This window comes from Actinoallomurus sp. NPDC052274 (genome assembly GCF_040679475.1).
Classification (GTDB): domain Bacteria; phylum Actinomycetota; class Actinomycetes; order Streptosporangiales; family Streptosporangiaceae; genus Actinoallomurus; species Actinoallomurus liliacearum.
Window position 1 is genome coordinate 168,494 of record NZ_JBFAUT010000007.1, and the last position, 51,536, is coordinate 220,029.

52 protein-coding genes and 1 pseudogene (1 of these 53 cut by a window edge) are annotated in these 51,536 nt (G+C 71.7%); 27 read left to right on the forward strand and 26 right to left on the reverse strand.

The genetic code is table 11. From position 1 onward, the window contains the following. The 4 genes in view from AB0K82_RS08970 to AB0K82_RS08985 are tightly spaced (each overlapping or abutting the next) and all read right to left on the reverse strand, a layout consistent with a single transcriptional unit that may run on beyond the window. Positions 1–519, reverse strand: partial view of a molybdopterin-dependent oxidoreductase gene (locus tag AB0K82_RS08970; RefSeq protein WP_364394546.1) — the beginning only. 642 nt of this gene lie to the left of the window's left edge; only the first 519 of its 1,161 coding nucleotides appear in the window; the start codon lies at positions 517–519; the stop codon falls past the left edge of the window. Further along, positions 489–1,103 (reverse strand): methyltransferase domain-containing protein, encoded by a 615-nt coding sequence (locus AB0K82_RS08975; RefSeq protein ID WP_364394548.1) that lies wholly within the window; start codon positions 1,101–1,103, stop codon positions 489–491. Before AB0K82_RS08975 ends, AB0K82_RS08970 begins: the two co-directional genes overlap by 31 nt. After that, positions 1,100–1,996 (reverse strand): TIGR04282 family arsenosugar biosynthesis glycosyltransferase, encoded by an 897-nt coding sequence (locus tag AB0K82_RS08980; protein WP_364394550.1) that lies wholly within the window; start codon positions 1,994–1,996, stop codon positions 1,100–1,102. The genes AB0K82_RS08975 and AB0K82_RS08980 overlap by 4 nt, the downstream gene beginning before the upstream one ends. Further along, complete coding sequence (locus AB0K82_RS08985; protein WP_364394552.1) at positions 1,993–2,826, reverse strand: glycosyltransferase; 834 nt, start codon at positions 2,824–2,826, stop codon at positions 1,993–1,995. The genes AB0K82_RS08980 and AB0K82_RS08985 overlap by 4 nt, the downstream gene beginning before the upstream one ends. A 261-nt stretch (positions 2,827–3,087) precedes the next feature. Between AB0K82_RS08985 and AB0K82_RS08990 the strand changes: the two genes are divergently transcribed. The 4 genes from AB0K82_RS08990 (at position 3,088) to AB0K82_RS09005 (ending at position 7,285) form a co-directional block, all read left to right on the forward strand. Further along, positions 3,088–4,593, forward strand: a complete 1,506-nt coding sequence (locus tag AB0K82_RS08990) for a hypothetical protein (protein ID WP_364394554.1) — start codon at positions 3,088–3,090, stop codon at positions 4,591–4,593. Beyond that, the gene (locus tag AB0K82_RS08995) at positions 4,587–5,285 is read left to right on the forward strand and encodes a response regulator transcription factor (RefSeq protein ID WP_364394556.1); all 699 of its coding nucleotides are present in this window, start codon (positions 4,587–4,589) and stop codon (positions 5,283–5,285) included. The genes AB0K82_RS08990 and AB0K82_RS08995 overlap by 7 nt, the downstream gene beginning before the upstream one ends. Next, entirely contained in the window at positions 5,282–6,409 is a 1,128-nt protein-coding gene (locus tag AB0K82_RS09000) for an ATP-binding protein (protein WP_364394558.1), read from the forward strand. Before AB0K82_RS08995 ends, AB0K82_RS09000 begins: the two co-directional genes overlap by 4 nt. A gap of 120 nt (positions 6,410–6,529) precedes the next feature. Continuing rightward, positions 6,530–7,285, forward strand: coding sequence for a cupin domain-containing protein (locus tag AB0K82_RS09005; protein ID WP_364394560.1), 756 nt, complete (start codon positions 6,530–6,532; stop codon positions 7,283–7,285). 97 nt (positions 7,286–7,382) lie between these two features. Here the strand turns inward: AB0K82_RS09005 and AB0K82_RS09010 are convergent, their stop codons facing one another. Next, positions 7,383–8,369, reverse strand: coding sequence for an NAD-dependent epimerase/dehydratase family protein (locus AB0K82_RS09010; protein WP_364394562.1), 987 nt, complete (start codon positions 8,367–8,369; stop codon positions 7,383–7,385). Positions 8,370–8,457: 88 nt separating this feature from the next. Next, a complete protein-coding gene (locus tag AB0K82_RS09015) occupies positions 8,458–8,901 on the reverse strand; it encodes a MarR family transcriptional regulator (RefSeq protein ID WP_364394564.1) in 444 nt (147 codons plus the stop codon). A 49-nt stretch (positions 8,902–8,950) separates the two neighbouring features. Here AB0K82_RS09015 and AB0K82_RS09020 point away from each other — a divergent pair, with 49 nt between their 5' ends. The 4 genes from AB0K82_RS09020 to AB0K82_RS09035 all read left to right on the forward strand — a co-directional run bounded on the left by AB0K82_RS09020 (position 8,951) and on the right by AB0K82_RS09035 (position 12,501). After that, positions 8,951–9,478, forward strand: a complete 528-nt coding sequence (locus AB0K82_RS09020) for a MarR family winged helix-turn-helix transcriptional regulator (RefSeq protein WP_364394566.1) — start codon at positions 8,951–8,953, stop codon at positions 9,476–9,478. Between the two features lie 131 nt (positions 9,479–9,609). Beyond that, the gene (locus tag AB0K82_RS09025) at positions 9,610–10,629 is read left to right on the forward strand and encodes a pectinesterase family protein (protein WP_364394568.1); all 1,020 of its coding nucleotides are present in this window, start codon (positions 9,610–9,612) and stop codon (positions 10,627–10,629) included. Between the two features lie 15 nt (positions 10,630–10,644). Beyond that, positions 10,645–11,610, forward strand: a complete 966-nt coding sequence (locus AB0K82_RS09030) for a hypothetical protein (protein ID WP_364394570.1) — start codon at positions 10,645–10,647, stop codon at positions 11,608–11,610. A gap of 132 nt (positions 11,611–11,742) precedes the next feature. Next, positions 11,743–12,501, forward strand: a complete 759-nt coding sequence (locus AB0K82_RS09035) for a phosphodiesterase (RefSeq protein ID WP_364394572.1) — start codon at positions 11,743–11,745, stop codon at positions 12,499–12,501. Positions 12,502–12,677: 176 nt separating this feature from the next. Here the strand turns inward: AB0K82_RS09035 and AB0K82_RS09040 are convergent, their stop codons facing one another. Further along, positions 12,678–12,935, reverse strand: a complete 258-nt coding sequence (locus tag AB0K82_RS09040) for a hypothetical protein (RefSeq protein WP_364394574.1) — start codon at positions 12,933–12,935, stop codon at positions 12,678–12,680. 48 nt (positions 12,936–12,983) lie between these two features. On the opposite strand from AB0K82_RS09040, the pseudogene AB0K82_RS09045 reads away from it, so the two are divergent. Beyond that, positions 12,984–13,245, forward strand: a pseudogene (locus tag AB0K82_RS09045) (helix-turn-helix transcriptional regulator); the annotation flags it as partial. 90 nt (positions 13,246–13,335) lie between these two features. Here AB0K82_RS09045 and AB0K82_RS09050 read toward each other — a convergent pair. The 4 genes from AB0K82_RS09050 to AB0K82_RS09065 form a co-directional block, all read right to left on the reverse strand. After that, complete coding sequence (locus AB0K82_RS09050) at positions 13,336–13,758, reverse strand: YkvA family protein (RefSeq protein WP_364394576.1); 423 nt, start codon at positions 13,756–13,758, stop codon at positions 13,336–13,338. Positions 13,759–13,868: 110 nt separating this feature from the next. Next, positions 13,869–14,498, reverse strand: a complete 630-nt coding sequence (locus tag AB0K82_RS09055; RefSeq protein ID WP_364394578.1) for an alpha-ketoglutarate-dependent dioxygenase AlkB — start codon at positions 14,496–14,498, stop codon at positions 13,869–13,871. A gap of 63 nt (positions 14,499–14,561) precedes the next feature. Further along, positions 14,562–15,077 carry a GNAT family N-acetyltransferase gene (locus AB0K82_RS09060; RefSeq protein ID WP_364394580.1) on the reverse strand — a complete coding sequence of 172 codons (516 nt, stop codon included), beginning with the start codon at positions 15,075–15,077 and terminating at the stop codon, positions 14,562–14,564. Next, positions 15,074–16,399, reverse strand: coding sequence for an MFS transporter (locus AB0K82_RS09065; protein ID WP_364394582.1), 1,326 nt, complete (start codon positions 16,397–16,399; stop codon positions 15,074–15,076). Before AB0K82_RS09065 ends, AB0K82_RS09060 begins: the two co-directional genes overlap by 4 nt. 89 nt (positions 16,400–16,488) lie before the next feature. Here AB0K82_RS09065 and AB0K82_RS09070 point away from each other — a divergent pair, with 89 nt between their 5' ends. Then, positions 16,489–17,100, forward strand: a complete 612-nt coding sequence (locus AB0K82_RS09070; RefSeq protein ID WP_364394584.1) for an XRE family transcriptional regulator — start codon at positions 16,489–16,491, stop codon at positions 17,098–17,100. Between the two features lie 61 nt (positions 17,101–17,161). On the opposite strand, the gene AB0K82_RS09075 is transcribed toward AB0K82_RS09070, so the two are convergent. Continuing rightward, positions 17,162–18,019, reverse strand: a complete 858-nt coding sequence (locus AB0K82_RS09075) for an oxidoreductase (RefSeq protein WP_364394586.1) — start codon at positions 18,017–18,019, stop codon at positions 17,162–17,164. A 107-nt stretch (positions 18,020–18,126) separates the two neighbouring features. On the opposite strand from AB0K82_RS09075, the gene AB0K82_RS09080 reads away from it, so the two are divergent. Both AB0K82_RS09080 and AB0K82_RS09085 read left to right on the forward strand, forming a co-directional pair. Next, positions 18,127–19,017, forward strand: coding sequence for a LysR family transcriptional regulator (locus AB0K82_RS09080; protein ID WP_364394587.1), 891 nt, complete (start codon positions 18,127–18,129; stop codon positions 19,015–19,017). Positions 19,018–19,095: 78 nt separating this feature from the next. Beyond that, positions 19,096–19,491: a carboxymuconolactone decarboxylase family protein gene (locus AB0K82_RS09085; protein ID WP_364394589.1), complete on the forward strand. Its 396-nt coding sequence runs from the start codon at positions 19,096–19,098 to the stop codon at positions 19,489–19,491. A gap of 1,685 nt (positions 19,492–21,176) precedes the next feature. Here the strand turns inward: AB0K82_RS09085 and AB0K82_RS09090 are convergent. The 5 genes from AB0K82_RS09090 to AB0K82_RS09110 all read right to left on the reverse strand — a co-directional run bounded on the left by AB0K82_RS09090 (position 21,177) and on the right by AB0K82_RS09110 (position 24,031). After that, the gene (locus AB0K82_RS09090; RefSeq protein WP_364394591.1) at positions 21,177–21,782 is read right to left on the reverse strand and encodes a hypothetical protein; all 606 of its coding nucleotides are present in this window, start codon (positions 21,780–21,782) and stop codon (positions 21,177–21,179) included. Between the two features lie 431 nt (positions 21,783–22,213). Then, positions 22,214–22,729, reverse strand: a complete 516-nt coding sequence (locus AB0K82_RS09095; RefSeq protein WP_364394593.1) for a hypothetical protein — start codon at positions 22,727–22,729, stop codon at positions 22,214–22,216. A 173-nt stretch (positions 22,730–22,902) separates the two neighbouring features. Further along, positions 22,903–23,085 carry a DUF397 domain-containing protein gene (locus AB0K82_RS09100; protein ID WP_364394595.1) on the reverse strand — a complete coding sequence of 61 codons (183 nt, stop codon included), beginning with the start codon at positions 23,083–23,085 and terminating at the stop codon, positions 22,903–22,905. Between the two features lie 32 nt (positions 23,086–23,117). Next, on the reverse strand, positions 23,118–23,240 hold the full coding sequence (locus AB0K82_RS09105; RefSeq protein ID WP_364394597.1) for a DUF397 domain-containing protein: 123 nt from the start codon (positions 23,238–23,240) through the stop codon (positions 23,118–23,120). Further along, positions 23,231–24,031 (reverse strand): helix-turn-helix transcriptional regulator, encoded by an 801-nt coding sequence (locus tag AB0K82_RS09110; RefSeq protein WP_364394599.1) that lies wholly within the window; start codon positions 24,029–24,031, stop codon positions 23,231–23,233. The genes AB0K82_RS09105 and AB0K82_RS09110 overlap by 10 nt, the downstream gene beginning before the upstream one ends. 145 nt (positions 24,032–24,176) lie before the next feature. Between AB0K82_RS09110 and AB0K82_RS09115 the strand changes: the two genes are divergently transcribed. Further along, on the forward strand, positions 24,177–24,974 hold the full coding sequence (locus AB0K82_RS09115; protein ID WP_364394653.1) for an ATP-binding protein: 798 nt from the start codon (positions 24,177–24,179) through the stop codon (positions 24,972–24,974). 369 nt (positions 24,975–25,343) lie between these two features. After that, a complete protein-coding gene (locus AB0K82_RS09120; protein ID WP_364394601.1) occupies positions 25,344–25,943 on the forward strand; it encodes a hypothetical protein in 600 nt (199 codons plus the stop codon). A gap of 191 nt (positions 25,944–26,134) precedes the next feature. Here AB0K82_RS09120 and AB0K82_RS09125 read toward each other — a convergent pair whose 3' ends face one another. Beyond that, complete coding sequence (locus AB0K82_RS09125; RefSeq protein WP_364394603.1) at positions 26,135–26,608, reverse strand: Lrp/AsnC family transcriptional regulator; 474 nt, start codon at positions 26,606–26,608, stop codon at positions 26,135–26,137. Positions 26,609–26,713: 105 nt separating this feature from the next. Here AB0K82_RS09125 and AB0K82_RS09130 point away from each other — a divergent pair, with 105 nt between their 5' ends. Both AB0K82_RS09130 and AB0K82_RS09135 read left to right on the forward strand, forming a co-directional pair. Beyond that, entirely contained in the window at positions 26,714–28,096 is a 1,383-nt protein-coding gene (locus AB0K82_RS09130; RefSeq protein ID WP_364394605.1) for an amino acid permease, read from the forward strand. A gap of 545 nt (positions 28,097–28,641) precedes the next feature. Continuing rightward, positions 28,642–29,025: an STAS domain-containing protein gene (locus tag AB0K82_RS09135; protein ID WP_364394607.1), complete on the forward strand. Its 384-nt coding sequence runs from the start codon at positions 28,642–28,644 to the stop codon at positions 29,023–29,025. Between the two features lie 21 nt (positions 29,026–29,046). Here the strand turns inward: AB0K82_RS09135 and AB0K82_RS09140 are convergent, their stop codons facing one another. The 6 genes from AB0K82_RS09140 to AB0K82_RS09165 form a co-directional block, all read right to left on the reverse strand. Continuing rightward, positions 29,047–29,766, reverse strand: a complete 720-nt coding sequence (locus AB0K82_RS09140) for an MgtC/SapB family protein (RefSeq protein WP_364394655.1) — start codon at positions 29,764–29,766, stop codon at positions 29,047–29,049. Positions 29,767–29,792: 26 nt separating this feature from the next. Continuing rightward, positions 29,793–30,860, reverse strand: a complete 1,068-nt coding sequence (locus tag AB0K82_RS09145; RefSeq protein ID WP_364394609.1) for a YihY/virulence factor BrkB family protein — start codon at positions 30,858–30,860, stop codon at positions 29,793–29,795. Positions 30,861–30,872: 12 nt separating this feature from the next. Then, positions 30,873–31,295 carry a large conductance mechanosensitive channel protein MscL gene (mscL, locus tag AB0K82_RS09150; RefSeq protein WP_364394611.1) on the reverse strand — a complete coding sequence of 141 codons (423 nt, stop codon included), beginning with the start codon at positions 31,293–31,295 and terminating at the stop codon, positions 30,873–30,875. A 259-nt stretch (positions 31,296–31,554) separates the two neighbouring features. Next, a complete protein-coding gene (locus tag AB0K82_RS09155) occupies positions 31,555–32,961 on the reverse strand; it encodes an amino acid permease (RefSeq protein WP_364394613.1) in 1,407 nt (468 codons plus the stop codon). A gap of 107 nt (positions 32,962–33,068) precedes the next feature. Next, a complete protein-coding gene (locus AB0K82_RS09160) occupies positions 33,069–34,496 on the reverse strand; it encodes an ATP-binding protein (RefSeq protein WP_364394615.1) in 1,428 nt (475 codons plus the stop codon). Continuing rightward, on the reverse strand, positions 34,493–36,151 hold the full coding sequence (locus AB0K82_RS09165) for an FAD-dependent oxidoreductase (RefSeq protein WP_364394617.1): 1,659 nt from the start codon (positions 36,149–36,151) through the stop codon (positions 34,493–34,495). The genes AB0K82_RS09160 and AB0K82_RS09165 overlap by 4 nt, the downstream gene beginning before the upstream one ends. Before the next feature lie 365 nt (positions 36,152–36,516). Between AB0K82_RS09165 and AB0K82_RS09170 the strand changes: the two genes are divergently transcribed. From AB0K82_RS09170 to AB0K82_RS09205, 8 genes are all read left to right on the forward strand, one after another. Next, on the forward strand, positions 36,517–37,320 hold the full coding sequence (locus tag AB0K82_RS09170; protein WP_364394619.1) for a L,D-transpeptidase: 804 nt from the start codon (positions 36,517–36,519) through the stop codon (positions 37,318–37,320). A gap of 47 nt (positions 37,321–37,367) precedes the next feature. Beyond that, positions 37,368–38,003, forward strand: coding sequence for a choice-of-anchor P family protein (locus AB0K82_RS09175; protein WP_364394621.1), 636 nt, complete (start codon positions 37,368–37,370; stop codon positions 38,001–38,003). Positions 38,004–38,574: 571 nt separating this feature from the next. Further along, positions 38,575–40,095, forward strand: coding sequence for an ATP-binding protein (locus AB0K82_RS09180; RefSeq protein WP_364394623.1), 1,521 nt, complete (start codon positions 38,575–38,577; stop codon positions 40,093–40,095). A 101-nt stretch (positions 40,096–40,196) separates the two neighbouring features. Continuing rightward, positions 40,197–40,616 (forward strand): roadblock/LC7 domain-containing protein, encoded by a 420-nt coding sequence (locus AB0K82_RS09185; protein WP_364394625.1) that lies wholly within the window; start codon positions 40,197–40,199, stop codon positions 40,614–40,616. Next, positions 40,613–40,972: a DUF742 domain-containing protein gene (locus AB0K82_RS09190; RefSeq protein ID WP_364394627.1), complete on the forward strand. Its 360-nt coding sequence runs from the start codon at positions 40,613–40,615 to the stop codon at positions 40,970–40,972. The genes AB0K82_RS09185 and AB0K82_RS09190 overlap by 4 nt, the downstream gene beginning before the upstream one ends. Then, positions 40,953–41,561 carry an ATP/GTP-binding protein gene (locus AB0K82_RS09195; RefSeq protein ID WP_364394629.1) on the forward strand — a complete coding sequence of 203 codons (609 nt, stop codon included), beginning with the start codon at positions 40,953–40,955 and terminating at the stop codon, positions 41,559–41,561. The genes AB0K82_RS09190 and AB0K82_RS09195 overlap by 20 nt, the downstream gene beginning before the upstream one ends. Beyond that, a complete protein-coding gene (locus AB0K82_RS09200) occupies positions 41,561–42,811 on the forward strand; it encodes a cytochrome P450 (protein WP_364394631.1) in 1,251 nt (416 codons plus the stop codon). The genes AB0K82_RS09195 and AB0K82_RS09200 overlap by 1 nt, the downstream gene beginning before the upstream one ends. 154 nt (positions 42,812–42,965) lie before the next feature. Next, complete coding sequence (locus AB0K82_RS09205; protein ID WP_364394633.1) at positions 42,966–44,231, forward strand: cytochrome P450; 1,266 nt, start codon at positions 42,966–42,968, stop codon at positions 44,229–44,231. A 171-nt stretch (positions 44,232–44,402) separates the two neighbouring features. On the opposite strand, the gene AB0K82_RS09210 is transcribed toward AB0K82_RS09205, so the two are convergent. Then, positions 44,403–45,557 (reverse strand): ADP-ribosylglycohydrolase family protein, encoded by a 1,155-nt coding sequence (locus tag AB0K82_RS09210; protein ID WP_364394635.1) that lies wholly within the window; start codon positions 45,555–45,557, stop codon positions 44,403–44,405. Between the two features lie 152 nt (positions 45,558–45,709). Between AB0K82_RS09210 and AB0K82_RS09215 the strand changes: the two genes are divergently transcribed. From AB0K82_RS09215 to AB0K82_RS09225, 3 genes are all read left to right on the forward strand, one after another. Next, entirely contained in the window at positions 45,710–46,141 is a 432-nt protein-coding gene (locus AB0K82_RS09215) for a hypothetical protein (protein ID WP_364394637.1), read from the forward strand. Between the two features lie 88 nt (positions 46,142–46,229). After that, positions 46,230–47,285 (forward strand): D-alanyl-D-alanine carboxypeptidase family protein, encoded by a 1,056-nt coding sequence (locus AB0K82_RS09220; protein WP_364394639.1) that lies wholly within the window; start codon positions 46,230–46,232, stop codon positions 47,283–47,285. Between the two features lie 301 nt (positions 47,286–47,586). Continuing rightward, positions 47,587–50,898 (forward strand): S8 family peptidase, encoded by a 3,312-nt coding sequence (locus tag AB0K82_RS09225; RefSeq protein WP_364394641.1) that lies wholly within the window; start codon positions 47,587–47,589, stop codon positions 50,896–50,898. 198 nt (positions 50,899–51,096) lie between these two features. Here AB0K82_RS09225 and AB0K82_RS09230 read toward each other — a convergent pair. After that, the coding region (locus tag AB0K82_RS09230) for a flagellar biosynthesis protein FlgA (protein ID WP_364394643.1) at positions 51,097–51,536 on the reverse strand (440 nt) is incomplete at its 5' end.

Genomic DNA, 51,536 nt, shown 5'->3' on the forward strand with positions numbered 1-51,536 from the left:
GCGCACCTTGGCCCACTCGTTCGCGACATGGATGACCAGCGCGCCGAAGACGATGTAGGCCGTCCAGTAGTGCGCCGCCGTGAAGAAGAACGGGAACGGATAGAAGTAAGCGATGTTGAACAGTCCGGTGACGAGCTGGAACAGCGCTCCGCCGACGAGCGGAAGCACCAGCGCGCGTTCGAGCGCGTGCCCGGCCGAGCGCACCGGTGGCCACTGCCACAGCCTCGGATAGACGGTCCACAGCTTGGCGAGCAGCAGCGGGATCGTGACCAGACCGCCGATCACGTGCGCGCCCTGGGTGAGCCGGTACAGGCCGACCGGCCGTGACGGCCAGACCGCCCATCCTGGTGGATGCTGCATGAAATGGCTGATCAGCCCGGTCACGAACGCGACCGTGAAACTGACGCCGAGCCACACGCCGAGCCACGCTGCGGTCCGCTCGTCCCGTTCGTCGTGCTCGCGGGAGGCGAACCGCCCGATGGCCCTGATCAGCCGAGCGGGGTCAGGTCGGCGAAGCATCGCCCGGCCTCCGTCCACACCTCGGCCACCCGCAGGCCGGCCTCTGCCGCGTACGCGCCGACCGCGTCGCGCGCGACGTGCGACCAGCGGAACCAGTCGCTCACCTGCCGCGCGTCACGGAGCCGCACCCACTCCGTACGCGTCGCCGCGCCCAGCTCGGCGATCGCCCGACCCCGCCGATGCAGCAGCGCCTCGACGCGGCGCAGCAGCGCGGCCGGGTCGCCGCCGATGCCGATGTTGCCGTCGGCGAGCAGCACCGTCTTCCACCGCCCCGCGCCCGGGACATGGTCGAACACGTCACGGAGCAGGGCCAGCCCGCCCGCCGCGCGCGTCATCTCGACGGCGTACGGCGTGATGTCGATGCCGAGCGCGGGCAGCCCGCGCTCGGCGAGCGCGACCGTGAGCCGCCCCGGCCCGGACCCGACGTCGAGCGTCGGCCCGGCGCACCGGTCCAGGAGGGCGTCGTCGCCGGGCCGCCCGTCGCACCACTGATCGACAGGCAGGCGCTCCCGCCGCCCGTCGGCGTGCTCGAGCTCCACCGACCCGAGGCCCGCGAGCGACCCTTCGTACAGCCCGCCGATCATCGCGCGGCTCCTCGTGTGGGGGCGGCCGCCAGGTGCCGCGTCCGACTGATCGCCGCCAGCGTGGCGGCGAACCGGGTGCCGGGCGCCCGCTCCGCCACCCGTACGGCGTCGGCGGCGGTGTCCACGTCGGTCAGCGTGTCGAGGGTCGTGACCCGCAGGCCGCGCAGCCGGGCGCGCTGACGCGCCCCCGTGTCCGCACGGGACATCGGCACGCCGAGGAGCAGACGGGGATCGGGTCGCCGCAGGCCCAGGAGCCAGAATCCGCCGTCGGCGGCGGGGCCGAACACCGCGTCGCCGTCGTCCAGGCTCCGAGCGGCCCGGTCGAGCTCCGCCGGGGTGACCTGAGGTGTGTCCATACCGACCAGGACCGCGGGCCCGTCCGTCTCGGCGAAGGCGTTCGCGAGCCGCTCGTCGAGCCCGCCGCCGCGCTGCGGGATCACCTCGAACCCGTCCGGCAGCCACCGGCCCGGCCGGCCGGCGAGGACCAGCACCCGCCGTGCCGCCGGGGTCGCGGCGACGGCGGCGAGGGTGTCGGCCAGCGCCGCCTCCGCCAGCGTCGCCGCCTGGACGGGCGTGTACGGCGGCGTCAGCCGGGTCTTGACCCGGCCGGGCACCGGCTCCTTGGCGATCACAAGCAGCGTCGTCGCGCCCCCGAATACCGTCTCCCGGCCCGTCCCGTCGCCGTCGGCGGGAGCGGTCACGCCACCGCCGGCGGGAGTTGTGATCCCGTCCCCGGCAGGAGCGGTGGTCCCGTCCCGGGCAGGAGCGGTGGTCCCGTCCCGGGCAGGAGCGGTGGTCCCGTCTCCGGCCGATGCGGTGATGCGCTGTCCGGCCGCGGTGGTGATGCGCTGTCCGGTGGAGGTGGTGATGCCGTCTCCGGCCGGCGCGGTCATCTGGCCTCCAGTACGCGCCGCATGTCACGGACGGCCTGGAGCGTGCCGCGGACCGTTCCGGTGACCTTCGACCGGCCGGTACGGGGGTGGTAGGCGACGTCCGTCTCGGCGATCCGCCAGCCCCGGGCACGGGCGCGCAGCACCATCTCCAGCGGGTATCCGGATCGCCGGTCGGTCAGGTCGAGGTCGAGGAGACGGGCCCGCCGCGCCGCCCGCATCGGGCCGAGGTCGGTCAGACCGGCGCGGCGCGCGACGATGGCGTTGCCGAGTCGGGCGTGCGGCGGCCAGGCGCGAAACGACACCGGCCGCCGCCGGCCCAGCGCCAGGTCCGCACCGACTTCGCCCACGCGGCCCTCGCCCACACACCCCGCGCCCACGCGGACAACGCCCAGGCGATCAACGCCCACGCGGTCAACGCCCACGCGATCCGCGTCGGCGTCCACGCGATCCGCGCCCGTGCGGTCCGTGCTCGCACGGTCCGCCCGGAGGCGGGCCGCGTCCGGGCGGTAGGCGTCCGCGCTCCGCGCGTCCGGGGCGGCGTCCGTCAGCAGTCCGACGACCTTGGGCAGGTCTGCCGGGTCGAGGGAGGCGTCGGCGTCCATGAAACAGACGATGTCGGCGGTCGCGGCCAGCAGCCCGGCATGGCAGGCGGCGCCGAAGCCGCGGCGCGGCTCGTGGACGACGAGCGCGCCGTGGGCTTCGGCGACCTCCGCCGAGCCGTCGGTCGAGCCGTTGTCGACCACGATCGGGCGATGGCCCTCGGGCATCCGCGTCAGCACCCATGGCAGGGCGGCGGCCTCGTCGAGGCAGGGCAGTACGACGTCGATCATGCCGACGACGCTACGCCGGGACCCCTGCGGACAACCCTTACGGAGTGATGACGTGTACGGCGCGAACCCCCTGGTCAGCCCTAGTGTGAATACGTGATCAGCTTTAGTGCGCCGGTGCGGTCGCCGAGCCGGAAGGGGCGTTCCGCCAGGCCATCCGCGGACATGGAGCAGCTTCCTCGAGAGGCCGTCGCGGGGCCGCGCGGGGCTCTCGGCGGGCTCGCCGTGGAACCGGACCAGGCTCCTGGCGGATCCGCTGCGGAGGTGGACCGGGCTCCCGGGCGGTTCGGCGAGGGGCCGGGGCGGCATGCCCGGACGGCACTCATGGTCTGGGCCGGGATCATCCTGGTCGGGTTCGCCGTGGGGGCCGTTCTGCGGGCCGCCGGGCACCTGCCGGTGGACCGGCTCCCGCCGCTGCACGCGGCGCCTCGGCTGCTGCTCGGCCCGCTGCTGCCCGCGGCGGTCGTGGCGCTGGTCGCGGTCGCGGTCCTGCCGGTCGCGGCGCGGCGCCTGCCCTGGGGGGCGGTGCTCGTCGTCGCGTGGCTCGGGTCGGCTCTGTGGGCGGCCGTGCTGCAACTGCCGGACGGCCTGGCCCGGCCCCTCACCGCGCCGACCGAGTACCTGGCCGGCCTGCCCGCCGTCGGCGATGACCCGCTGCGCTGGCTGCGCGGCTTCACACGGGACATGCAGGCGTACCCCACGCACGTCAAGGGCCACCCGCCCCTGCCCACCCTCATCCTCTGGGGGCTCCGGCACGCGGGCCTGCGCGACGCGGGCTGGGCGGCCGCCCTCGTGATCGTGGTGGGCGGCTCGGCCGCCGCCGCCATCGCGGTCACCGTCCGGAGACTGGCCGGTGCCGAGACGGCTCGCCGCGCGGTCCCGTTCCTCGTCCTCGCGCCGACGGCCCTGTGGGTCGCCACCAGTGTGGACGCCCTGTTCCTCGGCGTCGGGGCCTGGGCCGTCGCCCTCGTCACCGTGGCCGCCACGCGCCCCGCCGTACCGCCCGCCGCAGCGTCCGCTGCACCGCCTGCCGCAAGGGCCGCTGGAGCGCCCATCGCGGGGGCCGCAGGGCCGCCCCCCACGCGCCCCGCTGGACCGCCCGTCGCACGGTCCGTCGCGCAGCCCGCTGCGGGGCATGCCGCTCGACAGGATGGAAGGGGGCTCGCCGTCGCGTTCGCGGGCGGGGTGCTGCTCGGCTCGCTGCCGTACCTGAGCTACGGGCTGCTGCCGATGTTCGCGCTTCCGCTGGCCGTCCTGGTGCTGACGCGACCGCCGCGCCCGGTCCTCGCCGCTCTGACCGTCGGTTGCCTGGTCGTTCCGGTCGCCTGCACGGTCGCGGGATTCTCCTGGTTCGAGGGGGTCGCGGGGACGCATGCCGCCTGGGCGGCGGGCGGGGGAGCCCGCGCGCGGCCGTACGCCTACTTCCTGCTCGGGGACCTGTCCGTGCTCGCGCTGCTGATCGGCCCCGCGACCGCGGTGTCCCTTCCGGCGGTGCTCGGGCGCGCGGTCGCGCTCGCCCGTTCGACGGCCCGCCGTACGGGCCCGGTCGATGACGGGCGACTCGGCTGGCCGGTCGCCGCCGCGCTGGTCGGGATGATCGCCCTCGACCTGTCCGGTGTGACGCGCGGCGAGGTCGAACGGATCTGGATCCCGTACGCGGCCTGGATGACGGCCGCGTGCGCCGTCCACCGCCCGCCGGCCCGTACGCTGCTCCTCGCGCAGGCCGTCACCGCGCTGACGATCCAGGCACTCGTGAGGTCGCCATGGTGAGATCCGAGATCGGGCGCGTGCTGGTGGTGGACGACGATCCGACCGTCGCCGACGTCGTGTCCCGCTATCTTCTCCGCGACGGGCACGAGGTCGTCTGCGTCGCCGACGGGCACGCCGCGCTGCGCGCCGCGGAGGAACGGCCCCCGGACCTGGTCGTCCTGGACCTCATGCTGCCCGGCATCGACGGCCTGGAGGTGTGCCGGCGGCTCCGCGAACGCTGGCCGGTGCCGATCGTCATGCTCACCGCGCTGGGCGAGGAGACCGACCGGCTCATCGGCCTGGAGACGGGCGCCGACGACTACGTCACGAAGCCGTTCAGCCCACGTGAGCTGGCCCTGCGCGTGAAGTCGGTCCTGCGCCGGGCGCGCGGCGCGCTCGCGCCGACCGGCGAGACGATCACCGACGGCGACCTGACGGTGGACGCGGCCGCGCACGAGGTACGGCTCGGCGGCGAGGAGGTCTCGCTGACGGCACGGGAGTTCGACCTGTTGGCGTTCCTGATGCGCCATCCCCGGCAGGCGTTCACCCGCACGGACCTGCTCCAGAAGGTCTGGGGCTGGGAGTTCGGCGACTCGTCGACGGTCACCGTCCACGTCCGCCGGCTGCGAGAGAAGATCGAACAGGACCCCACCGCGCCCCGCCGGATCCTGACCGTCTGGGGCGTCGGCTACCGATTCGAGCCGCTCACATGATCCCTTTCACCGCGTTCGTCGAGGTGGTGGCGTACGCCGCCGGTGCAGCGCTGCTCGTCGGCGCGGTCGGCGTCTCGGCGCTGTACGCGCTGCGCGGGCGGTCCATCACCGCCCTGCTCGCCGTGGTGTCGGCCGCGACCGTCCTGGCCACGGTCGCCGGCATCGTGGCGATCACCCTGAAGATGCTGATCAGCGACCATGACCGGTCCGTCGCGCTCACCGTCACCGTGATCGGCGGGCTCGTCGGACTCGGGGTGTCGCTGCTGCTCGGTCGCCGGCTCATCGGCGGCACCCGGTCGCTCCTGGTGTCCGTACGGGTGGCGGGGGAGAGCGGCCGGTTCGGCCCGCCGGAGCGCCGGCTGCCCGCCGAACTCGCCGAGCTCGGCGCGGAGCTGTCCGCCGCGTACGAGCGCCTCGACGCGGCCCGCGCCCGCGAACGCGCCCTGGAGACCAGCCGTCGTGAACTCGTCGCCTGGGTGAGCCACGACCTGCGCACCCCCCTGGCCGGGCTGCGGGCCATGGCGGAGGCCCTGGAGGACGAGGTCGTGGCCGATGATGTCACCGTCCGCCGGTACCACGCGCAGATGCGGGCGGAGACCGACCGGCTCACCGCGATGGTGGACGACCTGTTCGAGCTGTCCCGGATCCACGCCGGCGCGCTGCGGCTGTCCCGGCAGCGGGTCGGCCTCGGCGACCTGGTGTCGGAGACGGTGGCCGGGACCGAGCCGCTGGCCCGGGCGAAGGGCGTACGACTCCGCGGGCAGGCCGAGGGCGTGCTGCCGGTGGAGGTGGACGCCGCCGAACTCGGCCGTGCCCTGCGCAACCTCGTCGTCAACGCGATCCGGCACACGCCGGAGGACGGCGGCGTGGAGATCGTGGCGGGCGCCGAGGAGGGGATGGCGTACGTCACGGTGTCCGACGCCTGCGGCGGGATCCCGGACGAGGACCTGCCACGCCTGTTCGACGTGGCGTTCCGCGGGGAGGCCGCGCGCACGCCCGGCGGCGGGGCCGGCCTCGGCCTGGCCATCGCCCGTGGCATCGTCGAGGCGCATGCCGGCGAGATCGGCGTCTCGAACGCGGGCGCCGGCTGCCGCTTCGTCGTCCGCCTGCCGCTCGGCGTCTGATCAGGAGGCTCGCGCCAAGCAGTGTCGACGAGTCTGGATCAGACGCGTTCTGTACCTACTAGTATGTACACTCCTGAGGTGATCACACACTGTCGGTGACCGAAGGAACATCACGACATCATGCGCATAACCCGCAGGCCTGCCGCCGGCGCCGCCGGTCCGTCCCAGTGGTTCACGGGCGACGCCTGGATCGAGCCCGTCGCCGAACCCGAGGGAGGAGCGCGCACTCAGATCGACAGCGTCCGCTTCGACCCCGGCGCCCGCACCGTGTGGCACCGCCACCCGCTCGGGCAGGTGCTCGTCGTCACCGAGGGGACCGGACGAGTGCAACGCCGCGGCGGACCCGTCGAGACGATCCACGCCGGCGACACCGTGCACATCGCACCCGGTGAATGGCACTGGCACGGCGCCGCCCCCACCGTTTCCATGACCCACCTGGCCATCGAGCCGATCCCCGGCGACGGTGCGGCTCCCGAGGCCGGAGACCCGGTCCCCGACGGCGAGTACCACGGCGACGCCCACGCCGCCGACGCCGAGGGCGTCCCGCCGATCAGCCGCTCGGTGGTGCTCGACCAGCTCCTGCCGGCACCGCGGAGCACGCACCGGGTCGAGGTCCGGCGCATCACCATCGCCCCCGGTTACGCGGCCGGCCTGCATGTGCACAACGGCCCGGTGTTCGGCAGCATCGAGACGGGGTCGGTGGTCTATCAGATCGACGGCGAAGCGGCCTCCGTACTCGGTCCCGGAGACGTGTTCTACGAGCCGGAGGGTGCCCGTATCGCGCGGTTCGACGCCCGGGACGACGGCGTGACGTTCCTCGGGTACTTCCTTCTCGCCGCCGACGAGTCGCCCGAGATCGAGTTCCCCGACCACTGAGCGTCCGCCCGAAAGCTCGGCGAACTCCCGCCCCGCGCGGGGCGTACCGGGGCAGAGCGCCCTGGCGGCGGGAGTTCACCGAGTCTTCGGTACGGGCTCAGGAGCGGGTGGCGAACTCGGCCATGCCGTCCTCGAAGGAGACCGTGGAGCCGAAGCCGAGCTCCGTACGGGCCCGATCGGGAGCGGCGACGATGTGGCGGACGTCGCCCAGCCGGTACTCACCGGTGACGGTCGGGGTCGGCCCGCCGCAGGACTTGGCGAGCGCGACCGCCATCTCCCCGACCGTACGCGGCTCGCCGCTGGCGATGTTGTACGCCCGCAGTTCACCGAGGCGCGGCCCGCCCGCCTCGAGCGCCAGGAGGTTCGCGCGGGCGACGTCGCGCACGTGGACGAAGTCGCGGCGCTGCCCGCCGTCCTCGAAGACGCGCGGCGCCGTACCGCGCTCCAGGGCCGAGCGGAAGATCGCGGCGACTCCGGCATACGGGGTGTCGCGCGGCATCCGAGGGCCGTACACGTTGTGGTAGCGCAGCGCCATCACCGTCCCGCCGGTCGTCCGGGCCCACGACGCCGCGAGGTGCTCCTGGGCGAGCTTGGAGTCGGCGTAGGCGTTCCGGGGATCGACGGGCGCGTCCTCGCCGACGGTGCCCGGCGTCAGCACCGCGCCGCACACCGGGCACCGCGGCTCGAACCGCCCCGCCGCCAGGTCCTTCTCGGCGCGCGGTCCGGGCCGTACCCGGCCGTGCGCCGCGCAGTCGTAGGCCCCCTCGCCGTACACGACCATCGACGAGGCGAGGACGAGCCGCCGCACGCCCGCCCCGGCCATCCCGGCGAGCAGGACGGCCGTGCCGAGGACGTTCGCCGAGGCGTACGCGGGCAGGTCGGAGACGTCGACGCCCAGCCCGACCTTGGCGGCCTGGTGGCAGACCGCGTCGACGCCGAGGAGACACCGCCCGACGGTGACGGCGTCGCGGACGTCCTCGCCCGACCGCAGGTCGAGCAGGCGCACCTCATGGCCGTGCTCCCGGAACTCCTCGACGATGTGGGATCCGATGAACCCGGCGGAGCCGGTCACGAGTACGCGCATGTCCGCACGCTAACCGCGGCCGGGAGGCCCGATCGGGAACGGCGGCGAGCCGTCCGCGTTCCGTAAGAATCACCGCCCGCGTGGGTGGTCAGGCGGCGACCTCGGCGCCGAGGTTGCCGGCGATCCTCTCCAGGAGGTCCATGAGGGTGTCGTAGTCCTCCGGCGACAGGCCCTCGACCACGCGGGCGCGCGCGGCGTACATCCGCTCGCGCGCGCGGGCGTACGCGTCCCGGCCGGCGTCGGTGAGCGTGAGGTCGCCCTCGCCGCTCCGGGACACCCATCCGCGCCGGGCCAGGTCATCGACGTACGGCCGGAGGGTGGGCTCGTCCGCCGAGAGGAACGGCGCGAGCGCCCGGTCCAGGTCGTCCGGGCCGATCGGGCCGCTCGCGATCGTGTTGAGCACCTGCCAGAGCCGCCGGTCGAGTCCATGCTCGGCGAGGACCCGGCGGCCCATCTCCTCGATGCGGCGATCGATCTCCTTCACCCAGTAGCCGAACGGGCGGTGCTGTCGGACGTCGGGGTACTGCTGCATTGCCGCCTCGCTTTCATGTAAAAGTACAAGTATTTGTAAACTAACATCCATGGACGCGGAGCGGCAACGAGAAGCACTGATCGCGGTGGAGCGCGCCATGGTCGCCATCCGCCGGAGCCAGACGCGCCGCGCGCTGAGCAGGGTGGGTCGGGACCTCGACGGCGTCACCTTCGATCCGACCGTCTTCGGCGTGCTGGACGCGATCGAGGGGATGGGACGGCCCTGCACGATCACGGAGGTGGCGGCGGCGCTCGACGTCGACCAGCCGAGGGCGAGCCGGCTCGTGGCCCGCGCGGTCGACGCCGGCCTGCTCGTCCGCCTCGCCGACCAGCGGGACGGACGCCGCACGCCCGTCGCGCTCACCGATCTCGCCCGGGAGCAACTCGCCCTCATACACCGGTTCCGGCAGGAGATGTTCGCGCGGGCGATGGCCGACTGGCCGGACGAGGACCGGGTCGCGTTCGCCCGGTTGCTCACCTCGTTCGTCCAGTCGTTCACCGCGATGACCGGGGCGCCCGGCGCCGGTGAAACTTTCAGTGCGGACCCGCCCCCGTCCGGTCGTCCGCCGGGCCGGTGACCTGCGGCGGCGCACGGAGGCGGCCGTGTCGGCCGACCTCGGTGCGCGGCCCGGCTTTGACGCGGCGTTCCCGGGACCGGAACCTGCTCCTGACCGGGCCACGCTCACCCGGTCGACTCTCGGGAGGCGGGATGTCCCAGATGCGACGCGTCGGTGCAGTGGGGGTCGTCGTGTCGCCGGCGTTGACGGCGGTCGCGTCGTACGGCGGCCCGGTGTCGGCGGCCACGGTCGTCACCGTGGCCACGGACGGCAGCGGGAACTTCACCACCGTGCAGGCCGCCGTCAACGCCGCCCCTTCCAGTGGCGGCGGCTACGAGATCGACATCAAGCCGGGCACCTACCGGGGGACCGTCTCGATCCCGTCGGCCAAGACGCACGTCACGCTCAAGGGCGTCGGGTCGGGCCGCGACCAGGTCGTCATCGTCGAGAACCACGCGGCGAGCACGTACGGCACGCAGGGCAGCGCGACCGTCGCCGTGTCCGCGAACGACTTCCGCGCCGAGAACCTCACCTTCGCCAACGACTACGACGAGGCGAAGAACGGAAGCTCGCAAGCGGTCGCCCTGGACCTGAACGCGGACCGGGCCGTGCTGAGCAACGTCCGCGTCCTCGGCGACCAGGACACGCTGCTGCTGTGGACGGCGGGCACGGGCACCGTCGGCCGGTCCTACATCCGCAAGTCCTACGTCGAGGGCGACGTCGACTTCATCTTCGGCCGGGGAACCGCGGTGTTCGACCGTACGGAGATCCACTCGCTGAGCCGCGGCTCCTCGACCGACAACGGGTACGTCACGGCGGCGGCCACGACCGACACCAACCCGTACGGCCTGCTCTTCTACCGCTCGACGCTGACCAGCGACGCGCCGGCCAAGTCGGTCTACCTGGGCCGCCCCTGGCATCCGTCGGGTGACGCGCACGCGGTCGGGCAGGTGCTGTTCCGCGAGTGCACGCTCGGCGCGCACATCCGGGACGACCCCTGGACGGACATGTCGGGCTTCTCGTGGCGGAGCGCGCGGTTCTCCGAGTACACGAACACGGGCACCGGCGCGGCGGTCAACGCGAACCGGCCCCAGCTCGGCGCCTCCCAGGCGCCCTCCTACACCCCCAACGCCTACCTGGCCGGCTCGGACGGCTGGAACCCGGTGTTCTGACCCCTGGAGGCCGAGATGCCCGAGCGGAACCGCGGGCGGCTGCGCACGTCGCTGACGGTGCTGAGCGCGCTGGCGTTCGCCTGCGCGTCCCCGGCGGGATCGCACGCACTCGCCGCTGGAAGCGTCGGCGGGGCGGCGCGGGCGGCGTCGTCCCCGGTCACCGGCAATGCGACGTGGTTCACCGGGCTTGGCTCGCCGTACGGCGGATGCGGGCTGCCGCAGGAGAACCTGGACAGCCAGGACTTCGTCGCGCTCAACGTCTTCAACACGCCGCACGACTACAACGGCTACCCGCGCCCCATCCCGGCGTCGGACGCCGCCCGGATGGGCGTCTTCGCCAACGGCCAGAACTGCGGCCGCTACGTGCAGGTGACGATCGGCGACTACTGCACCGGCGTCAACGACGGAGCGCCGAACCAGCCCTTCTGCCGGAACGGCTCCTGGACCGCCGACGCCTACGACGGCGCGACGCTGACCATGCTGGTGGCCGACAGTTGCGCCGACGGCAACGCCTGGTGCCGGGACGACCCGTACCACCTCGACCTGTCGCAGGCGTCGCTCAACCGGTTCGTCAAGAGCGGCGCCCCGGTCGGCGACATGTACCCGAACCACTGGAACAACCGGCATATCAGCTGGCAGTTCGTGCCCGCGCCCGGCTACAGCGGCGACATAAAGATCGGTTTCCTGCAGAACGCCCAGGTCTGGTGGCCCGTCATCGCCGTCTCCCACCTGCCGAACGGCATCCACGGCGTGCAGTACTACGACGGGAGTTCCTGGCGGAACGCCACCATGGACGGCGACATGGGCCAGGCGTACGTCATCGCCCCGACCGCGACCGGCGGGCGCGACTACCGGATCCGGGTCGTCGACGCCTCCGACGCCCTGGTCGGCGGCGGCCGCGTCTACTCGTTCTCGCTCCCCTGCGCGAGCACCTGCGGCCCGGCCTACACCCCGGTGAGCTACACGACCGCCTCCGGCTGACGCCTCCGCCGCCGCGTGACAGGTGGGCGCGTCCAGGCCGGCGGACGGCGACGCGGGCCGGGCGGGGTGGTCGGCGGCGGTCGGGGCCGAGTGGCCCTTAACCCGCTCCCGCCCACGGCGTACGTTCACGGTGTGATCGTCTTCGCGCACCTCAGTGACACGCACCTCGATGGCGGCCCGCGCGCGGCGGCGCGGACGCGCGCCGTCCTCGCCTACCTCGACCGGCTGCCGTACGACCTGGACGCCGTCCTGGTCACCGGCGACATCGCCGACCACGGGCTCCCGGCCGAGTACGAGGAGGCGCGCAAGCTCCTGGCCTCCCGGCACCCGGTGCTCACGTGTCCGGGCAACCACGACGTACGCGCGGCGTTCCGGACGGCGCTGCTCGGGGAGCCGGCCGCCGACGGGCCGATCAACCGGGTGCACCGCGCACCGGGCGCCGTCTTCGCGCTGTGCGACTCGTCGATCCCCGGCCGGGACGACGGCCGCCTCGACGAGGAGACCCTGACCTGGCTGGAGGCGGTGCTCGCCGAGACACCGCCCACCACGCCCGTCCTGGTCGCGTTCCACCATCCGCCGGTCGTACTGCACATCCCGTACGTCGACGGGATCCGGCAGTTCGGCGAGGACCGGCTCGCCGCGCTCGTCGCCCGCCATCCGAACGTCGCCGCCATCGTCTGCGGCCACGCCCACACGCCTGCGGCGACGACGTTCGCCGGTCGGCCGCTGCTGGTCGCGCCGGGCGTCGTCTCGACCGTCCGGCTGCCCTGGGAGACGGGTACGGCGGGCACGGACGGTCTCGTCGACCACGAGATCCCGCCCGCCTTCGCCTTCCACGTCCTCGACGATGACGGGCGGCTGACCACCCACTACCGCGTCGTCGTCCCCTGACCCGGTACCGCCGAGACCTGCCAGGTGACACCGTGCGGGGCGAGCAAGCCGAGGAAGTCCGCCGGGTCGAACGCCTGGGCGGGCGTCAACCCCCCCCGCCCGGCCCCGCCCGGCGGCGCCGACGCCTCCCTCGTCCGCGGCGAGCCGCCGGGCGCCCTCGACGGCGATCACCGCGGTCAGGCCGTACCCGTCGGGTCGGTGACCCATCCCTCGGCGCGGTCGCCCCGGCCGTCGTCGGCCCGGACCGCCATCAGCCATTGCCCGGCGCGCCGGGCCCCGTCGTCCAGGACCTCCGGGACGCTCTCCACGACCTCCGGCGTCAGGCCGCGGAAGAGCGCCGCCACGTCGGCCCGGATGACGCTCCGGACCCGGCGTGCGGGAACGTGGCGCGGCACGGTGGCCACGCCGGGCAGCCCGAACGTGGTGACCGGCATCTCCTCGCCCGAGCCGGGCACGCCGAGTGACGCGGGGCCGTGGTCGCCCGGGGCGGTCTGTCCAGAGCGGCCTTCGCCCGGCGTTTCACGAGCATGGTCGGCACGCCGCCGCTGGGCTACCTCACGTGGTGGCGGATGACGATCGCGGCGAGGCTGCTACGGGAGACCGACCTTCCGCTGCGCGGTCGCCGAGCGCACCGGTTACACCTCGGAGTTCGCGTTCGCGCGGGCGTTCAAGCGCGAGTTCACGACCGCGCCCGGCCGGTACCGCGCGGACGCGTCGTCCGCCCGCGCGGCGCTCACGGGCTGAGCGTCCTCCGGCGCTTGCGGGCTGAGCGTGCTGCGGCGGTCACGGGCTGAGCGTGCTGCGGCGCTTACGAGTTGAGCGTCCTGCGGGCGGTCACGGGCTGAGCGTGCTGCGGCGCTTGCGGGAGACCTCCTGACCGATCGCGAACAGCAGCCAGGTGAACGCCGTCGCGTCGTCGACGATCCCGAACGGCAGGAAAACGTCCGGGATCAGGTCGATGGGGGAGAGGATGTAGATGACCACGGCGATCATCGCGATGATCTTGCCCTTGCTCGTCCGGTACACCCGGTCCTGCACCCGCGCCTGAACCCCGGCACGGAGGCCACGGGCGGGAGAGCGCCGCCCGGCGACCCGGGGACGGCGACGCAGCCGCAGGATGCCGAGGACGAGCAGGACGCCGCCGACGACCATCCCGACGACGCCGAACGTGCGGACGTCGAAGGCCCCGATGTCACCACCGACGGCGAAGGTCAGAATCGCGCCGACGAAGAGGACGAGGGCGCCGAGCCAGGCCATTGCTCCTCCGAAGGGTCGGGGACACACCGAGTATGTCCCGCATTCGCCCGGCTATTCGCGCGGGCGCCGAACCAGGTAGGACGGACGGTTCGGGGCGGACGGTTCCGGGTTCAGCGGACGCCGCGCGGTCGGAACTGGACGCTGATGCGGGGGCCGCAGGGCCGGGTCGTCTTCGGCACGGCGTGCTCCCAGGTGCGCTGGCAACTGCCGCCCATCACGATGAGGTCGCCGTGGCCGAGCTCGAACCGCAGGGACTCGCCGCCGCCGCGCGGGCGCAGCGTCAGCGCGCGCGGCGCGCCGACCGAGACGATGGCCACCATCGTGTCCTGCGTGCTGCCACGCCCGATCGTGTCGCCGTGCCAGGCGACGCTGTCGTGGCCGTCGCGGTAGAAGCACAGCCCGGCGGTGCGGAACGGCTCCCCGAGCTCGGCGGCGTAGTGCGCGTCGAGCGCCCGCTTCGCGTCGTCGAGCGCCGGATCGGGCAGAGTCTCGCCCTCGTCGTAGAACTTCAGCAGGCGGGGCACGTCGACGACCCGGTCGTACATGTGCCGGCGCTCGGCGTGCCACGGCACGGTGTCCCGAAGCCGTTCGAAGAGGGTGTCGGCGCCGGTGACCCAGCCCCGGCGCACGTCGATCCAGGCGCCGCGGTCGAGCGGCGTCCGGTGCACCGACGGACCGAGCGGGCGCAGTCCGATCTCGTCGTCGGAGTCCAGCAGCGACGCCTGAAAAGCGCGGGTCATACCAGGAGTCTACGCATGCCTTCAAACGAATGTTCGATCATGGCTCGGACGTGTCCGCCGGGGTCAGAGCTCCAGGCGCCAGTCGTTGCAGCGCATGAGGTGCCCCGGCGGGTACTCGAAGTCGCAGGCCCCCAGCAGGGTGAAGCCGAGCTTGCGGCAGATCGCGTTGGAGGCCGGGTGGTCGACGGACGGATACGCGTGCAGGAACCGATGCCGGCGCTCCGCGCGGGCGCGCTCGACGACGAGCCGCCCGGCGGCGGTCGCCAGGCCCCGGCCGCTGAACTCGGGCAGGATGCTCCACCCCGTCTCGTAGACGGTCTCGCCCCGCCAGTCGCGCTCCCAGTAACCGATGCTGCCGGCGGCCTGCTCTTCGGGCAGCGCCACGACGCGGAACATCGCCTCGGAGCCGTGGTCTCCCGGCTTCAGGTAACGCTGGTGCCGGGCGCGGACTTTCTCCTCGCTCTCCGGGCCGCCGAGATGTTCCATCATCTCGGGGGCGTTGATCCGCCGGAGCAGATTGAGGTCGCCCTCGGCCCACGGCTCGATACGAACGCCCATGGCGTTGGTCGGTGTTGTCATGATTCGACCTCTCGTGGAAGGTTCATCTGCGCGGGAAGGCCGCGCATCCGGAAGAGCGGGGACAGGAGCAGCGGCACGACGGACGCGACCCCGCCGAGCACGGCGAGCCAGAGGGTCGGGCGTAGTCCTACCCGGGCGCCCAGCACGCCCCCGGCGAGCGCTCCCAGCGGCCTCGCGCCCGCGTTGAACGTCAGGTACGCGCCATGAACGCGGGATCGCAGGCGGTCCGGCGTGAGTGCCTGCTGGATGGCGTTGCCGCCGATGTCACAGAGCATGAGGCCGAAGCCGCCTCCGAACTGCGCCAGGGCCAGAAGTGTGACGGCGGCCCATTCCCGGGTCGTGGTGAGCGGGACCAAGGCCAGTGCGGCGGGATAGAGAAGCGCCCCGAGCACGTATGAGCGCCCCAACCCGATACGTCGGCTCGTCCCGCCGGCCACCGCGGATCCGAGCAGTGCTCCGCAGGACCCGACGCCGAGCGCGAGGCCTATGAGCCCGGCCGGCAGGCCCAGAGCGTGCGTGGCGAAGACCATGACCAAGGCGAAGTACACCGAGTGGAAGAAGCTGAGACCGGTCTCGGCGGCGAACTTGGCGAGGAGGGCCGGTGTCCGGCGCACGAATGCGAGTCCGTCGCGGACACCGGAGCCGGAGGCCATTCGATCCACCGGGTCGGCCGGCGGGATCGACCGGAGCAGCAGCGCCGATCCGATGAAGGAGACGGTGTCGACGATCAACGCGAGCGGCGCGGACATCACCTGGATCAGTACGCCGGCGGCGCTCGGCCCGGCGACCCACGAGAAGGAGTAACTGCCGCGGATGAGCGAGTTGCCCTGCACGTACGAGTCGCGTGGCACGACGGCGGCGAAGAGCCCGGCGGCGCTCACGTTGAACAGAACGGCGAGGGTTCCGGCCAGGAACGCCACGACGTAGAGATGGAGGAGGCTCAGCGCGCCGAACCAGAACGCCAGGGGCACCGTGGCCAGCAGCGCGGCACGGGCCAGATCCGCGCAGACCATCAGGGCGCGATGTCGTCCGTACCGGTCGGCGAACGCCCCGGCGTGGAGTGAGAACAACAGATTCGGCGCTGTCCCGGCGGCCGTCAGGAGGCCGGTCTCGAGGGCGGACGAGCCGAGAGTGAGGACCGCCACGAGCGGCAGTGCCACCACCGTCACCTGGTCGCCGAGGTAGGAGATCGTCTGTGCGGTCCAGAAGCGGCGGAACGCGGGATGGCGCATCAGCACGGGGAGAGGCGCCGTGGTCCGGGCGCTCCCGGTCGATCCCCGCCGACCGCGCGTCGGCGGCGACGTGGTCGTCTGCGAGAGCATTGATGGCTCCGGAGTAGGAGTAGGGGACCTGTCCCGGGGAGTATGCCCTGACTAAACTAAGTTTGCCAAGAGAGATTTTGGGAGGTTCTATGGGCACCGACGCACTCGAGCCGCGCGGCGACCGTGGCTCCGAGCCGGCATCCGGTGTGCGGCCGCGGATAGGAGACCGGCTGCGGCGCGTGCGACGGCAGCGTGAGCTGACGATCGAGCGGCTCGCGCAGGAGACCGGACTGACCAAGGGCTTCCTGTCCCAGGTCGAACGCGACCGGGCCAACGTGTCGGTCGCCTCGCTGCTGCGGATCTGTGAGGTGCTCGGCGTCCGGGTGGGAGAGCTGTTCGACGAGGAGGAGACCGGGCTGGTGCCGGCCGACCGCAGGCCCGCGTTGCACTTCGGCGGCACCGGGGTGCGGGACTTCCTGCTCACACCCCGGCCGAACCGCAGCATCCAGGTGCTCCACTCGACGGTGGCGCCGGGCGGCAACAGCGAGGAGGACGGGGATCCGCCCTATCGAACCCGGTCGGACGCGCAGTTCATCCACGTCACGCGGGGTTCGTTCGAGATCACCCTCGACGGCGAGGTCTTCCTGCTGCGGACCGGGGACTCCCTGACCTTCACCGGCCGGGAGAAGAAGAGCTGGCGCAACCCGTCGGCGGACGAGGACGCCGAGCTGCTGTGGATGCTGACGCCCTCGCTGTTCTGACCGCCGCGGAACGCGACTCCGCCGAAGGAAGGGGCGACCTTCCCGAGCCCGGCGAGCAGGGTCAGGAGTCGAAGCCGGTGCCGCGCGAGACCGGCTCCCACTCCCGCAGTTCCCGCTGGACGGCGTCGGCGTGCGCGACGAGCGCGTCCACCGCGTCGTCGCCCAGCGGCAGCCGCAGCGGCGTCCGCTCCGCGTCCAGCGCCGTCAGGATGGCGGCGGCGGCCTTGGCCGGGTCGCCGGGCTGCTTGCCGTGTGCTTCCTCCGCCATGGAGCGGGTCGCGCCCACCGTCTCGGCGTAGGCGTCCATGGCGGCGGACCGATACAGCGCGCCGCCGAACAGGCTCGTACGGAACGCGCCCGGCTCGACGATCAGCACTTTGATCCCGTACGGGGCGACCTCCTCGGCCAGCGCCTCCGACATGCCCTCCAGGGCGAACTTGGTCGCCGAGTACGCCCCGAATCCGGCGAACGACAACTGGCCGCCCATCGAGCTCAGCTGCACGATCGCCCCGGAACGCCGCTCGCGCATGTGCGGCAGCACCGCGCGGACCAGCGCGGCGGGCCCGAAGACGTGCACGTCCATCAGATCCCGGAACTCCCGGTCGGTCGTCTCCTCCACCGCGCCGATCTGACTGCGTCCGGCGTTGTTGACCAGGACGTCGATCCGGCCGTACCAGAGCAGCACCTCCGCGACGACGGCGGCGATCCGTGCGGTGTCGGTGACGTCCAGCCGGACGGCGTTCACCCGGTCCGGGTGCGCGGCCACGAGGTCGTCGAGCACCTCCGGCTTCCGGGCGGCGGCCACGACGGTGTCACCGGCGGCCAGCGCCGCCTCGGCGATCGCCCGGCCGAAGCCGGAGGACGCCCCCGTGATCAGCCAGACCCTGCCGCTCGCCGTACGCGTGCTCTCAACGCTCATGTCATGAACTCCTGTCGAAGTGAGATGCCTCCGTTATGGCAGCGAGCCGGCCGGAGCGTCCAAGACAGAAGATCGCTTGAGTCATAAAGGCGGCTTATGATCGCAGCGTGGAGCTGCGGCAGTTGCGGTACCTGGTGGCGATCGACGACGAGGGGAACCTCGGCCGCGCCGCCGAGCGGCTGTACGTCAGCCAGCCCGCGCTCTCGTACGCCCTCAAGAACGTGGAGGCGGAGTTCGGCGTGCGGCTGTTCGACCGGCACGCCGGAGGCGTCACCGCGACGGCCGCAGGGCGCGACGTCCTCCTCGAGGTCCGCCGGACGCTCCAGCAGGCCGACCGCGTCACCGCCGCGGCCGAACGCCACCGCCGTAGCGCCACGGGCGTGCTGCGCGTGGGATTCGAGGCCAGCGGCGCGGGCGAGCTGACCACGCGCGCCCGCGCGGAGTTCGCCCGCCGCCACCCGGGCGTGCGGGTCGAGCCCAAGCGCTTCGACTGGGGCGAGGAGGCGGCCGCGCTGCGCGACGGCCGGGTGGACGTCGCCTTCGTGTGGCTGCCCGCCGACCTGACGGGCATGCACAGCGAGGTCGTGCACACCGAACAGCGGGTCGTCGGCCTCCCCGCCGGTCACCCGCTCGCCGACCGTGCGGAGCTGTCGATCCTCGACGTCAAGGACGAGCCCCTGATGTGGACCGAACGCGCGCCGCGCGCATGGGTCGACTGGTGGGCGGTGAATCCGCGGCCGGACGGTTCGGCCCCGCGCTGGGGCCCGACCAACGACAACGTCGAGGAGATGCTGGAACAGGTCGCCGAGGGAGCGGCGATCTGCTTCGCGTCCACCAGCATGGCGCGGTACTACGCCCGCCCCGCCCTGGTCTGGGTGCCGCTCACCGACGTCGAGCCGCTCCGGGTCGCGCTGGCCTGGCCCACCGGCACGGACGAACGTTTGGTCGACGGCTTCGTCGGTGTCGTGCGCGAGCTGGCCGCCCCGGGTTTGCGTTAGACCGCGCTCGAAGTCCTACCGTCATCGACGTGCCGGCACGAAGCCGGCCGACCATGACGAAAGACCAGGGAGTTGACGATGACCCGCGAAGAGAAGTACGAGCACGGCCTGAACGTTCTGCGGCAGATCGAGGGCGAGGCCGGGCAGAAGGTCGTCGACTCCCTCGCCGACATCTCGCCGGAACTGGGCCACCAGATCGTCTCCTGGGGATTCGGTGAGATCTACGCGCGCCCCGGCCTGGCGCCGCGCGACCGGCAGCTGGTCACCCTCGGCATGCTCACCGCGCTCGGCGGAGCGGAACCGCAGCTCGAAGTGCACATCAACGCCGCGCTCAACGTCGGCCTGACCCCGCAGGAGATCGTCGAGGCGCTGCTGCACTCCGCCGGTTACTGCGGCTTCCCGCGAGCCCTGAACGCGACCTTCGTCGCTAAAAAGGTCTTCGCCGAACGCGACCTGCTCCCCGTCGAGATGTGAACGCGCGGCAGCACTCCTGGTCCGGTCGAGATCGCGGTGCTCCCGGTGACCGGTGGCGACGCGGCCCGCGCCGGGCGCGGCTAGCGGTACGCGATCGCTTCGTTCGCGGGCTCCCATGTCCGGCGGAGTCATTCGTGGGCGGTCGTGGCCAGAAGAGCGTTCGCGGTCGCGCCCGTGCCGGGCGTCCGCGTTCGGAAAATCGTTCGCGGCCGTGCCCTGCCCCGGAGAGACTGCCGAACGTGGCCATGACTCAGCAGCTCGCCCGGGTCTCCGAGGCCGAGCTCGACGCCTGCCGGCGTCGGTCGAGACGGGGCGCGGAGTCGGTTGTCTGCGGGGCCGTGTCCGATCGGGGGCGCGGAGTCGGTTGTCTGCGGGGCCGTGCCCGGTCGGGGGGCGCGGAGTCGGTCGTCCGCCGCGTCACCGGTGGCGTAGCAATCGGGCGGGAAGGACCGCCGGTCGCACGCCGCCCACTCGATGTGAGCCTGCCACGGCGGCCTTCGCGGCGGAGGCCGGCGTGGGCCTGGAAGGAGCGAACGCGGTCGCGACGGCCGCGGCGACGCACGCGAAGCCCACGACGGCGATCAGCATGGGCATTCTGCGGCGGTTCTTGGTCTGCACCGGGCCTCTCCCCGAGATCGGAGCGCACCGAGCGCTCGTGATCGTTACTTCATGAATGGAGATGCTCCACAAGCCGCCGAAGTTGCCCCCAACCACAACAATTCCGGTGAGTCGCACCTCGGCGACGCGCCCCCGCAGGTCAGGCGTTCGCGCCGACCGCCGACCGCCGACGGGCGGCCGTGGGTTCTGGGCGGCGCGCAGAATGCTCGGTGAACCGGGTGCCGCCCGCCCTGTCGAGGCGCGTTAATCGTGATATGTCACGCGGCGGTGGGTGGGTTCTCCGAGGTTTCGCCCACCACCCAGCCGCGCCGTGCCTTGTATGCGGCGGTGGGCGTGCAGAAGTCTCGGTGAATGCTGCGCAGCTGGGCCCGCAAAGGTGGACGAAGCGTGATGAACCGGTCGGCGGCGGGGTGGGTTATCCGAGGATTCTGCCCGGTCGCCGAATCGTGCCGTCCGCCGCATCGAGGCGAAGGGATCGATCGCCGACCGCTGTTCTGCGACGCCGCCTGCTGACGTCCCGAGTCGCCGTCATTGAGGACATGGTGCTGTCGGTGTTGACAGGTTGGCGTCGATGTCGCCGGTCTGCTGTCCGAATGGTCGGCTTTGGTGCGGCAACAGCGGCGGCAACGTGCTGTACCGCTTGGTCGCCGGTGGGGGTACGAAGACTCGGTGAGGGCGGTGTCTCGCGTTGGGCGGCTCGTGGCGGACTGAAGCTCGCTCGGGTCGGCCGGTGCCACCAGCGGGCGACGGCCCGGCCTCGCTCGGCCGTGTCACGCTGAAGGCCGGCAGGGCGGTGAGGTGCTCCTCGATGTGGCGGCGGTCCGCGACCCGCACATCGTCCTCGTCCAGCCCCGACTCGTCGTTGCGGCCGGCGGCCTTGCGGCCGGCGGCCTGGCGGCTGGCGGTCAGGCGGCGGGGCGGTCTGGCGGCCTGGCGGCGGGGCGGCCTGGCGGCCTTCGAAGGTGATCTCGAAGGCGTGGGGATGGTCCGCTGGAACTCGACGCTCCGGCCCAATCCCGCGCTCGCCGACCGGGCAAGGGGAGCACGATCCCGTCGCTCAACGGCCGTCAGTACCGGATGCTGCGGAGAGGAGTGTTGAAGCTGAAGTCGTTCCCAGCCCAGCCGGCTTCCGCCTCGATCCGTCCGTGCGCGAGCGCGGGCACCGCCTTCGTGGAGAGCACGCCGCTCGTGGTCACGTCGGCCTCGTTCTCGGCCACCTTCCAGCGGTCGGTCGGCGTGTCGGCGTAGGCGGCGATCCAGACGGTGGTGCCGTACGCCCCTCGGTACTTCCCGTCCTTCTTCACCTCGGCCCATACGGTGCCGCAGGAGGTGGACCGCATGACGATGAGGGTGCCGCCTCGTTCGCCCTTCGGCGCGCCCATGTCACCGACGACGGGGAACCTTCTCAGCACCGTGCCGTGGTACTTCGCGTGCTCTGCCGCGCAGGGCCGTGCGTTCCTGGCGGACGGCTGCGGCGTAGCGGTCGCGGGGAAGGGCGACGCCTTGCCGGTCCCGAAAGCGGTCGGCGCGTGGGCGGTCACTCTGGCAGCGGCGTCGACCGTGGCGGTCGGGGCTGGGCTGGAAGGCGCAAGGGCGGTCACGGCGGCCACGACACCACCCACGACGCCCACCGCGGCGATCAGTACACGCGACTTCCGTCGGCTCTTCTGCATCTGCCTCTCCCCGAGTTCGGTCGAGCGCGGCGAGCACTCATGATCATCAACCTCATGAGAAGAGATGCTCACCAGGCCACCGAAGTTGCTCGGAACGGGGACCATCTACGTCGGCGTAGCCACAGTGCAGGTCAGGAACATACGGCGTCGCGAACGCTTTAAGTTCCCGGCCCATTAAGGCGGGCAAAGCGTGATGAAACGGGCGGTGGCGGGCGCGTTTCCCGAGACTTTCGCCCCCATCCCAGCCGCGCCGTGCGCGTGCGTGCGGCCGGGGTCATGGGGACGCACATAAAGTTCGGTCAATGCTTCGCGACCGGGCCCACAAAGGCGGGCGAAGCATGATGATTCGGGCGGCCGTAGGGGAGTTCTCCGAGACTTCGGCCCGCCGCGCCGGACCGCGCCAAGGACAGGAAGGGGCTCGCTCGGATCGGTCAGTCCCACCAGAGGACGACGGCCAGGCCCCGCTCCGCCGTGTCACGGTAGAAGGCGAGCAGGGCGGTGAAGTGCTCTTCGAGGTAGCGGCGGGGATGGCCCGAGAGGAACTCGACGCTCCGGCCCATCCGCGCCAGCGCCTCCGCCGGGTGGGCGGGAAGCGCGTCGAGCACGGCCCGTGGTTCGATCCGCCGCAGTAGAGCGGCGACCTCCGCGACGGCGCCCGGCACCAACGCGGTCACCGGATGAGTCCAGATGGAGTCGGAGAAGTCGCGGTACGCGGGATTGACCTCGTCGTCTCCGTCGACCGACCGGCGGAGCGCAGCGACTGTCGCGGCGTCGACCCCCGCGACCTCGCAGGACCGGACGAGACCTTCCGGGGACCAGTCGAGGTCAAGATGATCCGACCGCGGTCGCAGGTCGAATGAGCACAGCAGGTCCAACGTCTCGACCGACGCCCGGCAGGCGTCGAGCTCGGTCCCGGAGACCCGGGCGAGCTGCTGAGTTATGGCCACGCTCGGCAGTCTCTCCAGGACAGGGCACGGCCGCGAACGATTTTCCGAACGCGGACGCCCAGCGCGGACACGACCCCGCGAACGCTCGTCCGGCCACGACTGCCCGCGCGCGACTCCGCCGGACATGGCCACCCGCGAACGAGCGATCGCCGATCGCCCGCTACGAGGTGCCGCTAGCCGCGCCCGGCGCAGGCAGCGTCGCCGCCGGCGACCGGTAGCACCGCGACCTCGACGCAGGCCCCGCCGTTGTCGCCGCTGCGGCTGGCCTTGCGCCAGCGCGCGACCTGGACGCAGTTTCCGCCGTTGTCGCCGCTGCGGGTGGACGTGCGCCACTCGGGGGTGGTGGTCAGCGCCATCGTTCCTTCGCCGCCTCTGTCAGGGGATGTGGCTAGGGGCGGTCGGCGGGGGCCGGATCGCGGCTGGTGAGCGGCAGCGCCGCGACCTCGACGCACGCGCCGCCGTTGTCGGTGCTGCGGGACGACTTGCGCCATTCGGGGGTGTTCAGCTCCATCGTTCCTTCGCCGTCCTCGTGATCAGGTCGAGGGACTGGTCAATTGGCAGCGCACGCGACCGAATCGAGTCGAACTTATCGGTGAGCGTCTTGATGTCCTGGGTGTCGCCGGTGGTGATTCCGCGTGCCGCTGTCTCTATGTACGCTACCTCGGAACGATCGTCGAGTGTCGCGAGGATGAATGAGCCGCTGATGCCGCGGTGCATCCCGCAACGAACGATCTGAACGCTGATGCGCTCGGAAACGACCTCGACCAGATGCTGCAGTTGGTGGCGCATGACTTCTGGACTGCCTACCTCCCGCCATAGAACGTTCTCATCCAGGACGCAGACGAGGAACGGCGGCTCGGGCTCCGACCGCCTGAGGATTTCCTGTCGCGAAAGCCGCGCCTGAACCGCCGCCTCGTTGTCGCCAAGTAGCGCGCGAACGTACTCCTCGTTCTGCAGGAGGCCATGGACGACCGAGAACTCGAACGCCCGCAGCGTTGCGGCGGCGGACTCGTGGACCGGCCAGTCGAACCACGGGGGATGGACGCTGCGCTTGAGGAGGCCGTCCCAGAGGCGCAGTAGGACGCCGCTGCCGTCGAGGACGTCGTCCATCCGCTCGGCGAACTTCCGGAGCGGCATGTCCTCGGCGCGCTCGACCGCGCCGATGTGGGAGCCGCTGTAGTTGGCCTTCGTACCGGCCTGGTCCTGGGACAGGCCGGCGCGCTCGCGTAGCAAGCGCAGCTCCGCGCCGAAGAGGGCGAGGGGAGACGAAGACGGGTCGAGGGGGCTCGATCTGCGCGGCACGGAAGACCTCCGTTGACAGGTGTTCGCAACCGGCGGGGGCCGGTTAGCCGAGATGTAACGGAGTGTAGAGCGAGTCATTACCGAATGTGAGGTCCGTTGGCCAGGCTGTGGAAAGGAATTTCGACAGACGGACGGCGAGGTGAGCATGGTGACAGCGATCGGCGGCGTCGATCCGAAGGTCGTACCGGCCGGCGGGTGCGCCGCCTGGCCTCTTCCGCCGGGCCCCACCGGGGCGGGCTTCGCGCGCGGCGTGCTGAAGGCGGTGTTCGGCGAGCTGCGCATGCCCGCCGTCACGACGTACGACGCCGCCGTCGCCCTCTCCGAGCTGGCGACCAACGTCCACGTCCACGCGTACGGCGGCGCGATCCCGGCCTACCTGCCGATCGCCGGGCTGCCGGAGCTGTGGGCGTACGTGCGATGGCGCGTGAAGCCGGAGGTCGTGTTCGCCGTCTACGACTCGGCGCCGTGGCGCGGGCCGGTCCCGGACGGGCGACTGCGGCCGCCGCCGTACGCCGAGGGCGGGCGCGGCTTCGAGGTGGTGGACGCGCTGACCGCGGAGTACGGCGGCGAGTGGGGCATGTACCGGACGCGGTCGCGGCTGGGCGCCGGTCCGGTTCCGGGAAAGGCGGTCTACTTCACCGTGCCCGTACCGGCCGGGCTGGTGACGCCGGGCGAGAGCACCGCGCGGCGGACGGCGGAGGAGATCCACGCCCTGCTCGCCGCCCGGGGTCTCGGCCCGCTGCAACTGGCCATCGGCTACGGCATGGCCGTCATCTGCGTCCGCGCCGGAATGCACGTCTGGGTGCGCGACGGGTCGATCTCCTACCGCGCCCCCGGTCTCGGCGTCGTGCGCCACTCGCCGTACGACCGCGTCGAGGTGGTGGAACGGATCGTCCGCCACTGCGCCGAACTCGACACCGCCACGGACTGCCGCCGCCCTTGACCCTTCGTCGCGGCGATCGGAGCCGACCGTCGGCTTCATGGGTCTGAGCAGGGGCGGCAGTCGACGATCTTCGCTGCTCGGACGCTTGCCGACGAACGCGCCCTCCGGACGGTACCGAGCGTAAGGAGACTCCACCCCCGGTGTCCATCCGGGAAGGGGCTTCCGGCCACGCGTAGCGCAAAAGCATACGCAGTCAACACAAAAAGGGAAATCTCACTATGAAATCTGAGAAGGAATTGTCGGATCGGCCTGACGGCCGATGTCGACTGTTATTCGGGTGGCTGATTCATCACCCGCGCCGGTCGGTCGGTCTGGCTGACGGCCGGAGTCGCGTATCTCGGATCGTCGCTCGCCGTACGTGTGTCGGGCGTGACGATGCAGCCGCTGACGGCCGCGCATCAACTGACGGCTCTGCAGGCCACCACCGTCATCAGCCTGTTCACCATGCCGATCTACGGCATGGCGCTGGTAGCGGGGCGGCGAAGGCTGACCGAACCGAGGCTGCGTGACGCCGTCCCGGACACCAAATGGCGGGACCGGGTCTTCTCCCGCATCCTGCGCGCCGTCCGGAGGTCGCCCTCGGCGCACGTGATCCTGTCTCGGATCGTGAAGCTGGAGAAGCGGTATGGATGGGTGCTGACGTTCCTGCCGTACTTGGCGGTCGGCTTCATCGGCACCGTCCTGGCGCAGTACTACGCTGCGAGGATCCCCCTGGCGAGCGGTGTCGCGATCGGGACGCTCGGCCCGATCGCCGTAACGATGTGGTTCGCGTCGCATCGCAGGCTGAAGGGGCTCGCGCTCTTCCTGCCGCTGCTGACGGCGGCCGGAGCGATGATGTTCATCCCCTGGGGACACCACCTCGATGGTGCCGGCGTGCTGGCCGCCGTGGCCGGCGCGGTGGTGGCCGCCGTCGGTGTGTTCACCGGGAAATCGGTGTCCAACTCGGGGATCCTGCTGAAGACCAGGTGACCCGGGGCCGTTCGTCTGCCTGCTGACATGCGACGGTTCCGCCGCGGGAGGCCGACCGGCGGGGTCGCCAAGCCCGCGCCCGTACGGGGCCGGTTCGCGGGGCGGGGCGGGGCTGCCGAGCCCGCGCCTGTTCGGGAGCTGGTTCAGGGGGCGGGGCGGGGCTGCCGAGCCCGCGCCTGTACGGGGCCGGTTCACAGGGCCGGGGCCGGGCCGTCGAGGCGGTCCAGTACCGGATTGCGGACCTGCTGGAAGACCACCGAGGTGCGGAATCCGGCGACCTCCCGGCGCCTGCTGAGGCGGTCGGTCAGGAACGCGTGCAGGTGGTCGAGGTCCTGCACCGCCACGTGCAGGAGGAAGTCGTCGTCGCCGGAGATGACGAACACGCTCAGCACCTCGGGGAGCCGTGCCGCGAACTCCTTGAAGGCGTCGATGAACGGGCGGCTGGGCACGCGGAGCTTCACCGAGACCAGACCCTGCACGCCTCGGTTGAGGGCGGCCAGGCCGATGTCGGCGTGGTAGCCGCGGATCACCCCCCGCCGGGTCAGCGTCCGTACCCGTTCCAGGCAGGTCGACGGCGCGATGCCGAGCTTGCGCGCCAGCTCGCGGTTGGACTGCCGCGCATCCGTTTGGAGAAGGCGCACGATTTCAACGTCGAGTTCGTCCATGGCCGCAATAGTCGCACGATTCCGGACAGACGTTCGGTGAACCGTCGTCCTCGCCGACCGGATGGCTAGCGTCAAGGCGTTTCGTTCGAGCATGGGGGAGAAGACGTGGCGCTGTCGACGCGACAGGAACCGGCGAGGGCGGTCGCCCCGGCGCGCGAGCACCGGCTGGGCACGGCGCAGGGTACGGCGCTGTTCGTCGGGGCCGTGCTGGGGCCGGGCGTGCTGGCACTGCCGCACCTGGCCGCCGAGGCGGCCGGACCCGCCTCGATCTTCGCCTGGGCGGCGCTGCTGGTCCTGAGCGCGCCGGTGGCGCTGACGTTTGCGGCCCTGGGGTCGCGGTACCCGGACGGCGGCGGGGTCGCGACCTTCGCCGGACGGGCGTTCGGGCCGCGGATCGCGGCGATCGTCGGCTGGTGGTTCTACGGCATCGTTCCGGTGGGCACGCTGGCCGGCGCGCTCATCGGCGGGGACTACGTCACCTCCGCCGTCGGTGGCGGCCGCCCGTGGGCGGTGGTGGTGGCGGTCGCCCTGCTGGCCGCGGCGTTCGCGACGAATCACGGCGGGCTGCGGATGTCCGGCCGGGTGCAGGTGGTGCTCGTGGGCGGGCTGGCCGTGCTGCTGACCACCGCCATCGTCACGGCGGGACCGCGACTGTCGTGGGGGAACTTCGTGCCGTTCGCCCCGCACGGCGCGCTCGGCGTGGTGCACGCCGCCGGAGTGCTGTTCTTCGCGTTCGCGGGGTGGGAGGCGGCCAGCCACCTGTCCGGGGAGTTCGCCGATCCGCGCCGGTCGATGCTCCGCGCGACCACGCTGACCCTGCTGGTCGTGGGCGTGCTGTACCTCGGGCTGGTGGTCACCGTGCTCGGTGTCCTCGGCGGACGGGCCGCGACCTCACCGGTCCCGCTCGCCCTGCTGCTGCAGGAGGGGATCGGGGCCGGAGCCCGGACGGCCACCGGCGTCGTCGCCGTCATCCTGAGCTTCATCGCGGTCAACACCTACATCGCCGGCGGGGCCAGGCTCGGCGCCGCCCGGGCCCGCGACGGCGCCCTGCCCGCGCCCCTCGCCAAGGGAGCGGCGGCCGGGCAGGTGCCGCACCGCAGCCTCGGACTGCTGGCGGCGCTCACCGCCCTGGTCACCGCGGTCGCCGTTCCGTACGGGCTCGGGCTCGACACGCTGATGCGGGCCACCGCCGCCTGCCTGGCCGCGGTCACGGTCGTCGGAACGGCCTCGGCCGTCCGTCTCCTGCCCGGCGGCGACCGCCGTGGCCGTGCGCTCGCCGCGGCGGCCACCGTCTTCACCGGCCTGGTACTGCTGTCGTGCGGCGCCTACCTTCTCCTGCCCGTGGCGCTGGCGGCGGGAGCCGTTCTGGCCGTCCGCCGACGGATCGCGAACCCGTCCGGAGGAGCGACTGACGCTCGGAGAGGGCCGGCTCAGGACGTGCCGGAGGCTCGGAGAACGCCGCCTTCCCGGCGGGACGAAGAGTGCTGAGGCCGCCGAGTCGGGCGGACTTGGGGCTGCTTTCCGAGACTCGCGTACGGCGCGCCGGGCCGCCGCCGCACGTCTCGGCCCGCCGCCGCACGTCTCGGCCGGCCGGGGCTCCCTGGCGTGCCGGGACGGGCGCGGCGTACGAGGCGGTGGCCCGCCGCCGTGGGACTCAGTCGGCCGGCCGGGCTCCCGGGGCGGGTTCAACAGCACGGGCGGCGGTTCCGGAGAAAGACGAACGGCCCTGCCGGGGATCCCGGCAGGGCCGTCGCAGCATGTGTACCGATGTGCGGGTCGCCTCTCGGCGAAAGGCACAACGCGGCTCCAGCCGGACGGTATTCCGCGAAGGCGATAGATGAGGCCCGGGGACACCAGGCACATCGGCCACGACGGATGTAACGGAGCGAGGGGCGTCCTTGTTCCCCGGTCCCGGAGATTCCGTGGCCGGCCACGGTGGGTGATCTCGTGGCCCGGAAACGTGTGGGGGCGCTCCTCAGGGGAAGCCCTGACCTATCATCGGCAGCAGCGTCGCCCTAGGGAAGAGGTGTCAGATGGTGAAGGATCTGGACGTTGACGTCATCGACGTCAGCGGGCCCATCGCTGTCCTCACCGTCAAGGGGGAGCTGAACCTCTACACCAGCGGAGGGTTCCGCACCGCCGTACGCGGTGCGGGCGGCGACGGGCATCCGCATCTGATCCTCGACGTGTCCGGAGTCCCCTTCTGCGACTCGAGCGGGCTCAGCGCGCTGATCATGCTGCATCGCTGGGCGGGTGAGGCCGGCGGGTCGCTCACGCTGGCGGCGGTTCCCGACCGCATGACGCGGCTGCTGGAGATGTCGGGCGTCGACCAGACGATCCCGATTCAGCCGACCGTTCGCGAAGCGCTCGAGCGGCACCCGCACGGCGGCGACCGTACGTCCGCGCCGCAGAACTGAGCTCGATCTCGGGCGAGGACGTCACTCCCGAGGGACGTTGACGTCGTCGGACGAGACCGCGACCATGCCCTCGATCTCCGACAGCAGGACGGCCAGTTCGCTGACCGATCCGGTGCCCTGCACGGACAGCCAGACCGAGACGACGCGCGGCTCGTCGGCCTCGCCCCGGTCCTCGACCGACAGCTCGCTGACCGTGAAGCCGTGGCTCGTGCACCGGGCCACGGCCTCGCGCAACGCGCCGCGCCCGCTGCGGTAGGCCACGCGCAGGCGCGAGGACGCGTATCTCGAAACCGGCAGCCGAGCGGCCAGCGCCGTCAGTCCGAACACCACCAGGAAGTGACCGATGGTGACCAGGACGGCGAGCAGCCAGAGGCCCGCGCCCGCCGCCATGCCCACGGCGGCGGTCAGCCAGACGATGGCGGCGGTGGTCAGCCCGCGGACCGCGTCGCGGCGTACGAAGATCAGACCACCACCGACGAATCCGATCCCGGTGACGATCTGGGCGGCGACCCGGGACGGGTCCAGCGTGACGTGCGGACCCAGGACATCAGTGAAGCCGTACTTCGACACCAGCATGATCAAGGCGGCGGCGAAGCCCACCAGGGTGTGGGTGCGCAGCCCGGCGCTCTTGTGCCGGATCTCGCGTTCCAGGCCGATCGCGGCCGACAGCACCAGGGCCAGCGTGAGCTCACCGACCTGCACCCATCCCTGGCCGGTCGGCTCACCGAAGTAGGTCAACATCACCATTTCAGGCTAGTTCGCGGAGCTCAGAGCGCCTCGTCATCCTTGATTGTCCGGGTGTCGCGCAGCTCGACGTACGGTTCCTCGCGCGGGGAATGGCCGGCCTCGATGGCGCGGCTGCGTTCGAGTTCGGCGTTGAACTCCGCGCCGAGCAGGATCGCGAGGTTCGAGATCCACAGCCAGATCAGCGCGACGACCACGCCCGCCAGGCTGCCGTACGTCTTGTTGTACGAGCCGAAGTTCGCGACGTACAGGGCGAATCCGGCGGAGACGACCAGCCAGAGCAGCACGGCGAGGACGCCGCCGGGACTGACCCACCGGAAGCCCTGCTTGGCGTTGGGGGAGGCCCAGAACAGCAGCGCGAACATGAAGCTCACGACCAGCAGCAGCACCGGCCACTTGGCGATGTCCCAGACGGTGACGGTCGCGGACTGGGCGCCGATCAGGTCGCCGACGCGGCGCGCGATGCCCCCGGTGACCACCACGGTCACCGCCGTCACCGTCAGGCAGACCAGCATCACGATCGTGATGCCGAGGCGGATGGGCAGCGTCTTCCACAGCGGCCTGCCCTCCGGCACGTCGTAGACGACGTTCGAGCTCCGCATGAAGGCGGCGACGTACCCGGAGGACGACCACAGCGCCACCAGGAGGCTGAGCACTCCGGCCAGACCGGCGGCGCCGGTCCCGTGCTGCAGCTCGGTCAGCGCGTTGATCGCGAGCTGGCGTACCGGTCCGGGGGCGGCCTTGCCGAGCTCGTCGATGAGCTGCTGCAGCGTGTTCTTGCCCGTCAGGCCCAGCAGCGACACGAGGACGAGCAGCGCCGGGAACACCGACAGGACGCCGTAGTAGGTCAGGGACGCCGCCCGGTCGACGAGCTCGTCCCGCTGCACCTCGCCGACGGTCCGGCGCAGCGCCGCCCACCACCAGCGGACGCCGAGGTCGGTGGGCTCGGGAGCCTCCTCTTCGGCAGCGTCCTTCTCGGGCGCCTCGGCCTCGGCGGCTCCCGTGCCGGGTGTTTCGGTTTCAGCGGTCTTGATCTCGGGGGCTTCGGTCTCGGCGGTGTCGGCGGAACTGCCGACGGCCGACTTCCTCATTCTCACGCTCCCTCAGGCGATGGGCAGGGGCTGTTCGGTCGCAGGCGTGATGACGGCCGTGCACTCCGGGCACCGCCGCGCCGCCAGGGGGATCTTCATCGTGCACTCGGGACAGTCCCGCTCGGCCGCCGCCTGCTTCCGGTCGAACAGGTGCAGCAGGCGCGTGACCGGCAGGACGATGACGAAGTAGATGACCGCCGCGGAGATGAGGAAGGACACCGCCTCGGTGAGGAAGGCCCCGTACATGAACTTGGCCTTGCCGACGGTGAGGACGAGGCTGGTGAAGTCGGGTTTCCCGCCCACCAGTGCCAGCAGCGGATTGATGAAGGAGTTGACGAAACTCTTGACGAGGTTGCTGAACTGGGTCCCGATCACCACGGCGACGGCGAGGTCGACGAGGTTGCCGCGCAATATGAACTTACGAAAGCCGCTCATCACGGCAGGCAGTATTCCCGTCTGACGCTTACTATGCTCCGGATTGCGGCGAAGCTTCAACTCCGCGTAGCGGAGGTGGAGCGACCGGGCCGCTCATGCCTCATTGACCGGGCCGCTCATGCCTCATTCGAGAATGCCGCCGGATCGGCGAGGTCCACGTCGATCAGGCCCGTGAGCAGGCCGGTCCCCTCCGGAACGCGTGCGCGCCGGCGACCGCCTGAGGCGATCCACCGGCGCGCGTTTCGCGGGTGCGTCCCGGTCAGTGCTCGGCGGTGACGGCCTCCGTGCCGTCGTGTCGGGCACCGCCGGCCTCGGCGGCGTGGCTCCGGCCGTGGCGGATGAACGCGGCGATGAGGACGACGGCGGCGACCACCACCGACCACAGCACCTGCGGCCGGCCGCTGTCGTCGAACAGCATCGTCACGAGGATCGCGGCGATGCCGGCGATCGTGGCGATGGTGAGGTACGGGAACAGCCACATGCGGACGAGCAGGCGGTCGGGCGCCTCGCGCTCCAGGCGGCGGCGCATCCGCAGCTGGGACACGGCGATCACGGTCCACACGAACAGGGCGACCGCGCCGGAGCCGTTCAGCAGGAAGAGGAAGACGGTGTCCGGGCTGGTGTAGTTGAAGATGACCGCCACGAACCCGAAGGCCACCGAGACCCAGATCGCGACGTGCGGGACGCCGCGCGCGGTGGTGGCGCCGAACACCTTCGGCGCGTCGCCGCGCTCGGCCAGCGAGAACGCCATCCGCGAGGCCGTGTAGAGGCCGGAGTTCAGGCAGGACAGCACGGCGGTGAGGACGATGACGTCCATGATCGTGCCGGCTCCGGAGATGCCGATCCGGTCGAGGACCGCGACGTACGGGCTCTTGGCGACGTCGCTCGCGCTCCAGGGCAGGAGCGTGATGACGATGGCGATGGAGCCGAGGTAGAAGACCAGGATCCGCCAGATCACGCTGTTCACCGCGCGCGTCACGGCCCGGCCCGGGTCCTGCGACTCGCCCGCCGCGATGGTGACGATCTCGCTGCCCATGAACGCGAAGACCACGGTCAGCAGGCCGGTGATCACCGCGCCGTACCCGTGCGGGAAGAAGCCGCCGTGCCCGGTCAGGTTGCTCATGCCGACGGCGTGCGTGCCGGGCAGCACCCCGAAGACGGCGAGGAGGCCGAGCACGATGAACACGGCGATCGCGGCCACCTTGATCGTGCTGAACCAGAACTCGAACTCGCCGTACGAGCCGACCGAGAACAGGTTCGTCGCGGTGAGCAGGATCATCAGGGCGAGCGCCAGGAACCACTGCGGCAGGGCCGGGATCCAGCCGTGCACGATCTTGGCGCCGGCCGTCGCCTCGACGGCCAGGACGACCGCCCAGAACCACCAGTACAGCCAGCCGATCGTGAAGCCGGCCCAGCGGCCGATCGCGCGGTCGGCGTAGGCCGAGAAGGAGCCGGTGTCGGGGGAGGCGGCCGACATCTCGCCGAGCATCCGCATGACCAGGACGACCAGCAGGCCGGCGATGGCGTACGACACGAGGATCGCCGGGCCGGTGGTGTGGATGCCGGCTCCCGATCCGACGAACAGCCCAGCCCCGATGACGCCGCCGATGGCGATCATGCCGACGTGGCGGTTCTTCAGCCCCTTCTGGAGGCTCTTGTCGGCCATCTACCCCTCCTGATCACTTACCGCAGCAAGACCGTCACACCGCAGGCTCAGAGGAGCTTATGTGGTGACCGAGGGGTGATTGTCCAGTCAGGGAGAGTTGAAACCCGTCAGGTCTCCGGTTGCTCGGTCAGCGGCAGGAACACCTGGAAGCGGGTGTCGCCCGGCTCCGAGGTGACCCGCAGGTCGCCGTGATGGCGGTTCGCGACGATCCGCCAGGAGATGTCCAGCCCCAGGCCGGTGCCCTCACCGACCGGCTTGGTCGTGAAGAACGGCTCGAAGATCCGCTCCCGCAGTTCGGCCGGGACGCCCGGCCCGGTGTCGCAGATCTCGACCAGCACCCGGTCGTTGTCCCGGCCGGTGCGGATCGTCAGCGTGCCCTCGCCGCCCATCGCGCCCACCGCGTTCTCGATCAGGTTGGTCCAGACCTGGTTGAGCTCGCCGGCGTACGCCGGGATCTCCGGGAGCGACCGGTCGAAGTCCTTGACGACCCGGACGCCCTTACCGATCTTCCCGGACAGCATGACCAGCGTGGACGTCAGGCCGTCGTGGACGTCGACCCACTGGAACGGGGCCCGGTCCATCTGGGAGTACTGCTTGGCCTTGCCGACGAGGGCGGAGATCCGGGTCGTGGCGTCCTCGATCTCGCCCATCAGCGTCTCGGTCTCCACGGCGTAGCCGAGCCAGCGCAGCGCGGTGCCCAGGTCGCCGGCGCCGACGGCCGCGCGCACCTCCTCCAGGCGCTCCACCGTGATGCCCGCCGGCACGAACACCGCGGCGAGGTCCCACCCGTCCGCGACGTCGTGCTCGTCGAACCAGTCGGCCAGCTCGTCCTCCCGGTCCGCGGTCTGCATCGCGCTCAGCCGCGGCGCGTCGGCGACCTGCTTGACCAGCAGCTCCTGCACGTCGATGAGGCGTTCGAGCAGGTCGGGATCGATGTCGTTGCGGGCCAGCAGCGCCAGCTTGTGCCGCATCCCGGCGACGCGCTCGCGCAGCGCGGCCGTCGCCCGCACCGCCGCGGCGGCCGGGTTGTTCAGCTCATGGGTCAGCCCGGCCGACAGCGAGCCGAGCGCGATCAGCCGCTCCCGCCGGCCGATGAGCGCGTCGGTCGCGCGTTTGCCGAGGAACATGCCCTCGAGCAGGTGCGCGGCCATCGGGAACCACGCGACGAAGCGCTCGCCGAACTCCGCCGCCGGCAGCGTGAGGAAGCTCAGGTCGGTGACGGCGTACACCGACGCGGAGTAGCGCTGGTCGTTCCGCTGGCCCATGAGGAACTCGGTCGCGCCGCAGTACACCCCGCGCTGCTCGGTGCGGACGAGCTCCACCTCGTCGCCGTGCACCGTACGGCACATGCGCAGCGTGCCGGACAGCAGCACGTAGAAGCAGGTGGCCGGGTCGCCCTCGGCGATGACCCGGGCCTGCGCGGGGTGGTGCTCGACGCCGGCGTGCTCGGCGACCCAGGCCAGTTGCTCGTCGGAGAGCCCCTCGAACAGGAAGAGGGTGCGGAGCTCGTCGGGGGTGAGGGTTTCGGTGCTCAACGCTCCTCCAGGTACCGGTGCACGAGAGCGACGGCCATCGCGCCCTCGCCGACGGCGGAGGCGACCCGCTTGACCGACTGCGAGCGTACGTCACCGGCGACGAACACTCCGGGCATGGATGATTCGAGGTACAGCGGATCGCGGTCGAGGGTCCAGCCCGGTGGGCGGCGCCCCTCGCGCAGCAGGTCCGGGCCGGTGCACACGAAGCCGTGCGAGTCCCGGGAGATCGTGTCGCCGAGCCACTCCGTACGCGGCGCCGCGCCGATGAACACGAACAGGTGGTTCGTCGGCAGCGTCTCCGTCTTCCCGGTCTCGGCGTCGCGGAGCGTCACCCGCTCCAGGTGCTCGTCGCCGTCCACCGCCTCGACGGTCGTGCGCACCCGCACGTGGACGTTGTCGATGTCCCGCAACTGCTCGATCAGGTAGTGCGACATCGAGCGCTCCAGCGACGGCCCCCGTACGAGAAGGGTGACCGAACGGGCGTGGTGGGAGAAGAACACCGCGGCCTGACCCGCGGAGTTCGCCCCGCCGACGATGTAGACGTCCTTGTCCTGGCAGGCCGGGGCCTCGGTGGACGCCGAGCCGTAGTACACGCCCTGCCCGGTGAGCCGCTCCACGCCCTCGGCCTCCAGCGCGCGGTAGTAGACGCCCGTGGCCAGGACGACCGCGCGGGCGGCGATCTCCGTGCCGTCGCCGAACGTGATCACCCGGGCCGGGCCGCGGGCGGTCAGCCCGACGACGTCCCGGGCGGTGAGCACCTCGGCGCCGAACTTCGCCGCCTGGCGGCGCGCGCGGTCGGTGAGCTGCGCGCCCGAGACGCCGTCGGGGAAGCCGAGGTAGTTCTCGATCCGGGAGCTCTGCCCGGCCTGGCCGCCGGTGGCCTTCTTCTCCACCAGGACGGTGTGCAGGCCCTCCGACGCGCCGTACACGGCGGAGCCGAGCCCGGCCGGCCCACCGCCGATCACCACGAGGTCGTAGAACGCGGCGGCCGGTTCGGTCGAGAGCCCGACCGCGGAGGCGATCTCCGAGCCGGTCGGCGCGCGCAGCGTCTTGCCGTCCGGGGTGATGACCACCGGGATCTCGTCCGGCGCCGCGCCGGCCGCCTCGAGCAGCCGGGCCGCCTCGGGCTCGTCCACGGAGTACCACCGGTACGGCACCGAGTTGCGGGCCAGGAACTGCCGCATCTCGTACGACGGGCGCGACCAGCGGTGCCCGATGAGCTTGGTCTCCTCGACCGGCCGGTCGCCGACGGCGCGCCAGGTCTCCACCAGCGCGTCCACCACCGGGTAGAGCTTCTCCTCCGGAGGGTCCCAGGGCTTGAGGAGGTAGTGGTCGACGTCGACGACGTTGATCGCCTGGATCGCCGCGTCCGTGTCGGCGTACGCGGTCAGCAGCGCGCGCCGGGCGTGCGGGAACAGGTCCATCGCCTGCTCGAGGAAGGTGATGCCGTTCATGTTCGGCATCCGGTAGTCGGCCAGGATCGCGGCGACCGCGTCGCCGCGCAGCTTGATCTCCCGCAGCGCGTCGAGCGCGTCGGCGCCTGAGTCGGCCCGTACGACGCGGTAGTCGTTTCCGTAACGTCGCCGCAGTTCGCGGGCGACGGCGCGGGACACCGACGGGTCATCGTCGACCGTCATCAGGATCGGCATGCTCATGACCTGAATCATTCCAGCCCGCGGTTCTCCGGGGGAGGGCCGGTCGACCCGCCCGTGGCCCGCCCGATCCGGCCCGTACGGGGCGTGGCGAACTCCGCACCCCCGAGCGGGATCCGGGTCGGCCGACCGGGGTGAGGTCTTTGTCACCGTACGGTGACGATGCCGATATCCAGCGTTATCTCCGCACGTTGGCATCTGTTGTCGACTGATTTCGGAGAGTGGTAGACGTGTGCATGGTTACTTGTGGTAGTTATGTGGCTTCCCTCCGAGATCACGGTCTCGCGAGATCCCGCTCGCCTCCCCCTGCATCACGATCTACGGGAGTATTCGTGACCGATCGTTCCAATCGCGCTGGTCGTCGCCCTGTGGCGACGGCACACCCGCCGGTGCGCGCCCGCGGTCTGATGGCGGTCGCCGCGGTCACGGTGGCCGTCGCGCTGCCGGTGACGGCCTGCGGCGGCAAGAGCCACTCGCCGGCCCCGCCCGGCGGCGGGCCGGCGGCGTCGCCCGCCGGAAAGCTGCCGCAGGCGACGACGTACACCACGCTGAAGGGCCTCGGGCAGGACACCGCCGACGCGATGTCCGACGGCACGGTGGTGCACCCGAAGGCCGCCGTGCCCGTGTCGGCCACGGCCGGGGGGCCGGCCGTGGCCGTGCTGCCGAGCACCCAGCTCGGCAGTCCGACCTGGGTTCCGGTCGTCGAGACCAAGTCGGGGTGGGACCGCGTTCTGCTGCCCAGCAGGCCGAACCACTCGACCGGCTGGATCCCCACCGGGAAGGTCGGCCTGGACACGGCCCGCAGCCCGTACGAGATCAAGGTCGACACCTCGGCGCGCACGCTGACGCTCACTAAGTCCGGCCACAAGCTGGGCACCTGGACCGTCGCGGTCGGGGCGGCCAAGACGCCGACCCCCGTGGGCCGGACGTTCCTGCTGGCCTCCCTGGCGCCGGCCAAGAAGACCTACAGTCCGCTCATCCTGCCGGTGGGGGCGCACTCGGAGACGCTCGACACGTTCGGCGGCGGCCCGGGCACGGTCGCGTTCCACGGCTGGCCGAGCGCGTCGGTCTTCGGCAAGGCGGTCACGCACGGCTGCGTCCGCGTCCCCGCTGACGCGCTGAAGCAGTTGTCCGAGGTCCCCCTCGGCACGTCGGTCCTCGTCACGGCCTAGCTCTCGAGGGAAGCGTCCGCGCTTTCACCTACTTTCAAGGAGTAACCATGCGTTCGACACGTCTGGCCGCCTGCGCGGTGGCCGCCGGTGCGCTGGCCGCGCCCCTGGTCATCAGCGGCACGGCCTCGGCCACCGGCGGGACGGGCTCGGCCTACGGTCTGGCCGCCACCGGCCTGGTCGCCATCCCCGCGACCCCCGCCGTCGCCGCCACCGCCGACAGGAGCCTGCTGCACCTGCCGGCCAACCCCCTCATCGACGTCAAGGCCCTGCACGTCACCGCCAAACCGGCCTACGCCCGCGCCAGCGTCACCGACCTGAGCGTCGCCAAGGCCGCCCTCACCGCCCACCTGGTCACCGCCACCTGCACGGCCGGCACCGCCGGCAGCCACCTGGTGAACGCCACCCTCGCCGGGCGCCGCCTGGCCGCCGACGCCGCGCCCAACAGCGCCCTGCGCATCCCCGTCCAGGGGCTCGGCACCGCCTCCGTCACTCTCAACAAGCAGGTGCGCAACGCCGACGGCAGCGTCACGGTCACCGCCATCGAGGCCGTCCTGCCCCTGGGTGCCGGCCACACCCAGACCCTCAGCGTCTCCTCCGCCACCTGCGCCGGCGTCCGGAAGGAGCCGCCCGGACAGGCGCCGAAGCCCGAGCCGGTCCCCAGCGACCTGCCCGTCACCGGCTGAGGACACCCACGACGCGACGGCCTCCGGGTTCACGACCCGGAGGCCGTCGCGCTGTGCGTAGACGATCCGTCGCGCTGTGCGTAGGCGATGCTGTGCGTAGGCGATGCTGTGCGTAGACGATCAGGAACCTCGCGCTCGCGCGAGGACGGCGACCACGGGTCGGTGCCGAGTCGGGTCTTCCGCCGCCGAACGGCCCGGCAAAGCGTGGAATGTCCCTGAAAAGCGACAAAACGTTCCGCTGCAACTACCGAGCGACTACTATCTGCGTCCCATACGCGGCCTGATCACTACCAGGCCCCAAGGTGCACATCTCGGCTGAGGCGAGGGATCGAGATAGAGACGTACGACCGAGCGGATCGGCGGAGGCGAATCCTCCTTAGTCTCTGTCGTTCTCTGCGGTTCGTCCGGCGGCCCTCGGCCGAGGACTTCACCGTCCACCGCGTCGAACGGTGCGCGCACACCGATTTATCGGCCATTCCCTAGTGCGGTCCCGCACCCCTCGCGGGGCCGGCTCGCCCACGGCTCCGGATGACTCCGTTCTTTGCTCCAACCGCCGACGAGGACCTGATTGATGTCAGCACACGTTCCTAACCACCAGCGGGCCGAGCGCCCGCCGATGGACCGGGCCCTACTCGTCCTGCTGGCCGCGGTGGTGGTCACCGGCGGCATCTGTCTCGCTGTGACGGCCGCGGTTCCCGCCACGGACCGCGGGCTCGTCGCCGCCTGCACCGGGGTGGCGGCGCTCGTCCTGTGCGCCGCGCTGTCGTTCGCGGCCTACGGGTTCCAGACCGCACGCATCCTCCGCGACCGCCTCGCGACGATGGAGTCGGAGGTCGCCCGGCTCGCCGACACCACGCTGCCCGCGGTCGTGAAGAGACTGCGCGACGGAGCGTCCGGCGACACGGCGATGTCCTCGATCGAACAGCCCGCCGACGCCGCGTACCGGCGGATCCTCCGCGTCCTCGTCGACGAGGTCGCCCGGGGAGAGCGCATGCGCGCCGCCGCCATGTCGGTCTGCGCCAACGCCGCCGGTCGCGTCCAGGCCCTCGCCACCAGCATGCTCGCCGACCTCCGCGAGATGGAGAACAAGCACGACGAGGCGGTCCTCGGCGACCTGCTCAGGCTCGACCACACGACGGCGCAGGCCGGTCGCCTGGCCGACAGCATCGCCGTGCTCACCGGCGCCCGATCCGGACGGCGCTGGACCAAGCCGATCGTGATGGAGAGCATCCTGCGCGGCGCGGTCGGCCGGATCAGCGCCTACCAGCGCGTCCGGGTCCACTCCACCAGCGCCGTCGCCGTCGCGGGCTACGCCGCCGAAGGCGTCATGCACGCCCTGGCCGAACTGATGGACAACGCGACGAGCTTCTCCCCGCCGTCCGAAGAGGTGCACGTCTACGTCGAAGAGGTGCACGCGGGCGTCGTGGTCACGATCGAGGACGGCGGTCTGGCGATGAGCGCCGCCGCGCTGGAGCGCGCGGAGCGGGCGGTCTCCTCCGAGGCGCTCGACCTGACCTCGTTGTCCGGTACCCGGCTCGGCCTCGCGGTGGTGGGCTGCCTCGCCCGTAAGCACGGCCTCACGGTCTCCTTCCGGCCGTCCTCCCGCGGCGGCACCGGAGTCGTCGTCATGATTCCGAGGTCGCTGATCACCCAGCCGGGGCCGGCCGCCGTACCGAGCGGGTCCCGCGTCGTGGGCCTGGACGCCCGCCGTACCGAGAGCGCCCGGGCGGACGCGGTCACCCGGACCGCGGCTCCCGAGTCGGGCGCGGTCGCCACCGTGGAGGCCGCGAGCGTGGCGCCCGCCGACGCGCCGGTCGCCGAGGAGACCGCCGACCCGGCGACGGAGACGCCCCGCCTCTCCGAGGCCGGTGGCGAGACCGTCCCGGACCGCGATGACATGATCGGCGGGCTGCCCAGACGACGGAGAGGCCAGACGCTGGCGGCGGCCACCGCCCGGACGACCGAAGAGCCCAAGCCCCGTGCCGAAAGGCCCGCGACCGATCCCGGAGCGAGGTTCAGCGCGTTCCGGGAGGCCGGTCGCCGCAGGCGCGCGAGCGGTGACGCGCCCGCCCCCGAGACGGATGAGAGCTGAACGCATCGCTCACCCTGCCAGGCTGGAATGACAAGACAACAGATTGGAGGCAGGGGACGAATCTCCGGCGCCCGCGCCCGGATCACCGCCCCGCACCACCCATGAAGACCACAGATCGCGACCTCGACTGGCTGCTGGAGAACCTCCTCGAGAGGACTCCGGAGAGCAGGCACGCCCTCGTCCTGTCCAAGGACGGGCTGAAGCTCTGCCACACGTACGGGCTGAGCGTGGACCAGGCCGACCAACTCGCCGCGATCGCCTCGGGCATCCAGAGCCTGTCCTACGGCGCCTCCGCGGAGTTCGGCGACGGATCCGGCGGCCTCCGCCAGTCCATGACCGAGTTCCACGGCGGACTGCTGTTCATCGTCGAGGCGGGGGAGGGCGCCCACCTGGCCCTCATCGCCGGTGAGGACGCCGACGTGGGCGTGATCGGCCACAACATGCACGAACTGGTCGAGCAGCTCGGCGAGTACCTGGTCGCCCAGCCCCGGCGGCCGCAGCAGGGCAGCGCCACCCGATGACGTCCCGGTCTGTCGACAGAGAGGATCCGGACCGGCTGTACATCGTCACCGGTGGCCGCAGCCGGGTCGACGAGAGCTCGATCGACATCGTCTCCCTGATCGTCAGCGAGTGTGATCCCGCGCCGGGCATGCAGTCCGAGCACGTGAAGATCCTCCAGATGTGCACGAATCCGATGGCGGTCGTGGAGATCGCCGCAGAGCTCGGGCTGCCGGTCAGCGTGGTGAAGATCCTGCTGTGCGACCTGCTCGACACCGGTCGGATCACCGCGCGTCATCCGACGGCGGCACCCGCGAAGACCAAGCTCCCCGAACCCGACATCCTGAAGCAGGTGCTCCTTGGACTTGAAAAGCTCTGATCGGGTCACCAGCGCGCCGCTGCGGAGCACCGCCAGCAACGCGCTGAAGATCGTCATTGTCGGTGGCTTCGGCGTCGGCAAGACGACCATGGTCCGGTCGGTCAGCGAGATCCGCCCGCTCAGCACCGAAGAGATCATGACCCGGGCCGGAGTCGGGATCGACAACGCGGCCGGCGTGCGGGACAAGACGACCACGACGGTGGCGTTCGACTTCGGGCGGATCAGTCTGAACGACCAGATGGTGCTGTACCTGTTCGGCGCCCCGGGTCAGCAGCGGTTCTGGTTCCTGTGGGACCGGCTGTTCTCCGGGACCCTCGGGGCGGTCGTGCTCGTCGACACCCGGCGGGTCCAGGACTCCTGGTACGCCATCGACCGTCTCGAGCACCACGGGATGCCGTTCATCGTCGCCCGCAACGACTTCGGCGGGCCGGCGCACAAGCTGGAGGACATCCGGGCGGCGCTCGACCTGTCCGAGGACATCCCGCTGATCGACTGCGACGCCCGTGAGCGCGATTCGAGCAAGAAGGTGCTGATCACGCTCGTGAACCACCTGTACTCGCTGTCCACGGCTCAGCAGGAAGGCAATTGATGACGCAGCAGCCGCCGGAGACCGGGCCGCCGGCACCCGAGGAGCATCCGGACGCGGTCCCGCTGTACGGGCCGCGCTACCAGGAGAACCCCGCCGAGCTGTACCGGGAGCTGCGGGACACGCACGGACCCGTCGTGCCGGCGCTGCTCGAAGGCGACATCTTCGCCTGGCTCGTCATCGGCTACCGGGAGCTGCACCAGCTCTTCAGCGATCCGCAGCTGTTCGCCCGCGACCCGCGCATCTGGAACCAGTGGCCGAACATCCCGCCGGACTGGCCGCTCATCCAGTACACGTCGTACCAGCCGTCGGTGCTCTTCGGCGAGGGGCCCGAGCACCAGCGCCGGGTCGACGCCATCAGCGACGCCATGTCCGGGGTCGACCAGTTCGAGCTGCGGACCCGGTGCGAGGAGATCGCCGACGCGCTGATCGACGACTTCGCCGGCAGTGGCGAGGCCGAGCTCATGACGCAGTACGCCTACTCGATGCCGGTCATGGCCATCGCCCAGATCATCGGTATTCCGATGGCCGACGTGGACAACACCGCGCGCGATGTCGTCACCTCCCTCGACGGCGGCGAGGCGGCCATTCCGGCCTACGAGCGGATCGCGGCCACGATGCAGCGGCTCATCAAGGCGAAGCGCGCGGAGCCGGGCCCGGACGTCACCTCGCGGATGCTGGCCCACCCGGCGGCCCTGACCGACGAGGAGCTCCTGTTCGACATCATCCTCCTCGCGGTCGCGGCCCAGGAGCCGACGGCGAACTGGATCGGCAACGCCCTCCAGCTGATGCTGACCGACGACCGGTTCTCCCTCACCCTCTCCGGCGGGCGCCGTAGCGTCAGCCAGGCGCTCAACGAGGTGATGTGGGAGAACATCCCGGTGCAGAACAGCCTCGGGCGGTGGGCCACCCGCGACACGCAGCTCGGCGGGCGGCGCATCCAGGCCGGTGACGCGCTCCTCCTCGGCCTGGCCGGCGCGAACGCCGACCCTTACGTCCGGCCCGCCGGGGCCGGTGTGCCGGACAACAACGCGCACCTGTCCTTCGCGCACGGCAGCCACGGCTGCCCGCACCCGGCGCCGGAGCTCGCGGAGGTCATCGCCCGGACCGCCGTGGAGGTGCTTCTCGACCGTATTCCGGACGTGGCCCTCGCGGTGTCCCCCGAGGAGCTGACGTGGCGGTCGTCGTTCCAGATTCGGGGCCTGCTCTCGCTGCCCGTCAAATTCTCCCCGGTATCCGTCGCCCGTCCGTGATCCATGGCATTCTCTGTGCCCGGTGCCGGAGCGGGCTCGATCCGGCACCCGGCGCTGACTCCGGTCCACGCAGCCGACCCGCCGCCCGACTCCGGTCGAGGCCGGGCCCGCGCCCCGTACCGGGTTCTGACCCCACCGCCCTGGGAAGGCAGTCATGACCGACACCGAGCCGACGATCCGGCCCTTGGGTCCTCCGTCCCCCGTCCCTCCGGACGCCGTGCCGCTGTACGGACCGCGCTATGACAAGGAGAACCCCGCCCGGCTCTACGGGGAGCTCCGGAACCGGCAAGGCGCGGTGCTGCCCGTCCTGCTCGAAGACGACGTGCCGGCGTGGCTGATCATCGGTTACCGGGAGGTCCACCAGGTCCTGAACGACGCCACGCTGTTCGCCCGCGACTCCCGCCGCTGGAACCAGTGGCCGAACGTCCCCCCGGACTGGCCCCTGATGGCGCTCGTCGGCTACCAGCCCGGATCGATCCTCTTCAGCGAGGGGGCCGCCCACCAGCGGCGGGCCCAGGCGATGACCGACGCGATGGCGGAGGTCGACCGGTTCGAGCTGAGGACCCGGTGTGAGCGGATCGCCGACGAGCTGATCGATGGGTTCTGCGGCAGCGACGGGGCCGAGCTCATGGTCCAGTACGCCAACCGGATCCCGGCCCTGGCGCTCGCCGGGATGTTCGGCCTGGCCGAGTCCGAGGCATGGAGCATCGCGGAGGACGTGATGGCCGTCCTGGACGGCGGCGAGGGCGCGCTCGAGGCGTACCAGCGGTTCGCGGGCGCGATGGCGCGTCTGCTGGCGGCCAAACGCGCCGAGCCGGGCCCGGACGTCGCCTCCCGGATGCTGAACCATCCCGCGAAGCTCACGGACGAGGAGCTCACCCAGGACCTCCTCATCATGATGATCGCCGGTCAGGACCCGACGGCCAACTGGATCGGCAACACGCTGCGGCTCATGCTGATCGACGACCGGTTCTCCCTGACCCTCGCGGGAGGACGGCGCAGCGTCGGGCAGGCCATGAACGAGGTGCTGTGGGAGGAGTCGCCCGCCCAGAACACCTTCCGCTGGGCCACCCGCGACACCCGCCTGGGCGGGCGCCAGATCCGGGCCGGTGACGCCGTCGTCATCTGCCTGGCCGGCGCGAACTCCGATCCGCTGGTGTTGCAGAGCCAGGACGCCGGATCACGGGGCAACCACGCCCACTTCTCCTTCGGCCACGGCGACCACGGCTGCCCCTTCCCGGCGCCGGAACTCGGCGAGATCATCGCGGAGACCTCCGTCGAGGTGCTCCTGGACCGCCTCCCGGACGTACGGCTGGCGGTACCGCCGAACGAGCTCGTATGGCGGCCGGCCTTCCGGGTGCGCGGGCTGACCGCACTGCCGGTGAAGTTCTCCCCGGCGCCGGCCGTGACGAAGGTGTGATCGCCGCCGGGCCGTGAGGCCGCGCCAGACGGCCGTCACCCCCGAGGCGCGGCCCGACCGCAGTGCGTACGGCCGGTACGGCGTGGCCGCTCAGACAGGGCCGTGTCGGGCGGCCGTCACGATCCACGTACGGCTCGGCCGATACGGCCCGGCCGTACCGGCCGTATCCGCTCAGGCGCGGGTGTGCCAGCTCATCGGTACGTCGTCGGTGGTCGGGTCGGTCGGCGCGTCCGGGCCGAACTCCAGCGCGGCGTCGGCGGCGATCTGGACGATGACGCGCCGCAGTTCGACGCCCGCCTGCCAGTGGCCGGGCAGCGCCGCCGTGCCGTACCGCGCGCCCAGCAGGTTGCCGCAGATCGAGCCGGTGGAGTCGCTGTCCCCGGAATGGTTCACCGCGAGCCGCAGCGCCCGCCGTACGACGTCGGCGGGCGCGCCGTCCCGTACGGCCAGCGCGGCGCACACCCCGATGGCCAGGGCCTCTTCACCGGTCCAGCCGCCGCCGAGCGTCTCCAGCCGCTCGGGCGTGAGCGCCGCGCCGTCCCGGGCCAGCGCCACCGCCGCGTCGAGCGACGCCGAGGTCTCCTCGTGCCCCGCGTACGACTCCAGCACCGTACGGGCGGCGTCGAGCGCGTCGGCCAGGTCCGCGCCGCGCAGCAGGCTCCAGACCGTCGCGGCCAGCACCCCCGCCGAGAGGTATCCGCTCGGATGGCCGTGCGTCAGGGCGGCGGACGTGGCGCCCATCGCGAAGGCCGCGCGGCGGCAGTCGGCGACGCCCTCCGGGACGCGCGGAGAGAAGGGGAAGCCCGCCGGTGCCGCGCGCATGACGCCGCCGCAGCCCTTCGAGTCGTTGATGGGCTCCTCGATGCCGCCCACGGGGATGTACGGACGCCGCCGGGCGGCGATGGTGTGCAGGGCGCTCAGGCAGGTCTTGCCGGGACCCCGCCGCTGGTGCATCTCCGGCTGGGCGAACAGCCAGCCGCCGCCGAGGTCCTGATCGGGGAACTCCTCGCCCTGCGTGCGCAGCCACTGCAGGTACGCGGCCTGGAGCAGGCCGGGCGCCGCCCCGCCGATGCCCTTGCTCCGCTCGCGGATCGACGCCTGGATCAGCGCCTCGGCGGTGAACAGCGTCATCTGGGTGTCGTCGGTGATGGCGCCCGCCCGCACCCGCGCGTCGCTGTACTCGGTCAGCCCCGCCGCGCCGTGCTTCGCGCGGATCTCCGCGATCGGCCGGCCCTCGATCGGTGCGCCGAGCGCGTCGCCTATCGCGCCGCCCAGCAGACAGCCCAGCATGCGGTCCGGATCCGGGAATGTCATGCGATCGCCCACGCCGGTAAGTCTGCCAGGGACCGGATCCGGCCTCCGCCGCCACGTGTCGCTCGGTTCCGACTACTCGGAGCGTTCCTTGTCGCTACTCTGCTCCCGTGAATGGCCTATTTGAGGACGCAACGGACAAGCCGCGCGCTACCGTCGCGAGCCGCATGGCGGGATGGTTCGAACGGACGCCGTTCCGTCGAGGCGTGACGCTCCTCGCCGTCCTCATCATCGTGCCGGCCCTCATCATCGGTGGTCTCCTCGCCGTCGACAGCGGCGGGAAGGGCGACGGCTCGCGGTCCCAGGCGGCCGTCGCGACGCCGTCCGCCCAGGAGCACGACGAGGACTCGGGCACCGTCGAACGCACCGAGCGGGCCCTCGGTGAGATCGTCGCCTCGCGCAGCGCCCGGCCCGCGCCGACCGCCTCCACGGCCTCCGCGGCCCCCAGCGCGTCGCACCGCGCGAGTGCCCGGCCCCGGCCGACCCGCACCACGGCCCCATCCCCCTCCGAGAGCACCAAGTGCCCGCCGGAGCTGAAGAAGTGGCCGTGGATGTGGGACCTCTGCAAACGACGCCGCGGCGGTCACGGCCGCCCGTGAGGTCACGAACAGAGCACGAAGCACACGCTTACCTGTAGTACCGTCGTCCCGCCGCACATAGTTCGCCAGTCCCCCGGAGGATCTCCGCGTGCCAAGCACTCGGTCAGCGGCGCTGATCGCGGCGATCGCGGCGGTCGTGCTCTTGCTGACGTCCAGCGCGAATGAGTCGTCGGCCGCCCAGTCGCCGTCGGCCGACAGCGTTCAGGCCCTTCGCAAGCAGGCCGACAAGGCAAAGAACGAGCTCTCCAAGGCCACCAAGGCGTGGGAGACGCGCAAGAAGCAGCTCACCGCCTCCGAGGACAAGCTCAAGAGCACGCTCGCGGATCTCGGCACCGCCAACGCCGAGCTCAACAAGATCCGAGAGCCGCTGGCCCAACTGGCCGCCAACGCGTACAAGCAGCCGGGCGTCATGGGAGTGCCCGCCCTGATCGGGGGCAGCAACCCCGACCGGGCGCTGGCCGCCGCGACCGACCTGACGATGCTCACCAACGACCAGAAGTCCCTCATCGACAAGGCCGGCCGCCTGCAGAAGCAGCGCGAGCAGCTCGCCGCGTCGGCGCAGGAGCTGCAGTCGAACAACGCGGTCGAGGAGGCGAAGCTGCAGCAGGAGATGAACGCGCTGAAAGCGCGCGCCGCACGTCTCACCGCCCAGCTCACCGCCGCCCTGAAGAAGCTCGACCCCACCACCCGACTGCAGCTCACCTGCCAGAAGAGCCTGGTCGCCGAAGCCCGGAAGTTCCCCAACGGGCTCATCCCCGCGCGGTACCTCTGCCCGCTGCCGCAGCCCGGCCGGCAGCTTCGCGCCGACGCGGCGCTGGCCTTCTACAAGCTGAACGCCGCCTACAAGGAACACTTCGGCACCCAGATGTGCCTCACCGACTCCTACCGCCCCCTCGCCGAGCAGCAGCGGATCTACGCCGACCGGCCCGGCATGGCGGCGGTGCCGGGGCACAGCAACCACGGCTGGGGCACCGCCGTGGACCTGTGCGGCGGGGTGCAGAGCCAGGGCTCCGCGCAGTTCAACTGGCTCCAGGCGAACTCTAAGCGGTACGAGTTCTTCCACCCGGCATGGGCCTACAGCAGCCCCTTCGAGCCGTGGCACTGGGAGTACACCAAGGAGAACACCCCGGACTCCAGCGACTGACCCACGCCGCCCGGCGCGCCGGGTCGCGCTCGTACACCGGCCCGACGACCCGGCCGGTGTGGCGGCCTCCACCGCGAACGGCCCCGACGATCGTCGGGGCCGTTCGCGCTTCTCTCCCGGATGGCTCGTCCTGCGCGAATGGCGGAGAACGCAACCGAGCAGCGCCGATCGGGCGAGTTCCAGGTGATCGATCTGCCTGGCGGTGAAGGGCGCTGGTGGCGGGCGGGGCCTGCCCCGTTCGGCGTTCAGCGGCGCGCTTTCGTCGGGCAACGGCCGTGTCCCGAGAGAAAGTAGTGATGACGTGCGACGGAGAACTCGATGGAGACTCCTGAAGATCGGCCTGGCCGGCTGGGTGGCCCTGACACCCGCGACGGTCGGCGCCACGGGATCCGCTGCCGCGGCGGCGCCCGCGGCGCATGACGGAACGAAGAAAGTGACCCTCGTCACCGGTGACGTGGTGACCCTCGGCGAGCAGCGTGGAGATCTGTCCGTCAGACGGATCGACCGGGGGACCGGGCGGCAGCGGATCGATTTCCTGACGACCCGGCTGAACGGACACCTGTACGTGATCCCGTCCGACGCCCAGCGCCTGCTCGGCGAAGGCCGGCTCGACGAGCGGGTCTTCGACCTCACCCAGCTCGTCAAGTGGGGGTACGACGACGCCCACCGCAAGGACGTGCCGCTGCTCGCCCAGCGGTCGGGCGGGTCCCGTACGCCTCTGAAGGACGCCTCGGTGACGCGCTCCTTCGCCAAGGCCAAGATCGACGCCGTACGGGTCGACAAGGCCGAGGCGGGATCCTTCTGGAAGGACCTCACGGGCACGAGGCCCACCGCGATGCTCGACGTCGGCGTCACCGCGCTCTGGCTCGACGGAAAGCGCAAGGCGCTGCTCGACAAGAGCGTGCCGCAGATCGGAGCCCCGGCCGCCTGGCGGAAGGGACTCACCGGCAAGGGCGTGACGGTCGCCGTCCTCGACACCGGCTACGACGAGAAGCACCCCGATCTGAAGGGTGTCGTCACCGAGGCCAAGGGCTTCACCGACGGCGGACCCGACGACGTCCAGGACCACTTCGGCCACGGCACGCACGTGACGTCGACCGTCGCGGGCAGCGGTGCCGCCTCCGGCGGCAGATACAAGGGCGTCGCCCCCGACGCCAAGGTCATCATGGGCAAGGTGCTCGATGACGACGGCCAGGGCCAGGACTCCTGGGCCCTCGCCGGGATGGAGTGGGCCGCGGGCAAGGCCAAGATCGTCAGCATGAGCCTCGGGGCCCAGGACTTCCAGGGTGCCGACCCGCTGGAGCAGGCGGTGAACTCGCTGACCGCCTCGACCGGTGCCCTGTTCGTCATCGCGGCGGGCAACGACGGGCCGGACGACCGCTCCCTGTCCTCGCCCGCCACGGCGGACGCCGCGCTGGCCGTCGGCGCCGTCGACCGCTCCGACGGGCTCACCGACTTCTCCAGCCGCGGCCCCCGGCTCGGCGACTACGCGGTCAAACCCGACATCACCGCGCCCGGTCTGGACATCAGGGCCGCCGTCCCGGTCGACGACACGAACAGTGCGGACCCCTACGAGGAGATGTCCGGCACCTCGATGGCCACCCCGCACGTGGCCGGAGCCGCCGCGATCCTGCTCCAGCAGCACCCCGACTGGACCGGCCAGCGGCTCAAGGCCGCGCTCATGGACTCCGCCAAGCCCACCACCGACACCGTGTACCGGCAGGGCGCCGGCCGCGTCGACGTCGCGCGGGCGGTAGGCCAGCCGGTCACGGCCTCCACCGGAGGGCTGTCCTTCGGTGCGGGGTCCGGCCCGCAGGCCGTGACGTACACCAACGACTCCGACGAGGCCATGACGCTTCACCTGACCGTCCACGCGACGTCGTACCAAGGCGGCGCCGCGCAGGACGGGCTGTTCCGGCCGGACGTCGAGTCGGTGGCCGTCCCGCCGCACGGAACCGCTCAGGTCAAGGTCGCGATCGCTTCGGAGGGCGTGAAGACGGGGGCGTACGGCGGCATCCTCACCGCCACGTCCGGTGACACGACCGTGCGCACCGTGCTCGGCGCGTACCTCGAGCCCGAGTCGGCCGACCTGACCGTCAAGGCGATCGACCGTTCCGGGAACCCCACCGAGTCGCTGCTCGTGGTGCAGGACCAGAAGACGTCCTTCCATGAGTTCCTGTGGACTCGCGGCGGCACCGCCACCGGGCGCTTCCCCACCGGCGCCTACAACGTCGTCGGCCAGATCCGTACCCCCGCGACGGACGACCTGCTGACCCTCGCGAACGTCCCCGTGTCGCTCACCGGCGACCGGGAGGTCGTCGTGGACGCCCGGAAGGCGGTCCAGCCGGAGCTCGCGGTGGACGATCCGACCGCCGAGGGCGGGAAGTACGGGCCTGTCGGCTTCGCGTACCAGCGCGGTGGCGCGAGCTACGACGTCTTCCAGCAGCTCTGGCCGATGGCGCTGATCTCCGTGATTCCGGTGAAGGAGGGCGGGTTGTCCTACCTCGCCCAGCGGACGTTCTTCAAGAAGGGCGCGACGGAACAGGACCCGAGCCCGTACCGCTACGAGGTCGTCGACTACCGGAAGGGCGAGATCCCGCGGAATCCCGTCCACACCGCCAAGGCGGCGGACATGGCGCGGGTCGCCGTCACCTACCGCGCGCAGGACGCGGCGGCCGACGCGTTCGACGTCGTCGGCGTGACCCTGCCGGACGGCTTCGCGCCGTATGGCGTGGTCCAGCGGTTCCCGCTGCCGTTCACGGTCACCCAGTACCTCACCGCGGACCCCGACCTCCGCTGGTGGCGGAACCTTGCGTACGACCGGACCGGATCCCGGTTCCCAGGGTTCTACGGCCATTCGCAGAACGATCCTCCGCGGGCCTACCGGCCCGGTGACCACCGGGAGACCTGGAACGCCGCGGTCGTGGGACCGGCGCTGCCGCCGATCTGCGCCGTCACCACGATCGACCTGTACAACGGGGCGTGCGGGGTACGGAAGGGCGACCGGATCTTCTACGGTGGCGCCGCCTACCTTTTGTCTGAATCCGGCGGTCGTGACCATTACGGCTGGGACGGCAACGCGGACGGTACCGCGACGCTGTCCAGTGGCGGGAAGACGATCGCACAGGGATCGATCTGGGACTTCCTGGAGACCGACCTCCCGAGCGGACCCGCGAAGTACGAACTCGCCGTCTCGGCTCACCGGAGCACCGGGACCTACACCAACCTGTCCAGCGAGGTCACCGCCAGGTACGTGTTCTCCTCCGGGACGACGTCCGCCAAGCAGTCCCTGCCGCTGATGGCGGTGCGCTACGCGCCGCGCGGCCTGGACGAGCAGAACCGTGCCAAGCCGGGCTCGACCACCGAGATCCCACTGCGGGTGGAGCGCAACCCGGGTGCGGCCTCGTCGTCGGTGCGGTCCCTCACGGTGTCGGCGTCGACCGACGACGGCGCCACCTGGAAGGAGGTACCGCTGACCCGGTCGGGGACCGGCTGGATCGCCAAGGTGAGCGCCCCCGCCTCCGGCTACGTGTCACTGCGCGCCACCGTCACCGACCAGGCCGGTGACTCCGCCGATCAGACGGTCATCCGCGCGTACGCCGTGAGCGGCTGAGCCGCGCTCGCCCGTCCGGCGGGCGGTGTGTGTCACCGCCCGCCGGATTCGGCCGGACGAAGCACGACTCCCCCCTTTGCCTTTAGTGCGGTGACCACTTACTTTCACCGGGCCCAGCGCCGTGGCGGCTACTGCCCGGTGATGGGCTTCATGTCATCGGTGGTGTCACGAACCCGGCGACCGCTCGTGGTCGCCGCGCTAGCCGACGATGGCGACCGACAGACGGGAATCGACGGCGGCGCGGGCGATGGCCGCCGCCTGGGCACGGTCCGTGCGCAGCACGACGAGCGCTCCCTCGTCGGTGTCGGGACCCGCCCGGGGCACCGCGACGACCGGGACCGCCGCCGCGACCGTGCGGGCCGGCAGCGGTCCTTCGGCGCGTGCGGCCAACAGATCCACGCGGTCGCCGGCGTGCAGCAGCCGCACGACGGCGGCGTCGGCGAGGCGTACCGGTGTCGCCACCACGCCAGGCCCCGCCACGTCGAGCAGTGTGCCGCCGCGCAGTCGCACGTCGGTCAGCGGCTCGCCCCGGCGTACGGGGCCGGTCAGCGTGCGCCCGGCCGCCCGGCGGACGGTCCCTGCGGGCACGGCGCGGGCGGGCAGGGCGCGGACACCGACGTCGGCGGCGGACAGAGCCG

Bases quoted from the DNA above. Each gene is read 5' to 3' on its own strand.
- AB0K82_RS08975 (WP_364394548.1), bottom strand. From the start codon at position 1,103: ATGATCGGCGGGCTGTACGAAGGGTCGCTCGCGGGCCTCGGGTCGGTG.
- AB0K82_RS08980 (WP_364394550.1), bottom strand. From the start codon at position 1,996: ATGACCGCGCCGGCCGGAGACGGCATCACCACCTCCACCGGACAGCGC.
- AB0K82_RS08985 (WP_364394552.1), bottom strand. From the start codon at position 2,826: ATGATCGACGTCGTACTGCCCTGCCTCGACGAGGCCGCCGCCCTGCCA.
- AB0K82_RS08995 (WP_364394556.1), top strand. From the start codon at position 4,587: ATGGTGAGATCCGAGATCGGGCGCGTGCTGGTGGTGGACGACGATCCG.
- AB0K82_RS09000 (WP_364394558.1), top strand. From the start codon at position 5,282: ATGATCCCTTTCACCGCGTTCGTCGAGGTGGTGGCGTACGCCGCCGGT.
- AB0K82_RS09005 (WP_364394560.1), top strand. From the start codon at position 6,530: ATGCGCATAACCCGCAGGCCTGCCGCCGGCGCCGCCGGTCCGTCCCAG.
- AB0K82_RS09010 (WP_364394562.1), bottom strand. From the start codon at position 8,369: ATGCGCGTACTCGTGACCGGCTCCGCCGGGTTCATCGGATCCCACATC.
- AB0K82_RS09015 (WP_364394564.1), bottom strand. From the start codon at position 8,901: ATGCAGCAGTACCCCGACGTCCGACAGCACCGCCCGTTCGGCTACTGG.
- AB0K82_RS09020 (WP_364394566.1), top strand. From the start codon at position 8,951: ATGGACGCGGAGCGGCAACGAGAAGCACTGATCGCGGTGGAGCGCGCC.
- AB0K82_RS09025 (WP_364394568.1), top strand. From the start codon at position 9,610: ATGTCCCAGATGCGACGCGTCGGTGCAGTGGGGGTCGTCGTGTCGCCG.
- AB0K82_RS09030 (WP_364394570.1), top strand. From the start codon at position 10,645: ATGCCCGAGCGGAACCGCGGGCGGCTGCGCACGTCGCTGACGGTGCTG.
- AB0K82_RS09040 (WP_364394574.1), bottom strand. From the start codon at position 12,935: ATGCCGGTCACCACGTTCGGGCTGCCCGGCGTGGCCACCGTGCCGCGC.
- AB0K82_RS09050 (WP_364394576.1), bottom strand. From the start codon at position 13,758: ATGGCCTGGCTCGGCGCCCTCGTCCTCTTCGTCGGCGCGATTCTGACC.
- AB0K82_RS09055 (WP_364394578.1), bottom strand. From the start codon at position 14,498: ATGACCCGCGCTTTTCAGGCGTCGCTGCTGGACTCCGACGACGAGATC.
- AB0K82_RS09060 (WP_364394580.1), bottom strand. From the start codon at position 15,077: ATGACAACACCGACCAACGCCATGGGCGTTCGTATCGAGCCGTGGGCC.
- AB0K82_RS09065 (WP_364394582.1), bottom strand. From the start codon at position 16,399: ATGCTCTCGCAGACGACCACGTCGCCGCCGACGCGCGGTCGGCGGGGA.
- AB0K82_RS09070 (WP_364394584.1), top strand. From the start codon at position 16,489: ATGGGCACCGACGCACTCGAGCCGCGCGGCGACCGTGGCTCCGAGCCG.
- AB0K82_RS09075 (WP_364394586.1), bottom strand. From the start codon at position 18,019: ATGAGCGTTGAGAGCACGCGTACGGCGAGCGGCAGGGTCTGGCTGATC.
- AB0K82_RS09085 (WP_364394589.1), top strand. From the start codon at position 19,096: ATGACCCGCGAAGAGAAGTACGAGCACGGCCTGAACGTTCTGCGGCAG.
- AB0K82_RS09090 (WP_364394591.1), bottom strand. From the start codon at position 21,782: ATGCAGAAGAGCCGACGGAAGTCGCGTGTACTGATCGCCGCGGTGGGC.
- AB0K82_RS09100 (WP_364394595.1), bottom strand. From the start codon at position 23,085: ATGGCGCTGACCACCACCCCCGAGTGGCGCACGTCCACCCGCAGCGGC.
- AB0K82_RS09105 (WP_364394597.1), bottom strand. From the start codon at position 23,240: ATGGAGCTGAACACCCCCGAATGGCGCAAGTCGTCCCGCAGCACCGAC.
- AB0K82_RS09115 (WP_364394653.1), top strand. From the start codon at position 24,177: ATGGTGACAGCGATCGGCGGCGTCGATCCGAAGGTCGTACCGGCCGGC.
- AB0K82_RS09125 (WP_364394603.1), bottom strand. From the start codon at position 26,608: ATGGACGAACTCGACGTTGAAATCGTGCGCCTTCTCCAAACGGATGCG.
- AB0K82_RS09135 (WP_364394607.1), top strand. From the start codon at position 28,642: ATGGTGAAGGATCTGGACGTTGACGTCATCGACGTCAGCGGGCCCATC.
- AB0K82_RS09140 (WP_364394655.1), bottom strand. From the start codon at position 29,766: ATGTTGACCTACTTCGGTGAGCCGACCGGCCAGGGATGGGTGCAGGTC.
- AB0K82_RS09145 (WP_364394609.1), bottom strand. From the start codon at position 30,860: ATGAGGAAGTCGGCCGTCGGCAGTTCCGCCGACACCGCCGAGACCGAA.
- mscL (WP_364394611.1), bottom strand. From the start codon at position 31,295: ATGAGCGGCTTTCGTAAGTTCATATTGCGCGGCAACCTCGTCGACCTC.
- AB0K82_RS09155 (WP_364394613.1), bottom strand. From the start codon at position 32,961: ATGGCCGACAAGAGCCTCCAGAAGGGGCTGAAGAACCGCCACGTCGGC.
- AB0K82_RS09165 (WP_364394617.1), bottom strand. From the start codon at position 36,151: ATGAGCATGCCGATCCTGATGACGGTCGACGATGACCCGTCGGTGTCC.
- AB0K82_RS09175 (WP_364394621.1), top strand. From the start codon at position 37,368: ATGCGTTCGACACGTCTGGCCGCCTGCGCGGTGGCCGCCGGTGCGCTG.
- AB0K82_RS09180 (WP_364394623.1), top strand. From the start codon at position 38,575: ATGTCAGCACACGTTCCTAACCACCAGCGGGCCGAGCGCCCGCCGATG.
- AB0K82_RS09185 (WP_364394625.1), top strand. From the start codon at position 40,197: ATGAAGACCACAGATCGCGACCTCGACTGGCTGCTGGAGAACCTCCTC.
- AB0K82_RS09190 (WP_364394627.1), top strand. From the start codon at position 40,613: ATGACGTCCCGGTCTGTCGACAGAGAGGATCCGGACCGGCTGTACATC.
- AB0K82_RS09200 (WP_364394631.1), top strand. From the start codon at position 41,561: ATGACGCAGCAGCCGCCGGAGACCGGGCCGCCGGCACCCGAGGAGCAT.
- AB0K82_RS09205 (WP_364394633.1), top strand. From the start codon at position 42,966: ATGACCGACACCGAGCCGACGATCCGGCCCTTGGGTCCTCCGTCCCCC.
- AB0K82_RS09215 (WP_364394637.1), top strand. From the start codon at position 45,710: ATGGCGGGATGGTTCGAACGGACGCCGTTCCGTCGAGGCGTGACGCTC.